The sequence below is a fragment of the Streptomyces neyagawaensis genome (assembly GCF_023516595.1).
GTDB lineage: Bacteria > Actinomycetota > Actinomycetes > Streptomycetales > Streptomycetaceae > Streptomyces > Streptomyces neyagawaensis.
In genome coordinates, this window is the sequence record NZ_JAMGBG010000169.1 from 1 (window position 1) to 42,352 (window position 42,352).

Annotated in this window: 31 protein-coding genes and 1 pseudogene; 21 read left to right on the forward strand and 11 right to left on the reverse strand. The window is 72.8% G+C overall.

Annotated features, from left to right (window positions below; translation table 11 throughout):
• Nucleotides 1-581: pseudogene (locus M8J73_RS40690) on the forward strand (serine hydroxymethyltransferase); the annotation flags it as partial.
• Nucleotides 582-741: 160 nt separating this feature from the next.
• Nucleotides 742-2,109: an L-serine ammonia-lyase gene (locus M8J73_RS40695; RefSeq protein WP_055542093.1), complete on the forward strand. Its 1,368-nt coding sequence runs from the start codon at nucleotides 742-744 to the stop codon at nucleotides 2,107-2,109.
• Nucleotides 2,110-2,151: 42 nt separating this feature from the next.
• Here M8J73_RS40695 and M8J73_RS40700 read toward each other — a convergent pair whose 3' ends face one another.
• On the reverse strand, nucleotides 2,152-5,175 hold the full coding sequence (locus M8J73_RS40700; protein WP_249829765.1) for a helix-turn-helix transcriptional regulator: 3,024 nt from the start codon (nucleotides 5,173-5,175) through the stop codon (nucleotides 2,152-2,154).
• Between the two features lie 371 nt (nucleotides 5,176-5,546).
• On the opposite strand from M8J73_RS40700, the gene M8J73_RS40705 reads away from it, so the two are divergent.
• The 3 genes from M8J73_RS40705 (at nucleotide 5,547) to M8J73_RS40715 (ending at nucleotide 9,116) form a co-directional block, all read left to right on the forward strand.
• Entirely contained in the window at nucleotides 5,547-6,221 is a 675-nt protein-coding gene (locus tag M8J73_RS40705) for a helix-turn-helix transcriptional regulator (RefSeq protein WP_055541040.1), read from the forward strand.
• Nucleotides 6,222-6,363: 142 nt separating this feature from the next.
• Nucleotides 6,364-7,041 (forward strand): Pvc16 family protein, encoded by a 678-nt coding sequence (locus tag M8J73_RS40710; protein WP_055541039.1) that lies wholly within the window; start codon nucleotides 6,364-6,366, stop codon nucleotides 7,039-7,041.
• Nucleotides 7,038-9,116: an ATP-binding protein gene (locus M8J73_RS40715; RefSeq protein ID WP_372504098.1), complete on the forward strand. Its 2,079-nt coding sequence runs from the start codon at nucleotides 7,038-7,040 to the stop codon at nucleotides 9,114-9,116. Before M8J73_RS40710 ends, M8J73_RS40715 begins: the two co-directional genes overlap by 4 nt.
• A gap of 101 nt (nucleotides 9,117-9,217) precedes the next feature.
• Here M8J73_RS40715 and M8J73_RS40720 read toward each other — a convergent pair whose 3' ends face one another.
• The 3 genes from M8J73_RS40720 to M8J73_RS40730 form a co-directional block, all read right to left on the reverse strand.
• A complete protein-coding gene (locus M8J73_RS40720; RefSeq protein ID WP_249829766.1) occupies nucleotides 9,218-10,660 on the reverse strand; it encodes a hydrolase in 1,443 nt (480 codons plus the stop codon).
• Nucleotides 10,661-10,881: 221 nt separating this feature from the next.
• Nucleotides 10,882-12,132, reverse strand: coding sequence for a hypothetical protein (locus tag M8J73_RS40725; protein ID WP_055541516.1), 1,251 nt, complete (start codon nucleotides 12,130-12,132; stop codon nucleotides 10,882-10,884).
• A 91-nt stretch (nucleotides 12,133-12,223) separates the two neighbouring features.
• Nucleotides 12,224-13,924 carry an eCIS core domain-containing protein gene (locus M8J73_RS40730; RefSeq protein WP_055541517.1) on the reverse strand — a complete coding sequence of 567 codons (1,701 nt, stop codon included), beginning with the start codon at nucleotides 13,922-13,924 and terminating at the stop codon, nucleotides 12,224-12,226.
• Between the two features lie 255 nt (nucleotides 13,925-14,179).
• Between M8J73_RS40730 and M8J73_RS40735 the strand changes: the two genes are divergently transcribed.
• The 14 genes from M8J73_RS40735 (at nucleotide 14,180) to M8J73_RS40800 (ending at nucleotide 32,864) form a co-directional block, all read left to right on the forward strand.
• Nucleotides 14,180-15,760, forward strand: coding sequence for a phage tail sheath family protein (locus M8J73_RS40735; protein WP_249829767.1), 1,581 nt, complete (start codon nucleotides 14,180-14,182; stop codon nucleotides 15,758-15,760).
• A 73-nt stretch (nucleotides 15,761-15,833) separates the two neighbouring features.
• Entirely contained in the window at nucleotides 15,834-16,277 is a 444-nt protein-coding gene (locus M8J73_RS40740) for a phage tail protein (protein ID WP_055522741.1), read from the forward strand.
• A 101-nt stretch (nucleotides 16,278-16,378) separates the two neighbouring features.
• Entirely contained in the window at nucleotides 16,379-16,861 is a 483-nt protein-coding gene (locus M8J73_RS40745) for a hypothetical protein (RefSeq protein ID WP_372504100.1), read from the forward strand.
• Entirely contained in the window at nucleotides 16,858-17,016 is a 159-nt protein-coding gene (locus M8J73_RS40750; protein ID WP_099970623.1) for a DUF6760 family protein, read from the forward strand. Before M8J73_RS40745 ends, M8J73_RS40750 begins: the two co-directional genes overlap by 4 nt.
• Nucleotides 17,017-20,722: 3,706 nt before the next feature.
• The gene (locus tag M8J73_RS40755; RefSeq protein ID WP_055539365.1) at nucleotides 20,723-21,148 is read left to right on the forward strand and encodes a phage tail protein; all 426 of its coding nucleotides are present in this window, start codon (nucleotides 20,723-20,725) and stop codon (nucleotides 21,146-21,148) included.
• Nucleotides 21,149-21,164: 16 nt separating this feature from the next.
• Complete coding sequence (locus M8J73_RS40760) at nucleotides 21,165-21,890, forward strand: CIS tube protein (RefSeq protein ID WP_055539366.1); 726 nt, start codon at nucleotides 21,165-21,167, stop codon at nucleotides 21,888-21,890.
• Nucleotides 21,890-23,791, forward strand: coding sequence for a VgrG-related protein (locus tag M8J73_RS40765; protein ID WP_055539367.1), 1,902 nt, complete (start codon nucleotides 21,890-21,892; stop codon nucleotides 23,789-23,791). Before M8J73_RS40760 ends, M8J73_RS40765 begins: the two co-directional genes overlap by 1 nt.
• 91 nt (nucleotides 23,792-23,882) lie before the next feature.
• Nucleotides 23,883-24,317, forward strand: coding sequence for a GPW/gp25 family protein (locus M8J73_RS40770; RefSeq protein ID WP_055539368.1), 435 nt, complete (start codon nucleotides 23,883-23,885; stop codon nucleotides 24,315-24,317).
• Nucleotides 24,317-26,275: a putative baseplate assembly protein gene (locus M8J73_RS40775; protein ID WP_055539369.1), complete on the forward strand. Its 1,959-nt coding sequence runs from the start codon at nucleotides 24,317-24,319 to the stop codon at nucleotides 26,273-26,275. Before M8J73_RS40770 ends, M8J73_RS40775 begins: the two co-directional genes overlap by 1 nt.
• 226 nt (nucleotides 26,276-26,501) lie before the next feature.
• Entirely contained in the window at nucleotides 26,502-27,059 is a 558-nt protein-coding gene (locus M8J73_RS40780) for a phage tail protein (protein ID WP_249829769.1), read from the forward strand.
• Nucleotides 27,056-28,732 (forward strand): NADase-type glycan-binding domain-containing protein, encoded by a 1,677-nt coding sequence (locus M8J73_RS40785; protein ID WP_249829770.1) that lies wholly within the window; start codon nucleotides 27,056-27,058, stop codon nucleotides 28,730-28,732. Before M8J73_RS40780 ends, M8J73_RS40785 begins: the two co-directional genes overlap by 4 nt.
• Before the next feature lie 123 nt (nucleotides 28,733-28,855).
• Complete coding sequence (locus M8J73_RS45375; RefSeq protein ID WP_055542490.1) at nucleotides 28,856-31,054, forward strand: McrB family protein; 2,199 nt, start codon at nucleotides 28,856-28,858, stop codon at nucleotides 31,052-31,054.
• Entirely contained in the window at nucleotides 31,051-32,265 is a 1,215-nt protein-coding gene (locus tag M8J73_RS40795; RefSeq protein ID WP_249829771.1) for an McrC family protein, read from the forward strand. Before M8J73_RS45375 ends, M8J73_RS40795 begins: the two co-directional genes overlap by 4 nt.
• Nucleotides 32,266-32,306: 41 nt before the next feature.
• On the forward strand, nucleotides 32,307-32,864 hold the full coding sequence (locus M8J73_RS40800) for a glycoside hydrolase family 25 protein (protein ID WP_055543415.1): 558 nt from the start codon (nucleotides 32,307-32,309) through the stop codon (nucleotides 32,862-32,864).
• Nucleotides 32,865-32,931: 67 nt separating this feature from the next.
• Here the strand turns inward: M8J73_RS40800 and M8J73_RS40805 are convergent, their stop codons facing one another.
• On the reverse strand, nucleotides 32,932-33,144 hold the full coding sequence (locus M8J73_RS40805) for an EF-hand domain-containing protein (RefSeq protein WP_055543416.1): 213 nt from the start codon (nucleotides 33,142-33,144) through the stop codon (nucleotides 32,932-32,934).
• 164 nt (nucleotides 33,145-33,308) lie between these two features.
• On the opposite strand from M8J73_RS40805, the gene M8J73_RS40810 reads away from it, so the two are divergent.
• Nucleotides 33,309-33,944: a GNAT family N-acetyltransferase gene (locus M8J73_RS40810; protein WP_249829772.1), complete on the forward strand. Its 636-nt coding sequence runs from the start codon at nucleotides 33,309-33,311 to the stop codon at nucleotides 33,942-33,944.
• 112 nt (nucleotides 33,945-34,056) lie between these two features.
• Here M8J73_RS40810 and M8J73_RS40815 read toward each other — a convergent pair whose 3' ends face one another.
• The 6 genes from M8J73_RS40815 to M8J73_RS40840 all read right to left on the reverse strand — a co-directional run bounded on the left by M8J73_RS40815 (nucleotide 34,057) and on the right by M8J73_RS40840 (nucleotide 40,615).
• Nucleotides 34,057-34,668 carry an ADP-ribosyltransferase gene (locus M8J73_RS40815; protein WP_107424072.1) on the reverse strand — a complete coding sequence of 204 codons (612 nt, stop codon included), beginning with the start codon at nucleotides 34,666-34,668 and terminating at the stop codon, nucleotides 34,057-34,059.
• Between the two features lie 84 nt (nucleotides 34,669-34,752).
• The gene (locus tag M8J73_RS40820; RefSeq protein ID WP_372504099.1) at nucleotides 34,753-35,982 is read right to left on the reverse strand and encodes a YncE family protein; all 1,230 of its coding nucleotides are present in this window, start codon (nucleotides 35,980-35,982) and stop codon (nucleotides 34,753-34,755) included.
• Nucleotides 35,983-36,253: 271 nt separating this feature from the next.
• A complete protein-coding gene (locus M8J73_RS40825; protein ID WP_055518023.1) occupies nucleotides 36,254-36,757 on the reverse strand; it encodes an ATP-binding protein in 504 nt (167 codons plus the stop codon).
• A gap of 294 nt (nucleotides 36,758-37,051) precedes the next feature.
• Nucleotides 37,052-37,819, reverse strand: coding sequence for an enoyl-CoA hydratase/isomerase family protein (locus tag M8J73_RS40830; protein WP_055541100.1), 768 nt, complete (start codon nucleotides 37,817-37,819; stop codon nucleotides 37,052-37,054).
• 107 nt (nucleotides 37,820-37,926) lie between these two features.
• Complete coding sequence (locus M8J73_RS40835; protein WP_206187966.1) at nucleotides 37,927-39,186, reverse strand: L,D-transpeptidase; 1,260 nt, start codon at nucleotides 39,184-39,186, stop codon at nucleotides 37,927-37,929.
• A 202-nt stretch (nucleotides 39,187-39,388) separates the two neighbouring features.
• Entirely contained in the window at nucleotides 39,389-40,615 is a 1,227-nt protein-coding gene (locus M8J73_RS40840) for a L,D-transpeptidase (RefSeq protein ID WP_055541101.1), read from the reverse strand.
• Between the two features lie 219 nt (nucleotides 40,616-40,834).
• Here M8J73_RS40840 and glgX point away from each other — a divergent pair.
• Nucleotides 40,835-42,352 (forward strand): glycogen debranching protein GlgX (gene glgX / locus M8J73_RS40845; protein ID WP_249829773.1); only part of this gene is annotated, 1,518 nt, incomplete at its 3' end.

The following is a 42,352-nucleotide window of genomic DNA, read 5'->3' on the forward strand; positions in this document are numbered from 1 at the left end:
ACAAGACCCTCGGCGGCCCCCGCGGCGGCATCATCCTCGCCAAGCAGGCCTTCGCCAAGAAGCTCAACTCCTCCGTCTTCCCCGGCTTCCAGGGCGGCCCGCTGGAGCACGTCATCGCCGCCAAGGCCGTCTCCTTCAAGGTCGCCGCGGGCGAGGAGTTCAAGGACCGCCAGCGCCGCACCGTGGAGGGCGCGAAGATCCTCGCCGAGCGCCTGACCGCGCCCGACGCCCGCGCGGCCGGTGTCAACGTGCTCTCCGGCGGCACCGACGTGCACCTGATCCTGGTCGACCTGCGCGACTCCGACCTCGACGGGCAGCAGGCCGAGGACCGCCTCCACGAGGTCGGCATCACCGTCAACCGCAACGCCGTCCCCGACGACCCCCGCCCCCCGATGGTCACCTCCGGCCTGCGCATCGGCACCCCCGCCCTCGCCACCCGCGGCTTCACCGCCGCCGACTTCACCGAGGTCGCCGACATCATCGCCGAGACCCTCAAGCCGTCCCACGACACCGAGGCCCTCAAAGCACGGGTCAAGGCCCTCACCGCCAAGCACCCGCTCTACCCCACCCTGGGCAAGTGACCCCGAGCGGCGGCGGGGATCGTCCGATCTCCGGCCGCCGCTCCCGGATGCGACCCCGGCTTCACCGGCACACCGTGCCGTTCTTCCGGGGCACCGCGCACACTGGGCAGTGAGCGCGGTGCCCCGCCCCCTCGCACAACCCCCGTTCTGAGGAGTCACCGTGGCCATCTCGGTCTTCGACCTGTTCTCGATCGGCATCGGCCCGTCCAGCTCCCACACGGTCGGTCCCATGCGGGCCGCCCGGATGTTCGCGCGCCGGCTGAACAAGGAGCGGCTGCTGACCGCGACCGCCTCCATACGGGTCGAGCTGTACGGCTCCCTGGGCGCGACCGGACACGGCCACGGCACACCCAAGGCGGTCCTGCTGGGTCTGGAGGGCGCCTCGCCGCGCACGGTGGACGTGGAGTCGGCCGACGACCGCGTCGAGTCCATCAAGGAGTCGGGCCGGATCCGGCTGCTCGACGACCACGAGATCCCCTTCGACTTCGACAAGGACCTGGTTCTCCACCGCCGCAAGACGCTGCCGTACCACGCCAACGGCATGACGGTCTGGGCGTACGACGCGTCCGGCGCGGAGCTGCTCTCGAAGACGTACTACTCGGTCGGCGGCGGCTTCGTCGTGGACGAGGAGGCGGTCGGCGCGGACCGCATCAAGCTGGACGACACGGCCCTCAAGTACCCCTTCCGCACGGGCGACGAGCTGCTGCGTCTGACGAAGGAGACGGGCCTGTCGATCTCCGCGCTGATGCTGGAGAACGAGCGGGCCTGGCGCACGGAGGAGGAGATCCGCGAGGGGCTGCTGGAGATCTGGCGGGTGATGCAGACGTGCGTCGCGCGCGGCATGTCCCGCGAGGGCATTCTCCCCGGCGGACTGCGGGTACGCCGCCGTGCCGCCGTCTCCGCGCGCCAACTCCGCGCCGAGGGCGACCCGTTGCCCCGATCCATGGAGTGGATCACGCTGTACGCGATGGCCGTGAACGAGGAGAACGCCGCCGGCGGCCGTGTGGTGACGGCGCCCACGAACGGCGCGGCCGGCATCATCCCCGCGGTCCTGCACTACTACATCAACTTCGTCCCCGGCGCCGACGAGGACGGCATCGTCCGCTTCCTGCTGGCCGCCGGGGCCATCGGCATGCTCTTCAAGGAGAACGCCTCCATCTCCGGCGCGGAGGTCGGCTGCCAGGGCGAGGTCGGCTCGGCCTGCTCGATGGCGGCTGGCGCGCTCGCGGAGGTCCTCGGGGGCAGCCCCGAACAGGTCGAGAACGCGGCCGAGATCGGCATGGAGCACAACCTCGGCCTGACCTGCGACCCGGTCGGCGGCCTCGTCCAGATCCCCTGCATCGAACGCAACGGCATGGCCGCGGTGAAGGCCGTGACCGCCGCCCGCATGGCCATGCGCGGAGACGGCACCCACAAGGTGTCCCTCGACAAGGTCATCAAGACGATGAAGGACACCGGCGCCGACATGAGCGTCAAGTACAAGGAGACGGCGCGGGGCGGGCTGGCGGTGAACATCATCGAGTGCTGACGCCCCCTGGTCGCTCCACCCCTCGGTGGCCCGGTCGGGGGGTCATCTGGAGGCGGGGCCCCGTTTCGGGGGGCGGGCGGAGTCGGGGGGTGGGGTCAGGGCTGCGCTCAGTTCCGCTCTGCGGCGGATGCCGAGTTTGCGGTAGGTGCTCGTCAGGTGGGTCTCGACGGTGCGGCGGGCGAGGTGGAGGAGTTCCGCTATCTCGGTGTTCGTGCGGCTCTGCGCGGCGAGTTCGGCGATGCGGCGTTCTCCGGCGGTCAGCGCGTCGGGGCCGGTCAGGGCCGGCGTCGTACGGCGGGCACCGCCCTCGCGCAGGGCCTCCTCCGCCGCCGCGCGGGCGCGGACCGCGCCCAGTCGTTCGGCGCGGGCGGCCGCCTCCCGGAGGGCGTCGCGGGCCCGTGCCCGTTCCCCGGCCGCCGTGAGCAGCCGTCCCTGCGCGGTCAACGCCGCGATCAGTTCCGTCTCGGCCGCGCCCGGCGTCCCTCGCTCCGCGCCCGGCGTTCCCCTGTCCGCGCCGAGCATCCCTCTGCCCGCGCCCGGCGCTCCGCTGTCCGCGCCCTCCCTGTTCGTGGCGATGTCGTCCGGCGTCCGGTCGGGCGTGGCGCACGGTGGTTCTCCGGCGGTGGCGTACGGGGCCTCGCCCGTCGTTCCGCCGTGGGGTTCCGCCTCCGTACGCGGCGGCGTGTGCGCGTCCTGGTGGAGGATGCGGACCGCGCGGTCGGCCAGGTGGAGGCCCCGGCGGCCTCCGGTGGCGGTGGCCAGGGTGCGCAGGGCGCGGCCGAGGACGCGGGGGGTGTTCCAGACGCGGGCCAGGCACAGGTCCTCCTCGGCGAGGGCGAGGGCCTCGCGGGGGCGGCCGAGGGCCAGTTGGCATTCGGCGGCGGCGGTCCGCCAGGGGGTGACGACGGGGCTCACCACGTCCCGCGCCGCTTGGCGGCGGCCGCACTCCAGGAAGTCGTCGAGCGCGGCGGCCGGGTCGCCGAGGGCCGTGTGCAGGACGCCCCGGGCGTAGAGGAAGCGGTTCAACTCCCAGCTGTCGGGGGCGTTCTGGAGGTCGAAGCCCTCCGCGAGGCGGGCCGCCTCCTCCGTGCGGCCGGTCTCGACGAGGGCGACGACGGCGTGGGCGACGGCGTTGGCCGAGGTCGGCGGGGATCCGTCGGGGCGACGCACCTCCGGGTCGGCGAGGACCTCGTCGTAGGCGCCGCGCGCGGCGGCCAGGTCGATCCGTACGTTCAGCAGGGCTGTGTGCATGGGGTGGAGCAGGGACGTGCGCTGGCCGGCGAGGCCGCGCCGGACGAGGCGGTCGGCCTCGTCGAGCTGGTCGGCCCACTGGGCGACGGCCGCCGCCGTACCCGGCAGGAACGCCTCCTCCAGCGGGTCGGCGGGCTGCGCCAGCAGGGCGCGGACGCGGTCCATGGCCGACTCCGCCGAGGTGAGGCCCGCCGTCGACTCGTAGCGCACCAGGAGGGCCTGCCCGGCCGTGCCGACGAGGTCGGGTGACCGTTCGGCGGTCTCGCGCAGCCGGCGGTACACCTCCTGCCGTACGCCCTGGTCGTGGTCGGACAGCAGCGCGGACGCGGTCTGCGCGGTGCGGGCCAGGTCGGGGTGGCCCGTCAGGTGTTCGTCGCGCAGTCCGCGCAGGACATCGATCGCGGCGCGCGCGTCGCCGCGGCGGGCCAGCGCCGTGCCGAGGGCGACCGCCGCGCGCACCCGGTCGCGGGGCGGGCCGGGCAGCCGCATCGCCTCCGCCAGGCGCGGTATCCCGGCCGTGGAGCGTACGGTCGCGTACTCCAGGGAGCCCAGTTCGGTGAGGACGGCGGTGCGGCGGGCGGGCGGTATCGGCTCGTCGAGGGCGCGGCGCAGATAGGCGAGGGCGTCGTCGCTGCGGTCGTCGCGGGCGGCCAGGTCGGCGGCGTCGAGCAGGGCGGCCGTCGCCCAGGTGTCGCCGACGGGGCCTGCCCGCAGCAGTTGCCCGGCGACGGCCTCGGCGTGGTCGCCGCGGCGCAGCATCGCCTCGGCCGCCCGCCGGTGGGCGCGTTGCCGTGCGGCGCTGCTCCACCCGCCGAGTACGGCGTCCCGCAGCAGCGGATGCGCGTAGCGGGGCCGTCCCTCGGGGTCCGGGCGGAGCAGACCGAGGCGGGTCATGGCGGTGAGCCAGCCCGGTACGCGGCCGGGGTCGGCGCCCGCCGTCCGGGCGAGCAGGTCGGCGTCGGCCGTGCCGGGGCCGACCTCGTCCAGCGCGGCGAACGCGCGGGCGACCTCGATGGTGGCGGGCCCGGCGCTGTCCAGCCACCAGGACACGGCGGCGGCGTACGAGCCGGGGTACAGGGCGGCGCAGGTGTCGGGGAGGGGGTCCTGGTCGGTGGACTGGAGGTCGTCGAGGAGGGCGCTCAGCAGCAGGGGGTTGCCCGCGCCCGCCCGTACGCAGTCGGCGACCCACTCGGGCGCGGTGTCGCCGGCCCGCACCGAACGGATCAGCTCCGCGGCGGAGTCGGGGCTCAGCGGGGCCAGGGTGCGGGTGTGGACGAGGGCGGAGGACAGGGCGTGCGCCAGGCCGTCGGCGGGCGGGTCGATGTCGTACTGGCTGCGTTCGGTCACCACGAGCAGCACGGGTAAGCGGTCGATCCAGCGGACGGCCTCGACGAGCCAGCGCCGGGACGCGGCGTCGGCGAGGTGCGCGTCGTCGACGGCGATCAGCAGCGGCGTCTCCTCGGCGTAGGAGCGGAGCAGACGCCACAGCCGGGCGGACCTGCCCCGGTGCGGCGGGGTGCCGGGCGGGTCCGGCGACTCGCCCGCGACGGCGCCGAACTCGGGTGCGTGAGCGAGGAGTTGGTAGACGGTGTCGAGCGGGATGGAGGTGTGCTCCGGCGAGCAGCGGGCCCGCAGGACCCGCATGCCCTGGGCCGCCGCCTGCTGCGCCGCGGCTTCCAGGAGCGCGGTGCGGCCGGTGCCGGTGGCCCCTCTGAGCACGATCAGGCGGCCGGATCCCGTGCGGGCGCGGGCGGCCTCGGCAGCCAGCAGCTCCAGGGTGTCACGGCGTTCGAGGAGCCGATCCGGTGCGCACATCACTGCCTCCTGTCGTGGACGTGTCGTCTTCGGTTCGGTAGACGGGCCGACGCCCGCCGTGGTGCACCGATCTCGGTCGGACTCGGTGCGCTCTTTCCGGCCGTCCGTGACGGCGGTGCGGGGACGGCGGCGCGGGCGGTGGTGAAGGGGGCCGCCGTGGAGGTGTCGTGGCCGATCTCGTGGTCGATCTCGTGGTGCTCCACGATTGCGCACGGCGGTCGGCGCACAGAAGTGTGGTTCGAGCCCATCGGTCACCTGGGCCCCCGCGGTGCATCCGGCTCCGCCGGCCGGCCCGGTCCGCGGCCCGCACGGTGAACCGGCCGGTAGACCCGTCGGCGGAGCCTCCCCCCACGCGTACACAGGAGAATCGGTTGCCCACCTCATTACGGACGGCGGAGACGGAGACGGCCACGACCGTGGCGCGGCGCCGGATCCCGGTCGTGGTCCACACCCCGGATCCGCTCTCCCGGGCGGGGGTGCTCAGCCAGTTGGGCGGACACCCGGTGATCGACCTGGTCGAGGGCGGTGAGCCGAGGCCCGGAACCGTGGCCGTCCTGATCGGTGAGACACCGGACGAGGCCCTGCTGGCGGCGCTGCGCAAACTGGTGCGCAGCGACGGCGCGCGGGCGGTGCTGGTGGTGAGCGCGATCCGTGAGACGGAACTCCTCGACGTCATCGAGTGCGGGGTCGGGGCGGTGGTGTGGCGCCACGAGGCGACCGCGCACCGGCTGTCGCAGGCGGTGCTCGCGGCCTCGCGCGGTGACGGGGATCTGCCTGCCGATCTGCTGGGGCGGCTGATCAACCAGGTCGGTTCGTTGCAGCGATCCGTGACCGGCCGGCCGGGCGCGCCCGTGTCGGGCCTCGTGCCGCGGGAGATCGACGTGCTGCGGCTCGTCGCCGAGGGGTTGGACACCGGTGAGATCGCGAGCAAGCTCTCCTACTCCGAACGCACCGTCAAGAACGTGATGCATGGTCTGACCACCCGACTGCATCTGCGCAACCGGGCTCATGCCGTGGCGTATGCCCTCCGGGAAGGCTACCTCTGATCGAACAGGCAGTCGCATCGGACCCGCCGGGCAGCGTGCTCTGCCCCCGGGTCGTCCCCGGGGTGCCTGCGGGGACGGGCACCGCTCGGGGCACGATCGGCGGACGGACGGACGACGGGGCGCACAGCACGGGAGCACGACGGTGATCCACGAGGTGGACGAGGTCCTCAAGGGGCTGATCGGGGGTGGCGCCCTGGCCGGTTCCGGTATCGAGGTCTCTTTCGAGGCACCGACACGCGACTGGGCGGCCCGGCGCAACGCGCCCACCATCAACACGTATCTGTACGACATCCGCGAGGACGTCTCCCGGCGGCAGCGGGGCCACATGCCCGTCCGCGACGAGCGTGACATCGTGGTGCGGCGCCGTCAGCCGCCCCGCTGGTTCCGGCTGTCGTACCTGGTCACGGCCTGGACGAAGCAGCCGCAGGACGAACACCGGCTGCTCTCCGCGGTGCTGGCGACGCTGCTGCCGCGCGAGTTGCTGCCGCCGGACGAACTGCCGGGCGCGCTGGGCGCGCTGGGGCTGTCGGTGCCGCTCACGGTGGCGGGGCTGCACACCGAGTCCCGTTCCCTCGCGGAGATCTGGTCCGCGCTGGGCGGCGAACTGAAGCCGTCCCTCGACCTCGTGGTCACGGCGCCCTTCCCGGCCTTCCCCGAGTACGACGCCGGTCCCCCGGTCACGGAGGGCGCGGCCGTCCGCGTCCGCAGCATGGACGGCACGCCGTCCGACTCGCCCGAGCGACGGCACCGGCCGCGGCACCTGGCGCCGGCCCCCGCGACGGGCAGCGGCCCCGTGACCCCGGTGGAGCGGGCCGAGTGAGCACGCACGCCCCCGTGGAACCCGACGGCGCGACGCTCCCCGCCGCGGCCCGGCAGGGTGTCGCCGACGATCCTCTCCTGGTGCGGTTGGGCCGGCTCCGTGAGCGGGTGTCGCGGCTGGTGGACCGGCGGGCCGCCGTCGACCCGACCGCCGCCGACCCGCTGCGCGGGCTCTACCTCTCCGAGGAGGCCGTACGGCATCTGCTGGTCCCGGTGCCGCCGGATCCGGAGGGGCCCGCGGCGGTGTACGACGGGCCGGATGACCGGTTCGCGCGGCTGGCCGGGCGGCTCGGGCTCACCGACCTGGACACCGCCGTCCTGCTCATCGCCCTCGCCCCGGACGTGGACCGCTCCTTCGAGCAGCTGTACGGATACCTGAACGACGACGTCAGCCGGCGCCGGGCGAGCGTGGGGCTCGCCCTCGATCTGTGCGGGGTGCCGGTGCACCGCGCCGCGGGGCGGGCCCGGTTCCACCCGTCGGCGCCGCTCGGCGCGCTCGGCCTGCTGACCGTCGAGGACCCCGAACGCCCGTTCCTCAGCCGGGCGTTGGCCGTGCCCGACCGGCTCGTCGCGCATCTGCTCGGCGACGACACCCCGGACGCCGCGCTCGCCGCTCATGTCCGGCCGCTGAAGCCGCCCCCGGAGTCGCTCGTGCCCGGTGGCGCGTTCACCGCCAAACTGGCCGCCCGGCTGGCCGCCGGTCCGCTCGCCGTCCATCTGCGGGAGCACCGCGAGGGGGACGCGCTGCTGTGGGCGGCGGCCGCCCTGCGCGCGGCGGGCCTGGAGGCCCTGCACCTCACCCCTGCGCCGGAGCCCGCCCAGGACGGCGATCCCTGGTCCGGCCTCCTCCCCCGGCTGCTGCGCGAGGCCCGGCTGAGCGGACGCGCGATCGTCGTGTCGCCCCTGCCCGAACGTCCGGGCCCGCTGCTGCGCGCGCTGCTCCCGGCCGGGGTGCGCGACGCCCAACGCCCTCACCCGCCCGTGGTGTGCGTCGATCCCCGGCCGTACGACCCCGAGTGGGCCGACGTCGACCCGCTGGTCCTCGACGCGCCCCGCCCGTACGCGGCCGCCGCGGACGCCTGGTCGGCCGCGCTCGGCGCGGGCGCGCAGGGGCCGGGGTTCGACCTGGCCAGGGCCGTGGCCCCGTACCGGCTCGGCGGAGACCGGATCGAGCGGGCGGCCCGTGCGGCCCTGGACCTCGCCGCGTTCGACGGTACGGAGGTGACCGCCGCCCATCTGCGGCGCGCGGCCCGGCAGCAGTCGGCGTCCGGTCTGGAACGGCACGCCCGCAGGATCCGACCCGACGTCGGCTGGGGCGACCTCGTCCTGCCGGACAAGCCCCTCACCCAGCTGCGGGAGTTCGCGCTGCGGGCCCGGCATCGCGACCGGGTGCTCGGGGACTGGCGGCTCAGCGCGGGCGGCGGGCGGGGCCACGGCGTGCTGGGGCTCTTCGCGGGCGAGTCCGGCACCGGCAAGACCCTGTCGGCGGAGGTCGTCGCCGCGGATCTCGGCCTGGACCTCTATGTCGTCCAGTTGTCGTCGGTCGTCGACAAGTTCGTGGGCGAGACGGAGAAGAACCTCGAACGGATCTTCACGGAGGCCGACCGCACCGACGCCGTGCTGCTCTTCGACGAGGCGGACGCCGTGTTCGGCAAGCGCTCGGAGGTCAAGGACTCCCACGACAAGTACGCCAACATGGAGAGCGCCTATCTGTTGCAGCGGCTGGAGGCCTTCGACGGCATCGCGCTGCTCACCACCAACCTGCGGGCCAATATCGACGAGGCGTTCACCCGGCGGCTGGACATGGTGGTCGACTTCCCGTTCCCGGACGCCGGTCAGCGGCTGGCGCTGTGGCGGCACAGCCTCGCGTCGGTGCCATGCGCCGACGACACCGATCCGGGCGGGGTGGCCCGTGACTTCGAACTGGCCGGCGGTTCCATCCGCAGCGCGGTGGTCACCGCCGCCTACGCGGCGGCGGGGCGCGACGACCGGGTCACCTCGGCCGACCTGCGGGACGGCGCGGAGCGCGAGTACCGCAAGGCCGGCCGGCTGGTGCCGGGCGAGGGCGGCTGGTAGCCGCTGTTCGGCCGGGCCAACGTACGGGGAGCGGGCCCGGCCTCGACCCCGCACGCCCGGGGCCAGCGGGGTCACCGGGGCGCAGCCCGGCCGGCGGTGTCTCACACGGTGAAGCGGACGGCTTCCACCCAGATGTCGTTGCGGAGGGTGCCGCCGAAGGTCCAGCGGTCTCCCTCGTTCGGCTTGTCGCAGGCCATGCCGGCCCAGCCCTCGTTGTGCTGGTGGACGGCCTGGCAGACCGGACGGCCGCCGTCGTCGACGTTGAGGGTGAAGCCCAGCAGGGCGGGGGCGTCCTTCTTGCTGTCGCCGATGTAGTTGTCGCTGCCGTCGGGCGCGCCGGACCACGGTTCGACGTAGTGGCCCTTGCCGTCGGTGGACTGCGGGTTGTGGACGAAGGCGGCGCTGGCGGTGCCGCCCACACCGAACACCGCGATGTTCAGGGCCGTGAGCGGCCGGTTCTGGCCCACCGTGCCGGCCATGTCGCCGTCGCACTCCGGTGCGGTCCAGCCCTTGCCCGCCACAAAGGCCCGGTAGCAGATGTGCTTGCCGCCCGGATCGGTCGCGGCGAGCTTGCGGACCGCGGTGGCCGCGGTCGGCTTCGGGGCCTTCTTCTTCTCCTCGGACCCGCCGCCCGAGCCGCCGCCGTTGCCGCCGCTGCCACCGCCCTCGTTCTCCGGCTCGGCGGTCTGCGGGGGCGCGGCGGGAGCGCTGGAGGTGGGCGGCGGCGCGGGCGAGGGGGGTGCCTGCGGGCTGGGGGGCACGGTGCTGACGGCGGCCTTGTCGAGCTTCTCGGTGGCGGTGCTGCGGACCTGCGGCTTGTGGGTGATCCACAGCATGACGAAGGTGATCGCCAGCGCGAGGAGGAGCCCGAGGAAGGTCGCCAGCCAGCCCGGCAGGAAGCCCCGCTGGACGTAGGTGCCTTCGATGTCCAGGGGCACGGCCCCCGACCGCTTCACCGCGAAGGTGTAGGGCCGTTCCTCCTTCGACCCGAACCAGATGATCTGGCGCGGCTTCAGCGTGGCCTTCACGAACGCGGCCCGGCCGGGCTCGATCTGCACATTGCTCGGGTGGATGTCGTACGACAGCTGATCACCCGTGTCGCTGCCGCTGACGGACGCGGTCACCTTGGTGTTGCCGAGGTTGTCGACCGCCAGCTTCGGGCGGCCCCTCAGGCGGCCCTTCACGGTCGGCGGCACCAACTCCGCGCGGACCTCCGTGAACGGCGTGATCGTCAGGTTCCCCTCGGGAACCGTCGTCGCCTCCGGATGCTCCGTCGGCGTGATCCGCACCGCGTACGGGTTCGGCCCCGCCGTGGCGTCCGACGTCCGGGGCGGGGCGAAGGACAGCTCCACCGTCCCCGTCGTCCCCGGATACAGCCGGAGCGACTGCGGCTCCACCGTCACCCACGGCGCGATGTCACCCACCGGTTCGAATCGGTACTCGTCGACGACGTCGCCGGTGTTGCGCAGCTTCAGCCGCACGGTCGTGCTGGCGCCCGGATCCACCGTGGCCGACGGGGGTTCCAGGGAGGTCCACAGGTTCAACGTTCAGCCCTTCGAGGAGCGGGCGATCAGCCACTCCTGGTCATCAGTGTGTCGTGGCACCCGGGTCCACAGTCGCGGACGGGGTTCGAGGGAAGTCCACAGGCTCACCACCTGGACGCTAGCCAGGGGGATCCCGCCGGTCAGGTGGCTCCTGGGCACCGTTCGTTCCCCAACGGGCGCCGGGTGGTGCCCCTTTGGTCGTCATGGGTCATGGAGAGCCGTCACGGAGAGCCGGGGCCGGAGCCGGTCGGGGACGGCGCGAACGTGCTCGCGGGCGTGTTCCGGGGGGTCGTGGACGTGCGGAAGACGAGCCCCGGGCCGTGCTTCCTGCCGAGCACCTCCGTGACGTAGTGGTTCATCCGCTCGATCTCGTCGTCCCGCGAGTAGACCCGGACCAGCGCCTTGCGCTGTTCCAGGTCGACCTGGCGCTGCGTCCGCTCCCACTCCTTGCGGGCCGTCTCGTCGGTGCCGTCGACGGGAGCCTTGGGCACGGCGTCGAACTCGTCCTGGGTGCGGACGGGGAAGGACTCGACGGGGACGAGGACGTGGTCGGAGCCGCCCGGACCGGGCACCGCGCGGTACACGATGATGTCGAGACCGTCGACCTGGTGGGCCGCGATCTGACCCTTGAGCCGGGGCCACTCGATCGTGGTGAGCACGCTCTTCTGGGTGGTGCCGTCGAGGACATGGGCGGTGACCCAGCCCTTGAGGCCCTCCACGTACGTCTGCGACAGGAGCCGCCACAGTTCGCCCAGGGCCGGTGACGCGCTCCAGCTCGGCAGGCCGAAGAGCAGACCGTCGAAGATACGGCCCTGGATGGACGCCTCCAGGACCGTGCCGCGGCCCACGCTGACATCCTCGGTGGCCTGCGCCGAGCCCATCTTCGACCAGAGCTGGCCGTGCTGCGCCGAGGCGTCGGCGTGCCGGTCCAGGATGTCGAAGAAGCCCTCCTTGGTCTGGTTCTGCTTGTACCAGGAGTACTGGACCTTGTTGCCCTGCACCGTCCGGTGCTGGAACCCGGCGATGACGGCGCCGATGGCCGCGTGGTCGATCGGGGTCGTCTCGTCGGTGTCGGCCTTCTCCAGGTCCCGCTCGATGTTGGCGAGGAAGGCGGTGACGCCCTGCTTGAAGGAGTCCATCTCGGCGAGGGCTCGGATGCCGTTGATCCGGCTCCACAGCTGCTGCTTGTCCTGGATGAACCGGATCTTGCGGGCGTCCGCCGGGGTCATCGACTTCCCGGAGCCCGACGACCGGTCGGAGCCCTGGGAGGACGGCCGGGTCGGTGATCCGTCCTTCTCCGCCCGCTGCACCACCGGGCCGGCCGTCCCCTGCCGCATCGCCCGCACGGTGGCCGCGTTGCCCGCCGACTGCTGGAGGGCCAGCACCGACGGGGCGCGCGCCGCGGTGAGCGGGGCCCGGGGCGAGGGCGTCCGCGGCTGCCGGCCGGGATCGTGGTCCTGGTGTGCTCGCATACGGCTGTCCCCTGGAGAAATGGAGATGAGGAGTACGGAGGTGCGGAGTGTCAGAGAAGCGGAGAGGCGGAGAGGTGGCCGGCCGGGAGGGTCAGGCGCTGGTGTCCATGCGGTCGGCGGGGTCCGGCTCGCGGTCGCTGGAGCTGGCCGGTGAGTCGGAGTCGGTGTTGTAGTCCCAGGTCGCCCCGACGGGCACCTGTGTCGTCTCCCCGTCGTGCTCCTCGCACCGCAGCAGAAGCGTGGCGAACGTGCCGCTCACGGTGTCGTCGATCCGCTTGGCGAGCTGGGCCGCCTTCTCGACGCTGAAGTCCGCGATGTCGGTGTTGGCGGCGCCGCTCACCCACGCCGGTCCGGGCCGGATCGCCGAGCCCGCGTACAGCTCGATGAAGCAGCTGACGCAGGGGCGTTTCACGCCGGCGATGTGGTCGTCCGAGATGCTGCCCGGCGCGGCGGCGCCGATGATGGTGCGTTCGGCGTGCTTGCCGTCCTTCGTGGGCACCGGCACCGTCATCGGCCCGGTGAGCGCCTGGAGGACCTCCCAGAACTCCGGGGGTGTGGACTCCGCCTCCTTGGCGAGCAGACTCCTCAGCTTCTTCATGTGCCGGGTCTCGCGGTCGGTCTGCCCCACGACCGTCTCCAGCAGCTCGACGATGTACTCCTTGGCGGCCTTCGTGCCCGCGCCCTCGCGCAGCACGTTGTTGACCTTGACGCGGTTGGTGGAGACGAACAGCTTGAACGCGGCCTCCACGTCCGGGGCCTCGGTCACCTCCATGCCCGCCTGCACCTCCTCGGGCCGTTCGTTCTTCTGCAGCATGGCCCGGTTGACGACCGTGGAGATCCAGCGCAGCACCTGCTTGGTGCGTTCACCGGCATAGCTGCGGGGTGCCACGCCCTGCTCCGAGGGGATGTACATCTGCCCCTTCTTGCTGGTGCCCGCGGCAGCCGCCTTCTGCTCGTCGGTGGCCCGGGAGCGGTCCACCTTGTGCAGGGTCAGGCTCTGGTTCGCGCCGTGGGTCTCCCAGCCGAGGGCGATCAGCGCCTGCTTGACCGCGTCGGTCGGGCTGGTGGCCGCGCCCTTCGCGCCGGCCCGCCCCTTCGCCTTGGTGACCCGGCCGCCGCTGGTCCTGGACGAGGAGCCGGCGGCCGGCGACCGCTGCACGGCCGGCCGGCCCGCGCCCCCGCCGTCGCGCCGCACGGGGGCGGTCTCGGCCGCGGACCGCTGCACGGGCGCCGGTGCGCTCATCGCCTCCCGCGCGGCCTGCCGCGCCTCGACCTCGGCCCAGTCGCCGGGGTCGGAGATCATCAGGCCGTCGCCGTTGTCGGTGCCGGGCACGGGCCCGCGCTTCTGCTGGCCGATGTGGTGCAACTCCTCGGCGAGGACCTCCTTGTCGCCGCCGTCCCACACCACGTGCGGGTACGAGGTGTACGCCTGCGCCTCGATCTGCGCGGCGGAGTCCAGGGCCGCCGCGTCGGTGTGGAGGCGTACGTCGCTGAAGTCCTGGCCGCCGAACCGGCCCTGCATCTCGTTCAGCAGCGGCTCGTCCATCCGCTGCCCCGGTGAGCGCAGCACCTCGTGCACCGTCGAACGCTGCACCGTCGAACGCTGCGCCGACGGGCCGTGCCCGCAGTGGGCGTCGTGCTCGTGCCGCTGCTCCTCGACGGCGCGGGCCACGGCCGCGTTGCCGGCCGCCCGTTGCAGCGCGAGGAGTCCGGCGGCGGGGCCCGGCGCGGGGGTGCGGCCCGCGCCGGACCGCCCTCGGGTCTGGTCGGTCTCCTTGTCCTGCGCGCGCACGGGGCTCCCTCGACGGCCTGGGTACGTACCGGACGTACGTGCTCCCAGGGCTACCGGAGGCCGCCCCGGCCGCGGGAGAGCCACGAGGGCAGCCTCGCGGGCAGAGCGGGTGGGCGGACGGTCACCCAGGCACAGTGGGATGCCCCTGTGGGCAACGGGAGTGCCCCCGGACAGGCACCGGAGGACGTTTCGAGGGACGCGCTTCGCGCGTGAGGGTGACAGACGAACTGTCTCGTACCCCGAGGAGCGCAGAGCATGCCGTCCTACCTGTCGCCCGGCGTCTACGTCGAGGAGGTGGCCAGCGGCTCGCGCCCCATCGAGGGGGTGGGGACCTCGGTGGCGGCCTTCGTCGGCCTGGCCCCGACCGGCCCGCTGAACGAGCCGACCCTGGTGACCAACTGGTCCCAGTACGTCGCCGCCTTCGGTGAGTTCACCGACGGGTACTACCTGGCGCACTCGGTGTACGGGTTCTTCAACAACGGCGGCAGCGCCGCGTATGTCGTCCGTGTCGGCGGCACGGACGGTGGGGCGGCCGGGAGCAGCACCCCGGCCGCCGTCACCGGTTCCGCCGCCCCGGCGGCCCTCCCGGCGGGTGAGCCGCAGCGGCTGGGCACCTTCAGCGTGGCCGCCATCGCGGGCGGCTCGCTGAGCGTCGAGGTCACCGACCCGGAGGGCGAGGGCCCGGCAGAGCGGTTCCGGCTGGTCGTCAAGGACGGCGACAAGGCGGTGGAGACCTTCGACGTGACGGCCAAGAAGGGCGGCCGTAACTACGTCGTCACCCAGGTCAAGGAGCGCTCCAAGCTCATCTCCCTCCAGGAGGCGGCGCCCGCCGCGCAGCTCGTACGCCCCGACAACCAGACCGTGGCGCTGGCGGCCCCCGCCGCCCCCGCCCCGGCGCCCGCCGCGAGCGGCGCGGACGAGACGCACCCCGGCCCGCGCGAGTACCTCGGGGACTCCGCCGACCGCACCGGCTTCGGGGGCCTGGAGGCGGTCGACGAGATCTCCATGGTGGCCGTGCCCGACCTGATGGCCGCCTACCAGCGCGGCGCGATCGACCTGGAGGCCGTCAAGGCGGTCCAGCTGGGGCTCATCGCGCACTGCGAGCTGATGGGCGACCGGGTCGCCGTCATCGACCCGCCGCCCGGCCTGAACGCCCGGCAGATCAGGGTCTGGCGGCAGGAGACCGCCGGGTACGACTCCAAGTACGCGGCCCTCTACTACCCGTGGATCAAGGTCTTCGACCCGGCGTCGGGCCAGTCCCGCACGGTCCCGCCGAGCGGCCATGTCGCCGGCGTGTGGGCCCGCAACGACTTCGAGCGCGGCGTGCACAAGGCGCCCGCCAACGAGGTCGTACGCGGAGCCGTGGACCTCGAACTCCAGATCACCCGGGGCGAGCAGGACCTCCTCAACCCCGTCGGCGTCAACTGCATCCGCGCCTTCCCCGGCCGCGGCATCCGCGTCTGGGGCGCCCGCACGATGTCCTCCGACCCGGCCTGGCGCTACCTGAACATCCGCCGGTACTTCAACTACCTGGAGGAGTCGATCCTGATCGGCACCCAGTGGGTGGTGTTCGAGCCGAACGACCACGCCCTGTGGGCCCGGATCCGGCGCAACGTCTCGGCGTTCCTCGTCAACGAGTGGCGCGGCGGAGCCCTCTTCGGCCAGCGGCCCGAGGAGGCGTTCTACGTCAAGTGCGACGAGGAGACCAACCCGCCGGAGTCGGTCGACCTCGGCCGGGTCATCTGCGAGATCGGCATCGCCCCGGTGAAGCCCGCCGAGTTCGTGATCTTCCGGCTGGCCCAGTTCTCCAGCGGCAGCGGGGAGCTGGAGGAGTAGGCGACCCCCTCCGAACCAGCCCGCCCCCTCCCTCTCCCTCTCTCACGCGACTCCTTAGAAGGACAGCGAACCCATGAGTCTCATGCAGGCCGACAGCCTCACCTCACACAATTTCGGCCTCCAGATCGACGGGGTGATGGTCGAGTACCTCGCCGAGGTCAGCGGCCTCTCCCTGGAGCAGGACGTCATCACCTACCAGCAGAACTCCGCGCAGGGCCGCCCCGAGGTCAACCTGCTGCCCGGTGTGCAGCGGAGCGGGCAGTGCACCGTCGTGCGCGGCATGACGCAGTCCGCGTCGTTCACGCAGTGGATCAACGACTCGATCGCGGGGCAGATGAGCTCGGCCCGCAAGAACGCGTCGATCATCATGATGGACTTCCAGAACAACCCGGTGAAGCGCTACAACATGCGCAACGCCTGGTGCAGCAAGGTCGACGCGAGCACCCTGAAGGCCGGTGAGGCGTCCGCGCTCACCGAGACCGTGACCATCGTCTTCGAAGAACTGGTCATCGAGTAATGCGGCGTACGGCAGGACGTACGGCCCTGGGGGCGCCTGCGGCGGGCCCGGGCGGGGGGACGGGAACGGGGCCGGGGATGCACCCGGGCATGGGCCCGGGGATGGGCCCCGGGTCGGCGGCTGTGGCGGACGGCCCGGCCTCTCCCGGTGCCTTCGCCCCTACCTCCGCCCCTGGGCCGGCTTCCGTGCCGGAGCCGGTGGCGGTGCGGCAGCAGCTGCGGACGGAGTTCCCCTTCGAGCTGCCGCGCGGCTACGTCGACGAGTCCGGGACGGTCCACCGGGACGGCGTGATGCGTCTCGCGACCGCCCGGGACGAGCTGATCCCGCTGCGCGACGTCCGCGTCCAGGAGAACCCGGCGTACCTGTCGGTGGTGCTGCTGGGCCGGGTCATCACCCGGCTCGGCACGCTGCCGATGGTGCACGACGGGATCGTGGAGAACATGTTCGCCTCCGACCTGGCGTTCCTTCAGGACTTCTACCGCCAGGTCAACGCGGAGGGCCACACCCGTGCCGCCGTGGAGTGCCCGCACTGCTCCGAGCCCTTCGAGGTCGAGCTCGGCGGGAGCCGCCTGGGGGAATCGTGACGTACGCGACCGACCGGCTGCACGAGGAGATCGCGTACGTCGCCTACCACTTCCACTGGAGCCTGGAGGAGATCCTGGACCTCGAACACCCCGACCGTCGCCGTTTCACGGAACAGATCGCGTCCCTGGTGACCAGGGGCGGGGCGGAGGTCTGAGCGGTGGGCTTCTTCGACCGCCTCAGGGGTGGTTCGGGTCCTGCGGGTCGGGGCCACAGGGGGCAGGGGACTGCCGAGTGGGGCTCCGTGGGGGGCGGGGTTGATGCCGGGGGGAGTTCGGCGGGTGCCGAGAGTCTGGCTGGTGCCGGGAGTTCGGCGGGTGCCGGGGGGTCTGGGCTTGTGGAGGGTCCAGGGCTTGCGGAGCGTCCAGGGCCTGCGGAGGGTTCGGGGTCTGCGGAGGGTTCGAGGCCCTTGGGCGACTCGGTGGCTGCCGGGGGTTCGGTGCCTACGAGCAACTCCGGTGTCTCGGTGGCCGGTTGGGCGCGGTTGGCGCCGATCCAGCGGGCCGCCGTGCGCGACGCGGCTGTCGCCGACGCCGGGTTCGGCGGGCGGCTGACCACCTGGCAGAACCCGTCCTTCACCGGGTCGCTGTCGCACGCCGTCCTGCCCGACGCCCCTAGCGGGCTGATCAAGGGTGTCCTCACGGCTTCGGCACGGCCCACGTCCGGGCTGGAACTGCCCTCGCTCACCCTGCCGGTGGCAAGGGCCGACGCGGAGCCCCTGGGCCAGGGGGCGGGCTTCGGCACGGCCGGGGAGGCTCCCGCCGACGTGAACAACGGCACGTACGGCGGCACGTACGGCGACTCGATCAGCGCTGCGCCCGGTGAGGTGCGGCCGGCCGGGGTTGATCGGCCGAGCGAGGGTGTGCGGCCGACTGTGGGCAGGCGGGCGGCTGACGGTGGTCGGGCCGTGCAGCGTGCCGAGCGGTCGGTGCAGCGTGCGGAGCGCGCGCATTCCGTCCGGGCTTCCCGGCCTGTGGGGCTCCGCGTTGCTCCGGTGACTCCGCCTGCCCGTCCACACGCGTCTCGGCCGCCTCTGCTGACGAAGGGCCCCGCAGCGCCCGCCGTGCAGCGGCGCGCGCTTCCGGCGGTGCGACACCAGGGGCCGGGGCCCGGTGGGGAGACGAGTGGCCCCGCTGCCTTGGGCGCTGCCGGCGAGGGCTCCACGACGGCAGGCGTGCTGGGTGCCAGCTCCACGGCACCGGGCGTCACGGGCAACGGCTCGACTGCGGATGTTCCAGACCACGGCTCCCTGACGGCCGTCGCCTCCGAGGGCCGCAACGCTGTGACGCATGGTCCTGGTCCTGAACCTGGCAACGGCTCAGTGACGGGAGTTCCGGGTAACGGCTTCGGCGTCTCGGCCGGTGCGCCGGTTGGCAGCGGCATGCTGTCGCCGAGCGGTTCGGGCGCCTCGCCATCGGGGCGCGACACCGGAGCGGCCGGCAGCGGTGTGGCCCCGGCTGGGGGTGCGGCGGCAACTGGCGGCGCCACGGCGGGCGGTGGCGGTACGGCGGGGCGTACCGGTGTCCAGCGCTCGACCGTTGATTCCGGTGGGATGGGGGCGAGCCCCGGTGGCCCGGCTGCCGTGTTCCGTGGGCAGCCCGATGCCGCTCCCGACGGCACGTCGGCCGCTGTTTCCGACCGTATGGTGACCGGCCCTGGCGGGCCCGTCGCTGAGAGCGGTCGTACGGGGGCCACGGTTCAGCGGGCGACGCGCGAACCCGCTCGCCCGGCGGCCGGCCCCAGCGGTGCGCAGCCGGTGCGCAGCAACGCCGTGGGCGAGGGGCGCGGGTCAGCGGCCCCTCAGCCCGACGGCGGTTCGGCGGTCGGGCCCCGCGCAGGTACGCCGACCCCGGCCGTCCCGTACACAGCGCAAGGGGGCGACCACGGCGTGAGGGCTGCGGAGCCGAGCCCTCAAGTGGCCGACGTCCAACGGGCGTCGAGCCACCCGATGGGTACGCCGCCTCCTGCCTCCGCCGACTCGCCCGGCAGCGACGACAACGGCAACGGCGCGCACGGGCCCGGCGTTGGGTCGAAGGGCCCCGTCGGCGGACGGCTGGACGTCCAGCGGAGCGCGGCTCCCGGCAACCGTACGCCGGCCGAACCCACCGGCGCGCAGCCTCACCCTGCTCGAACGGCAACCGCTCCCACGCCAACGACGACCACTCCCGGCCGTCCGGCGCCAACCGACTCGTCCGGCCCGATGGCCGCGACCGCCCCACAGGGACCGGCACCGACACCGACCAACTCGAAGGCCAACCTGGACGCCCCGCGTCCTCCTCTCCCACCAACCACCAACGCCGCACTCAGCGTTCAGCGGTCGACGGTCACCCCGAGTACCTCGTCCAGTGCCCCTGCCGCCACGCCTGCCACCCCGGCCGCACCGACCACCGGCTCATCGGCCACCCCCTCTGCCGCCACACTGGCAGGCCCCCGTGCCATGACCGCCGTACCCGACGGCACCAAGTCGACCGTCCAGAGGTCCACGCCCCAGCAGCACGGCGCCCCCGCGCGAGCCACCGGCCTGAGCGCCCCGACGCCGACGCCCCCCGCCGCGCCCAGCACTCCCCCGCTCCCGACCCCCCGCCCCCTACAGCGGAGCACCACCGGCCCGACCCGGCGCATGGGCCTGGGCGCCCCGACCTCCGTCGACGTGCCGTCACCTGCCACCCAGACAACTCCCCCGCCCTCCAAGCCGACGCCGACCAAGAAGTCACCGGCACCGGCGGGCCCGACCACCACCCCCACAACCACAGCAGCGGCCGGTGCCACAGCCAGTCACGCCCCCGGCACACCCGCACCCACCACCGCCTCCCCCACGGCCCCGGAGCACTCCCCGCTCCCCGCACCGGCCGCCCCCGCAGCAGGCACCCCCACAGCCCCAGCCACACCGCCCCCCACGCCGACACCCCAACCCCACCCCCCGGTCCAACGCACGACCACACCACCCCCGGTCCGCCCTCTCACCCCCACCCGCGCCCTCACCTCGTCCATGCCCCCCGCGACACCCCCCGCCGTCCAGCGCAGTGCCACCCCCGGCGCCGTACCCCTGCGCCGCCCCGCCCCCCAGCACGGCACCCCGCAGACACCGCCCCCTGCCGCAGCCCCTGCCGTCCAACGCCTCTCGGCCGCCAGGCCCGAGCGCCCCCGCGCCACCCTTCCCCCACTCCCCGGCAGCCCCCCGGCACTCCCTCCCGCACCCGCCTCACGGCCGAGCGCACGCCCCACACCGCCAACCATCCAGCGAAGCCCCCTCAGGCCCCACACCCCCACGCCACCGCAACCGCAGTCGCAGTCGCAGTCGCCCAACCCACCCAAACCCCCGACCACCAGCCCGCAGCCCGGCACCCCCGCACCCAAGCCCAAGCCCACCCCCCTCCAGCGCAACCCCCTCCACCCCACCCCCGCCCAAACCACCACCGCCGTCTCCCCAGTGACCGCCCACCGCACCACCCCCGGCCCCACAGCCCAAGCCGCAACCACAACCGCGACCACGACCGCAACCACTGCCGCAGCAAACAAATCCACCGGTACCTCCGACGCCCCTCCCGAGTACGTCGCCATCCCCAAGGGGCAGTTCGACCCCCGTGCGCTGAGCGACTTCCAGTTGGACGAGCTGACTCACCGGCTGATCGGCCGGATCACCCGGCTGGTCCGTACCGAACTCCGCCTCGACCGCGAACGCATCGGCAGACTCCGCGACCCCCGCCACTGACCCCCACCAGCCCAGCCCCCGAGCCCCGGAACCTCGAGCTCCGAGCCCCGAACGCCCGACGCCCCGGAACCCCGAACCACGCCCCCGGCGGCCGCCACCCGCCACCCGGCCCCCGCACCACCGCCCCAAGCCCCCAGAAAGGCCGCCCCCGATGCCCCGCGATCTCGACCCGGGCTCCACCATCTTCTTCACGCTGACCATCGACGGCGAGAGCCTCGGGTACTTCAACGGGTGCGAGGGACTCTCGTCGACGGTGGAGATCGAGCACCGTCAGGAGGGCGGGAACAACGGGTTCGTCTGGCAGCTGCCGTCCCGTGTCACCTTCTCCACCATCCGGCTGACCAGGCCGCTGACGCCGGACACGGCGAAGGTCGCGGCGTGGATCTCGTCCGTCGCCACCGGCGTGAAGCGGCCGACCGCCCAGATCGCCGCGCTGCGCGCGGACGGCTCGGAGGTCGCGCACTGGGGGCTGATCGACGTGCTGCCGGTGAGCTGGCAGGGCCCCACCCTGGACCCGGCCAACCCGAGCGTCGCCACGGAGGTCCTGGAGATCACCCACCACGGGTTCACGGACTGAGGGGGCGGGACAGACCATGGCAAGGGGCACCAAGGGCGGCGCCGGCAAGAGCCTCGTGCGCGCCACGCTCGCCATCCACGAGCCGCCGGTCGGCAACAGCACCAGCAAGGGCGCGCTGATCGAGACGTTCGCCTTCGACTTCAACCCGGCGCAGTTGCAGCTGAGCCGGCGTGCCCTGTGGAAGGTGACGCCGACGGCGGCCGTACGCGACGGTTCCGTACCGGAGTTCATGGGGCCGGAGCCCCGTGAGATGACCGTCGAGATCTTCCTGGACTCCTCCGCCAAGCCGGGCGCCACCACGGTGCTGAAGAAGGTGGAGTCGCTGATGGGGTGCTGTGAGGTGACGTCGAAGAGCATCGCCGCGAAGCAGCCCTCGCCGCCGTGGGTGGAGTTCCAGTGGGGGGCGTTCTCCACGGCCCGGTTCACGGCGTACGTCAGCTCCGTGGACGCCACGTACTCCCTGTTCGGGACGACGGGCGTGCCGATCCGGGCCACGTGTCAGGTCCGGCTGCACGAGATCCCCACCAAGACCAAGGGCCAGAACCCGACCTCGGGCGCGCTGACCGCGCGAAGCGTGCACCGGGTGGTGGCGGGCGACTCGTTGCAGTCGCTGGCGTGGCGGGAGTACGGGAACGCGGCGGCGTGGCGGGCGATCGCCGAGGCCAACGGGATCGACGACCCGACCCGGCTGACGACCGGTGTCGTCCTCGTCCTCCCGGCCGCCGAGGAGGTGGGTCTCTGATGGTGAAGCCGTCCCACTCCAACGTCGTCCACGTCACCATCGACGGCAACAAGCTGCCGACCGAGTACGCCGATCTGCTCGTCGGCGGCTGGGTCGACCTGGGGGCCGGGGTGCCCGGCGCGTTCCGGCTGACGTTCCGCGACCCGCACGGGCTGCTGCTCGGCAAGCTGAACATCAGGTTCGGCTCGCTGGTGGTCATCGCGTCCGTCGCCGACGGCAAGGGCGCGGGCTCCCCGCTGCTCACCGGCGAGGTCACCGGGATGGAGACCGACTACGACGGCACCGGCACGTTCACCGTCGTCCGCGGCTACGACCCGGGGCACCGGCTGATGCGGGTGCGCAGGGTGGCCGCGTACCGCAACCAGACGGCCGCCGACATCGCCCGCAAGCTGGCCTCGACGAACGGCATCCCGGTCGGGCGGATCCAGGGCACGAAGACGGTCTACGAGTTCATCAGTCAGTCGAACGTCACCGACTGGGACTTCCTGGCGCGGCTCGCCGACGAGAACGAGATGGTGATGTCGCTGGACTCCAAGGGGAAGTTCCAGTTCGTCGAGCCGAAGCCGGCGTCGGGGGCGCCCGCGACGAGCACCCCCGGCGAGAAGAGTCCCTTCGTGTTCCAGGCCGGTGTCGACGTGCTGCGCTGCCGGGCCGCCGTGACCGCCGCCGACCAGGTCGACAAGGTCGAGGCACGCGGCTGGAACGTGACCACGAAGAAGAAGCTCACGGCGACGACGAGGGCGGCCACCAGCCCCGGTGTCGCCATCGGCACCACCCCGCAGAAGGCCGCGAACCCGTTCAAGGCCGCGAAGCTCGTCGAGACCGACCATCCGTACGACGTCCAGGCCGAGGTCACGCACGCGGCGAGCTCCCTCGCCGACGACATCACCTCCGCGTTCGCCGAACTGGAGGTGACGGTGCGCGGCAACCCCGAGCTGCGGCCCGGGGTGCCGATCACGCTGACCGACGTGGGCACCCCCTTCGAGGGCAAGTACACGTGCACCGCCGTACGGCACACCTTCGGCGACGGCAGCCACTACGAGACGTTCGTGACGGTCAGCGGCCGCCAGTGGCGCTCCCTGTTCGGCCTGACCTCGGGGGGTTCCGCGGCGGCCCCGAGACTGCCCAGTGTGGCCAACGCGCTGGTCACCGATGTCGCGGACCCACTGAAGCAGGGCCGGGTGAAGCTCCAGTTCCCGTGGCTGGACGACACGTACGTCAGCGACTGGACGCGGACGGTGCAGTGGGGCGGCAAGGGCGGAGGCGGGATCTTCCCGCTGGACGTCGGCGACGAGGTGCTGGTCGCCTTCGACCGGGGCACGCTGGACCACCCGTTCGTCATCGGCGGCCTCTACAACGGGGTCGACAAGCCGACGCCGGTCAAGGACGTGTGGCTGCACGACCCGGTCAAGAAGAAGGCGATCCGGCACACGCTGTCCGACCGGGACGGCAACCGGGTGGACCTGCTCAGCCAGCAGACGGGCCTGCGCAAGCAGGGCGTGCGGCTGGCCACCGGCAACGACCGGCTGATCGTCAACCTGGACCGGACGAAGACCGAGATCACCGTCGACAGCAAGGGCGCCGTGCGGATCAAGGGCGGCACGTCGGTGTCCGTGAACGCCGGTACGGATCTGACGTTGAGCGGGCGGCGGTCCGTGACCATCAGGAGCGGCGGACCGCTCACCCTCCAGGGCCAGGGGCTGGTCGGTCTCCGCTCGCTGGCCGGCGCCGTCAACGTCTCCGCGATGGGCGCCCTCAACCTCAGCGCGACCGGCGCGACGACGGTCAACGCGGCCGGGACCGTGCAGATCAACGCCGTGGGCCAGCTGGGCCTCAAGGCCGTCAAGGTCGACATCTTCGGCGGGTTCTTCGTCAACCAGATCAAGTACCCGTTCGGGTGAGGGCCGAGAACGGCGCCGCGACGTCACGCACGTCCGACACCGAAGCGGCCGCAGACACACACATACGTCAGGAAGGGAGGCCGGCCCGCAGATGGCCGAGCAGTTCGTCGGGTCCGGTTGGGCGTTCCCGCTGCGCATCGGGCCGACCGGAGGCATCGCTCTGGTCAGCGGGGAGCGCGAGATCGAGGAGGCCATCCGGCTGATCCTCGCCACCGCGCCCGGTGAGCGGCCGATGCGCCCCGAGTTCGGCTGCGCCATCCACGACCTGGTGTTCGCCCCGGTCAACGAGGCCACCGCCGGCCGGATCCAGCACGAGGTGTACGCGAGCCTCGACCGCTGGGAGCCGCGCATCGAGGTCAGCGAGGTGGAGGTGACCGCCGGCGCCGAGCAGGGCGTGCTCTTCATCGACGTCCGCTACGCGATCCGTGGCACCAACAACCCGCGCAGCCTGGTCTTCCCGTTCTATGTCATCCCCTCCCACGACGAGCCGGACGTGACGTCCGAGGCTCCCGAAAGCGACCGCTGATGGCCCTGCCCTCCCCCAACCTCGACGACCGCCGCTTCCAGCAGTTCGTCGACGACGCCAAGCGCTACATCCAGCAGCGCGCCCCGGAGTGGACCGACCACAACGTCTCCGACCCCGGTGTCACCCTCGTGGAGACGGTGGCCCACATGGCCGACCAGATCGTCTACCGGCTCAACCGGGTGCCGGAGAAGAACCACCTGGCCTTCCTGGACCTGGTGGGCATCACGCTGTTCCCACCGTCCGCCGCCCGTACGGACGTCACGTTCTGGCTCTCCGCGCCGCAGGAGGAGCCGGTGCTGATGCCCCTCGGCACCGAGGTCGCCACCGTGCGCACCGAGAGCGAGGAGGCGGTGGTCTTCGCCACCGAGCGCGAACTGACCGTCGTACCGTGCGAGTTGCGGCACCTGGTGGTGCAGCTCAGCGGTGAGCCGGTCACCGACCGGACCGCCGACCTCGCGGAGGGCAAGGACCTGATGTGCTTCGCGGAGGCCCCCCGGCCCGGCGACTGCATGCTGCTCGGTCTGAGCGCGGCGGTCCCGTCGTGCGCGGTCGCGCTGGAACTGGACAGCCGCGTCGACGGTGTCGGCGTGGACCCCCGGCAGCCGCCGCTGGTGTGGGAGGCGTGGACGGAGGACGGCTGGGCCGCGTGCGAGGTCGACCGGGACGGCACGGGCGGCCTGAACCGGCCCGGCGCGGTCGTCCTGCACATGCCCGGCGGCCACACCCTGTCCCGGACCGGCGGCCAGGAGGCCGGCTGGCTGCGCTGCCGGGTCACCGAGCCCCACCCCGACCAGCCCTTCTACACCACCTCCCCGACCGTGCGCGCCGCCGAGGCGTTCACCCTCGGCGGCACCACCACGGCCGTGCACGCGGAGACGGTGTACGACGAGGCGCTCGGCGAGTCCACGGGCCTGCCGGGCCAGCGGCTGCGGCTGGCCCACGCGCCCGTCGTCGGCGACACCCCGCCGGTGCTGCTGCAGACCGCCGAGCACGAGGGCTGGACCGACTGGGAGGTCGTGCCCTCCTTCGCCGCGTCCACCCCGTACGACCGGCACATCACCCTCGACGCCGCCACCGGTGAGATCGCCTTCGGCCCGGCGGTCCGCGAACCCGACGGCTCCCTGCGCCAGTACGGGGCCGTGGCGCCCAAGGGCGCCGTCATCCGGGCCCGCCGCTACCGCACCGGCGGCGGCCGCGCGGGCAACGTCGCCCGGGGTGCCGTCCAGGTCCTGCGCACCTCCATCCCGTACGTCTCCGAGGTCGTCAACCGGGAGGCCGCACGCGGCGGTGTCGACGGGGAGACGGTGGAGGAGGCGAAGGTCCGGGCGCCCATCACCCTGCGCGCCCAGGAACGCGCGGTCACCCTGCGCGACTACGAGGAACTCGCGCGGCGCGCCGCCCCCGACACGGCCCGCATCACCTGTCTGGAGGGCGACGAGGGCGAACACGGGGCGTACGCGGTACGGGTCCTGGTGGTCCCGCAGGCCGTGCCCGACCCCGGCGGCCGGCTGCGCTTCGAGCAACTCGTGCCCGGTGACGGGCTGTTGCGGCGCATCACCCGGCATCTCGACGAACGGCGCCTGATCGGCACCCGGTTGGCGGTGGGGCCGCCGTTCTACCAGGGGGTCACCGTCGTCGCCACGGTGCACGCCTTCCGGGGCGCCGACACCGACCGGGTCCGGCGGCAGGCCCACGACGCCCTCTACCGCCACCTCGACCCCCTGACCGGCGGCGCCGACGGCCGGGGCTGGCCGTTCGGCCGCCCCGTCCAGTCCGGCGAGGTCTTCGCCGTCCTGCAGCGCGTGCCGGGCGTCGAACTCGTCGACGAGGTCCGGCTCCACCCCGCGGACCCGCTGACCGGCAAACGGGGCGACCCCACCGACCGCATCGACCTCAGCCCGCCGTCCCTGGTGTTCTCCTTCGACCACCGGGTCCGAGTGATCGGGGACAAACAGTGAGCACCCCGCCCCGGCCATCGTCGCCGCCCCGGCCATCGCCGCTCCGGGACATGGCGTCACTCCGGCCGCCGGCGCCGCCGCTCCCGCCGCCACCGCTCCTGCCGACGGGCCTTCCCGTGTCGGTCACCGCTGTGGGCAGTCGTTCCGCGGGGCGGAACGGGTGGGCACAGCGGGCAGCGCCGGGCGCCGTGGAAGCATGCGGCACGTACAGCGACGGAGCCACATCATGAGGGGCTCCATAGACGGCCTCGGGTCGTCCTCCCCCATCGGCCACATGCTCCCGGCCGTCTTCGCCGACGACGACCTCGCGCAGCGTTTCGTCGCCGGCCTGGACGAGGTCCTCGCCCCCGTCCTGGCCGTGCTCGACAACCTGGACTCCTACTTCACGCCCGCCCTCGCCCCGGTGGACTTCACGCGGTGGCTGGCCGGCTGGGTCGGCGCCGAGACCGACGGCACGGAACCGGAGGCCCGACTGCGCGCGGCCGTCGCCGCCGCCGCGTATCTGCACCGGGTACGGGGCACCCGGCGCGGACTGTCCGAGGCCGTACGGCTGGTGTTCGGTGTCACACCGGAGATCAGCGAGAGCGGCGGCGCCGACTGGGACGCCCGCCCGCTGGGCCCGGTCCCCGGCGACCGCCGCCCCCATCTGCGCGTGTCGCTGCGGCTGCCGAACCCGACCCGCGCGGACGAACACCGGCTGGACGCCCTCGTGGCCGCCGCCCGCCCCGCCCACATGCCCTACACGGTCCACGTGACCGCCGCCGAAAGGACGCCCGAGACATGACCAGCCAGACCCCCGACACGGGCCGGGCCCGCAGCTGCGCCGAGTGCGGCACCCGCGGGGAGCCCGGCCAGTCCTTCTGCGACGCCTGCGGCGCGGTACTCGGCTGGTCCACCCCCACGAACGAGCCCCCGGCCCCCCGGACCACCGACCCCACACCCGACCGGGCCCCGGAGCGGCAGGACACGGACGGCACACCCGACCGGGCTCCGGCCCAGCAGGACACGGACCGCGCACCCGACCGGGCCCCGGCCCACCGGAACGCCGACGACACCCCAGGCCGGGCCCCGGCCGGCGGAGACGACGAACGCGGGACGGCTGACACGGAACCGGCGTGGGACGCGTTCGCCCACCCCGGCGCCGGCACAGGGACCGCCCGCACGGCCCACGACACGACGGCCCGCGCCGACGCCGACCCGGCCGCCCGCCGCGCCCCTCAGCGCCCCGCGTCCCCCGAGCCCGCGCCCACGCCCACGCCCGCGCCCGCGCCCGCGCCCGCGGGAACGGTCACCCCCACGATGGCCCCCACGGCGACCCCGACGACGGAACCGGCGCCCACGCCCGCGCGGACGGCCAGGACCGCGACAGCAGGCACAGCAGCCGCAGCCACCCACATCACACCCACCCCGTCGCCCTCCGCCTCCACCTCAACCCCCGCCTCCACCCCACGAACCGCCCCCCACACCCCGCACCCCGCCGACGGCACCACCCCCCTGCCCACCCCCGACTCCCCCGCGGCCCCCTCACCTTCAGCGGAGCCCTCCCCCGCTCCCGCCCCCACCGCCTCCGACCGAGCGCGCTCCCTCCTCGTCCCGGTGGCCGATCCGGCGCCCCGGCCCGCCGCGGAGCCGGCCGTCGCGCCCGTGCTGCCGGGGCGGCCCGCCGCGCAGCGGCCCCAGGTGCGGGCCCCCGGCCCGGAGACCGGCACGGTGGGCGGTGTGCCGTGCCCCTGGTGCGCGACCCCCAACCGGCCCGACCGGCACTTCTGCGGGCGTTGCGCCATGCCGATGGCGGGCCGCGCGGAGGTGCCGGGCCGGCAGCCCTGGTGGCGGCGGATGCTCAACCCCGGTGGCGCGGAGGCACCGTGGGCGGGTGACCGCCCCCGGCTGCGGCGCGGCTTCGGCCGTGCCCTCAACTGGGTCGTCGGCGCCCTGGTGCTCGCCCTGATCGTCACCCTCGCGTTCCGCGCCGACGACGCCGTCCAGGCGACCCGGGACCACTTCGCCAAGCGCGCCCCGATCGGCCCGGACCGGGTGAAGGCGTCCCGCTCATACCCGGACCACGGCGCCCGGCTCGCCTTCGACCAGCTGAACAACACCTGGTGGGGGCCGGGTGTCACCCAGACCGGCGAAGGGGAGTGGCTGGAGGCCCGGTTCGACCATCCGACGCGGCTGCTGGACGTGGTCATCACGCCCGGTGTGTCCACCAAGGTGGACCAGTTGTCGCAGTCGGCGCGCCCGCACCGCATCGAGGCCGTGATCACCGCCGCCGACGGTTCGAAGAGCACCAGGATCATCAACCTGGACCAGGGGGCCGGCGGCCAGCGCCGCACGTTCCGCGTCGGCGAGGTCACCGCCGTCCGCTTCGTCCTGCGCTCCGCCTACGGCGCCGACGCCAAGAAGCAGGTGTCGATCGCCGAGATCGAGTTCTTCGGCCGTTCCAACAGCAACACCTGATCCGCCGCCCGGGCGGCCCCGTACCCCGTGAAGGGTGCCGCCCGGCTCGTGCCCCCGCACAAGCGGCCTTCTACGCTGGACCCTTCGAGCGTGCGAGGCGGGCGGCAAGGACGGGGTGGGACCGTGGCGAGACGACCGGACGGCGTCGAGGTCGTGACGGCGGTGCGACGGGTGTTCCGGGACGGGCTGCTGACCGGGAAGTCCGCGTTCACACCGGAGTTGGCGGCCTGGACCGCCGCCACCGCCGCCGATCTGCGGGCCCGCTTCGTGGACCGGCCCGACGAGTCGTCGGACACCTTCGTGGTCAAACTGAGCCGCCAGCTCGCCGGTGCCCCCGCGGAGACGATCGTCCTCGCCGCCGAGCTGCTGTTCGTGAACATGGCCCCGCTGGTGCCGGAGCAGATCGGCGTGGCGAAGAAGTTGCAGCTCATCCACGAGGTGCTGTCCTGGGCCGAGCCGGACGTGCCCGACTTCCTCCGCCTCCTCGCCGTACCCGCCGACCTGGAACCCGCCCTGAAGGGCTTCCTCCACGGCGGTCAGGGCTTCCTCAACTACCGCTGGGCGCAGTTCCAGATCCTGGTCCTCCTCGTGGAGCGGCTGGCCGGGCTGGAGCGCCCGGAGCGCGAGGCCCTCCTCGACGATCCCTGGCGCTTCCGCGACCTCTGCTTCGCCGTCCAGGACTCCGTGGGCCACAAGAAGGGCCGCGCCCAGATCCACGTCCTCCTGCACGCCCTGTTCCCGGACTCCTTCCAGCCCATCGCCAGCGCCCACCACAAGCACGAGATCGTCAAGGCGTTCGCGGACGAGATTCCCAGCCCCACCGGCGACGACGACAGGGACCTGCTGGCGCTGAGCACGTTCCTCGCCGAACGGGACGACACCCCCGTCGACTTCTACGACGAGCCCTGGGTCGGTCGCTGGCGCAAGGGCGCCGTCGCGCACGAGCAGCGCGGCTGGCTGGTCCGCGGCTACAACGTGGGCGGGCACGACTTCATCCCGGCGTGGATCCGCGACGGCTACTGCTCGGTCTCCTGGCGGGAGGTCCCTGAGATCCCCGCGGGCGCCCCCAAACAGCAGGTGCAGCGGGCCGTCGCCGAGGCCCTGCCCGAGGCCAGTCCCCAGCTGCGGTGGGCGGCCGCCTACCAGTTGCACGTGTTCCTGACCGAGATGCAGCCGGGCGACCTGGTCGTCACGGTCACCCCGGACGAGGTGCACGTCGGCACGGTCCTGGGCCCCCCGACGTACGACGCCTCCGACGGCCTCGACAACGCCCGCCGCCGGCCCGTGCGCTGGGCCACCGCCGAGCGGCCCCTCGTCCGCGCCGACCTGCCGGAAAAGGTGCAGGCCCGGCTGCCGCTGCCGCCGACGGTGTACGACATCAGCAGTGTGGCCGCCGAGCTGGCGGAGCGCGCCGGTCTGGAGGACCAGGTCGACACGGGGCTCGAGAGCGTCGACGTCACCAAGCCCCTCGAACTGCCCGCCGTGACACGGGAACTGGCCGACGAGCTCCTCATGCCCCTGGAGTGGCTGCGGGAGACCGCCGAGCAGCTCCAGGAGCAGCGCCAGTTGGTCCTGCACGGCCCGCCCGGCACCGGCAAGACCCATCTGGCGCGCGCCCTGGCCCGGCATCTGGCGGGCCCGGACAGGGTGCAGCTCATCCAGTTCCACCCCTCCTACACCTACGAGGACTTCTTCGAGGGGTTCCGTCCCGTGCGGGGCGAGGGCGGCTCGGTGGTGTTCGACGTGGTGCCGGGCCCGTTCAAGCTGCTGGCCGAGCGGGCGCGCAACGACCCGGCCAACCCGTACGTGCTGGTCGTCGACGAGATCAACCGGGCCAACCTGGCGAAGGTGTTCGGCGAGCTGTACTTCCTGCTGGAGTACCGGGAGGAACCGGTCACCACCCAGTACAGCCCGCAGGACCCGTTCCATCTGCCGGGCAATCTGTTCCTCGTCGGCACGATGAACACGGCCGACCGTTCGATCGCGCTGGTCGACGCGGCGATGCGCCGCCGCTTCGCCTTCCGCCGGCTCTCCCCGGAGCAGCCGCCGGTCCAGGGACTGCTCGGCCGCTGGCTGCGCGCACGCGGCCTGCCGGACACCGCCGCCCGACTGCTGGACGAGCTGAACGCCCGTCTCGGCGACGCCGACCGCGCCATCGGTCCCTCGTACCTGATGAAGCCCGGCGCGGCCCACGAGAAGGGCCTCGACCTCGTCTGGCGGACGCAGATCCTGCCGCTGCTGGAGGACCAGCTGTACGGCACGGGCGTGGACGTCGAGGCGGAGTACGGTCTGGACGCCCTGCGCGCGGCGCTCGCACCGTGAGCCCCCTGACGCTGTCCGTCGACGAGACCGGCCCCGGCACCGTGCGCGAGCTGACCGGGGACCAGGTCGCCGGGCTGCTCTGCGTGCCCGGTCTGGTCCGGCTGACCCCGGCGTCCGGGGGCCGCTGGCGGGTGGCCGGGAACCGGACGGTCGGCCTGGTGCGGCTGCGGACCCCGGCCGGCGACACGATCGACCTGCGGCTGCACCCCAAACTGCCCGTCCGGAACCTGCTGTTCCTGCTCTCCCACGCGCCCGACGACCTCTGGCTACCCGACCCGGTCACCGCGGCCGCCGCCGACGACGACCTGCTGCCTGCGCTCGCGGCCCTCCTCGCCCGCACCACCCGCCGCACCCTGGAGTCGGGTGTCTTGCACGGCTACCGCACAGTCGACGAGGACCTCCCCCTGGTCCGGGGCCGTATCCGCACCGGCGACCAGCTGCGCCGGGTCGGCCTGCCCCTGCCCGTCGCCGTCCGCTACGACGACCACACCCCCGACATCGCGGAGAACCGCGTCCTCCTCGCGGCCCTGCACCGGGCCGCCCGGCTGCCGGGCCTGCCCGCCCCGACCCGGCTCGCCCTCCGCCATCTGGCCGACCGCCTGCACGGCGTCCGCCCCCTCCGGCCGGGTGCCCCGCTCCCCCGCTGGACCCCGACCCGCCTCAACGCCCGCTATGCCCCGGCCCTGCGTCTGGCCGAACTCCTCCTCGCCGGGCGCTCGATCCGGCCGGAGGGCGGCCCGCCGGTCACGGCCGACGGCTTCCTGCTGGACATGGCGAAGGTCTTCGAACGGTTCGTGGCCACGACGGTCCGCGCCGCGCTCGCCCGGCACGGCGTCCGCTGCGCCGACCAGGAGACCCACCACCGCCTCGACGAGGCGGGCCGCGTCCCCTTCCGCCCCGACCTCGTCCTGTACCGCGCGGGCCGCCCGGTGTCCGTGGCCGACACCAAGTACGCCTCGCTCAAGCCGTCCGCCCCTCCCACCGACCACCTGTACCAGCTCCTCGCCTACTGCACGGCGCTCGGCCTCCCCCACGGCCATCTGATCTACGCCGCCGCGTCCCGGCACAGCACCCCGACGCCCCATGTCATCCGCCGGTCCGGCATCACCGTCACGGCCCACACCCTGCACCTCGACCGCCCGCCCGAAGCGCTCCTCGACGACATCACCGCCCTGTCCCTGCGGATGACGGACCCGGCCCCCCACCCCTGACCGCAGGACCGCACCCTCTCCCCCCACATCCCGGAGACCCCATGCTGCGCGGCATCGACGTCAGCTCATACCAGCCCTCCTCCTACGACACCACCGGCCTGTCCTTCGTCTTCGTGAAGGCCACCGAGGGCCGCACCTACACCAATCCCCGTCTCACCGCCCAGACCAGGACCGCCCGGGACGCCGGCCTGGTCGTCGGCTTCTACCACTTCCTCTGGCCGGGCAACCTGACCGCGCAGGCCGAGTACTTCCTCGCCCAGGCCCCGGAGAGGGCCGGCGACATCCTCGCCGTCGACTGGGAGACCACCGGCGAGGGCACCCGCGCGAGCAACGCCGAGAAGGACCGCTTCATCCGGAAGCTCAAGGAACTCCGCCCGGACCACCGGGTCGTCCTGTACTGCAACCGCGACTTCTGGCTCACCGTGGACACCACGTCCTACGCCGGCGACGCCCTCTGGATCGCCGACTACGTCACCGCCGGAAAACCCCGCGTCAAGGCGAAGTGGCGGTTCCACCAGTACACCGACCGCCCCCTCGACAAGAACGTCGCCGCCTTCGAAAGCAAGGCCGCCCTCCGGGAGTGGGCCACGGGCGCGTGAGGGGGCGGGAACGGCGAAGGGGGCGCCCGCCGCAGTATGCGGTGGGCGCCCCCTACGCCGGGGCACATCACTTGTCGAGGTACGCCCAGAACTCGTCGAACGACAGGAGCTTGTCGCCGTTGAGGTCGCGGCTGTTGATGATGGCCTCGGCCACCGCCTCGGTGACGTTCCAGTCGCCCTCCTGGGCCAGGGCGGTCTTGAACTCGGCGGAGGTGATGAAACCGTCACCGTTCGTGTCGATCCGCTGGAACTGCTTGCGTGCTTCCTCGATGTCCGCCACCGGTCCGCCCCTTCGTCGTGCTCTTCATGCGATACAGCCATCGTTGGCGGGCCAAGATTAACCGGCACGCCGAGCACGCGGTGCGGCGCCCACCGGGCCGGTGCGGTCGTCGATCGTGTCCGGGAGCCCGCGCCCTGCGGTGGGCGGAGAGTCGAGGAGTGGTGATGGAGACATTGCGGGACATTTTCGACGCGGCGGCGGGCGGCGTCTTCCCGCCTCCGGACGGCCGTACGACGGTCGTGCCGCAGCCGTCGTACCGGGACGCCGGGGTCTTCGCGTTCACCGCGCACACCGTCATAGCCACGGACGAGGACCCGGCGTGGGTGCACGCGACGCTGGCGGCCCTCGACTGCGACGCGCTGGCCGCGACCATGAACGCGCGGTTCCTGACCGCTCTGCTGGACCGCACTGGGCGCCGCAACGACACGATCGACGTGATGACGGTGGGCGCACCCCTGCCGGGTGTGCCGGAGCTGCCGTTGGTGGAGGTCGCCGATCCCGGTCATCCGCGGGTGGTGAGTTCGCGCGGGCGGCGCGACGACGTGCGGGTGTGGGGGACGGAGGGCGGCCTGCTGGTCCTCGGGCGCGGGGTCGCGGGGCGGCTGGAGGTCGCGGTCGAGGTGTCCGAGGGGGGACGGCACCAGGGGCTCGGCCGGGCCCTGGTGCGGGCGGCGCGGCAGCTGAGCGGGGGCGAGCCCGTGTGGGCCCAGGTGTCGGCGGGGAACGCCCGCAGTCTGCGGGCGTTCCAGGCGGCCGGTTATCTGCCGGTGGGCTCGGAGGCCCTGCTGAGCGCCCGCTAGCCGACACCGGGCGGGAAACCGGGCGGGCGACCGGGCGGGCGACCGGGTGAGCACCCGGGCGGGCGACCGGGCGGGCGACCGGGCAGGCCCTCGGCCGGGCGACCCGGCGGGGTCAGTGCCAGGGCTGGTAGTGCGGGTTGCTCTCGCACTCGCTCATCTTCTCGGTCCTGGTCTTCTTGTCGACCGGGCAGACCCCGATGACGAACTGCCGCGCGATCCCGCCGGGGAAGGCGACCTCGACCTGGTCGGCCCACTTGTGCTGGTCCCCGATGGTCTTGTTCACGTCCACGCCGCCGGGGGCGTCGATGTAGTAGTTCCAGCCGGACTTGTACCAGGTCTTGTACAGGTCGTGGTCGTAGGTGGTCGAGACGTACGGGGAGGGCTGGTTGACGAGGACGTACTGTTCGATGTCGTACTGACCGTCGATGACGTCCTTGGGCTGGAAGCCCTGCTCGAAGACGACGGCCGGGCCGCGGCTGTCGCTGCGGTAGAGGGTGCCGCAGGTGGTGCGCCAGACCGGCTCGGGCGTGATGCGGTCGACGTCCACGCGGCGGTCGGCGGCGGCGTGGATCCGGTCCTCGAACTGGGGACAGGCGGGGGCTGCGACCCTGGCCGGGACCCGGTTCTGGGGCTGGGAGGGGACGGTCGCGGCGGAGGTCGCGAGGACGGCGGCGACGGACAGGACAACGGCGGCGGCCCGGCGCCGCAGACGAGTGGTGATCACGGTCAGCACCCTCTCGACCGGGGGGCGGCGGGCCGGGGACCGTCACGCGTTCGGCGGCGTGTCAGGCCGTCCGGTTGTCACGCCTCACCGGAAGATGCCGGTGTGGCCCAGGGAGTAGCGGCCGGGCTGCGGGTACACGGCGAGGCCGTGCGGGCCGCTGCCGACGGGGATGCGGGCGAGCTGCTTCCCGGTGCGGGTGTCGATGGCGTACACCTCGGAGTCGTAGCGGCCGGAGAGCCACAGGACCTTGCCGTCGGCGGAGACGCCGCCCATGTCGGGGCTGCCGCCGTCGGGGAGGTGCCACTTCTTGGTGAGTTCGTTCCTGGTGAAGTCGAAGACGGAGACGGTGCCCTCGCCGCGGTTGGAGACGTACATCTCTCGGGAGTCGCGGCCGACGTACAGGCCGTGGGTGCCCTTGCCGGTGGGCAGCAGCTTCGGTTCGTCGAACGTGTCGCCGTCCAGGACCCACATGCCGTCGGCCATCATGTCGGCGATGTAGAACCGCTTGCCGTCCGGTGCGATCTTCACATCCTGCGGCATGGCGCCCTCGAAGGGCAGTTTCCGCTGGCCGACCACCTTCATCTTCTCGGTGTCGACCTTCAGCAGTTCGCCGCTGAACTCGCAGGACACGATGAAGTACCTGCCGTCGAGCGAGAAGTCGGCGTGGTTGACGCCGTAGCAGCTGACCGGTTCGGTCTTGACCCGCTTCATGGTGTGCGGGTCGCGGAAGACGAGTTCACGGTCGAGGGAGGCCATGACGACGGCGTACTTGCCGTTCGGGGTGAAGTACAGGTTGTACGGGTCGTGCACCTCGACCGGCTTGCCCGCCTTGCCCGTCCTCGGGTCGATGGGCGTGAGGGTGTGGCCCCGGTTGTTGTTGACCCACAGGGTCTTCAGGTCCCAGGACGGCACGACGTGCTGGGGCTGGCGGCCCACCGGGATCGTCTCGATGATCTCGTACGTCTTCGGGTCGATGACGGAGACGGTGTCGGACTCGCTGTTGGGGACGTACACCCGCGACGGGAAGTCCTTGACGACCGGGGAGAGCCGGCCCGGGCGGTCGGCGGCGTAGACGTCCTTGGGGTCGAGGACGGGCGGCATGCCGCGCAGGCCCTGTGGCTCCGGCCGCTGTCTCTTCTTCCGCTCGGCGGCTTCGGCCGCGGCCCGGTCGGCACGGTCGGCACGGATCCGCTGTTCCTGCTCGTCGGTGCCGGTCGCGCTGCCGCACGCGGCCACGGCGGCGAGAACGGCCGTCGCGAGCACGGCGCGCTGGACGAGGTGGCGCTGCATGAGGGAGGTGCGGGGCGTGGTCACGCGCACCTTTATAGGGAGGTCGGGCAGGTTTTCCGGCGATTGGCCCGTTCGGCGGAGATCCGCGTCGCGAGACGGAGAGAGGCGGCGGCCGGCTGTCCCGGCCCGGCCCGGTCTCCGGGGGCGGTCCTGGCAGAGGCGATTCTGGCAGGGGCGGTCCAAGCGGAGGCAATCCAGGCGAAGGCGGTCCCGGCGAAGGCAATCCAGGCGAAGGCGGTCCCAGCGAAGGCAATCCAGGCGAAGGCGGTCCACGCGGGCGCGGTCCTGGCGGGGGCTAGCGGTCCGCGACGCGCATCTCGAACCAGGTGGTCTTGCCGCGCGGCAGCAGATCCACGCCCCACCGGTCCGACAGTTTGTCGACGAGGAAGAGTCCGCGTCCGCTGATGTCCATCTCCTGCACCGGCATCAGACAGGGCAGGCCCCGCGAGGGGTCGCGGACCTCGACACGGATCCAGCCACGCCGTCGCCTCATCCGTAATCCGAAGACCCTGGCCCCGGTGTGCCGTACGGCGTTGCCGACCAGTTCGGAGACGAGCAGGACGGCGTCCTCGGTCATCTTGGGCGAGAGGCGCCATTCGCGCAGGACGACGACCTGGGCGAGCCGACGGGCGGTGGCCGCGGACTCGGGGCGGGAGGGGAGCGGAACCTCCGCCTCCGTGGGGTTGCCGAACAACTCCAGCGCCTTCAGCGCCCGTTCGTCCTCGATCGCAGGCGACCAACGCGCCGCGGTCGCACTCCCGTGCCGCCGCGGCTGTTCGATACCCTCCAGCCCCGCCATGCCCCCATCATGGCCGCCCGGAGCGCCCTCCGTGGCCGTTCCGGAGGAATACAACCCCCGGAACCAACCATTCCGGGGGTTTCTGATGTCATATGCCAAAGGCATCACATACCTGTCGACGCCCCTCCTGACCTGCGCGGACCATCTGAACTTCGGTCAGCGGACGGAGCTTTGGCCGGAACTTTCTTAAGACTGCCTTAAGGCTCCGATAAACCGCTCCATCGGGGGACGCGGGTAAGACATCGCGTCAACTGCAAGGGGATCAGCAGAAGTCGTGGACCGGAATCCCGGCCGTCAGACGAACTTCGCCTTGCCCGGCCCCTCCTCCACGAAGCTGCGCATCCCGCGCTCCCGGTCCTCGGTGGCGAACAGACCGGCGAACCAGTTCCGCTCGATCGCGAGCCCCGTCTCCAGGTCGGTCTCCAGGCCCGCGTCGATCGACTCCTTGGCCGCCCGCAGCGCGATCGCCGGCCCCTGGGCGAGCTTCGCGGCCCACTCGTGCGCGGCCGTGTACACCTCGTCGGCCGGGACGACCCGGTCCACGAGGCCGAGCGCGAGGGCCTCGTCGGCCTTGACCATACGGCCGGTGAAGATGAGGTCCTTGGCCTTGGAGGGGCCGATGAGGCGGGACAGCCGCTGGGTGCCGCCCGCGCCCGGGATCACCCCGAGCAGGATCTCCGGCTGGCCGAGCTTCGCGTTCTCGGCGGCGATGCGGTAGTCCGCGCACAGCGCCAGTTCGCAACCGCCGCCCAGGGCGTAGCCGGTGACGGCCGCGACGACCGGCTTGGGGATGCGGGCCACCGCACTGAAGGAGTCCTGGAGGGCGCGGGAGCGGACGACCATCGCCGCGTGGTCCATCGCCTGCATCTCCTTGATGTCCGCGCCCGCCGCGAACACCTTCTCCCCGCCGTAGAGGATGACGGCGCGTACGTCGTCCCGCCGCGCCGCCTCCTCGGCGAGCTCCTTGAGGCGGTCCTGGACGGCGATGTCCAGGGCGTTCATCGGGGGACGGTCGAGGCGGATAGTTCCGACGCCTTCGGCGACTTCGAGATGCACAGTCATGCAGGCAGGTTAACGGGGACTAACGACAGCGGCTCCGGTGTGCTGCGTCACAGCACACCGGAGCCGCGCGTCCGACCGGCAGGGCTATGCCCGTCCGACCCGAAGGACTACGCCTTCCACTTGTCCCAGGACATGTTCCAGCCGTTGTAGCCGTTGTCCGGGTCGACGACACGGTCGTTGGAGTTCTTCACGACCACGACGTCACCGACCATCGAGTGGTCGAAGAACCAGCCGCCCGGGGCCTTGCGGTCGTAGCCGCCGCGGGTGTCGCGCAGACCGATGCAGCCGTGGCTGGCGTTGTAGTTGCCGAAGGCGTCGCCGCCCCAGTAGTTGCCGTGGATGAAGGTGCCGGAGTTCGTCAGGCGCATGGCGTCCGGCACGTCCTTGATGTCGTACTCGCCGCCGTAGCCGACGGTCTCGCCGTTCATCCGGGTCACGCGCAGGCGCTCGCTGATGACCATCTGGCCGTTCCAGGTCTCCATGCCGGGCTTGCCGGTGGTGACGGGGATGGTCTTGATGAGCTTGCCGTCCCGCTTCACCTTCATCGTGAGCTTCTTGACGTCCACGACGGAGACCTGGCTGCGGCCGATGGTGAAGGAGACCTTCTTGTTCTGCTCGCCGTAGACGCCGTCGCGCCCCTCGACGCCGTCGAGGTTGAGGTCGACGGTGACCTTCGTGCCGGCCGCCCAGTACTTCTCGGGGCGGAAGTCGAGGCGATCGTTGCCGAACCAGTGGCCGGCCACCTCGACGGGCGGCTCGGTCTTGATGGTGATGGCCTTCTCGACGTCCTTCGGGGCCGTGATGCCGCGGGTGAAACGGATCGAGAACGGCATGCCGACGCCGACCTTCGAACCGTCCTCCGGGGTGAAGATGCCGACGAAGGTGTTCTTCGGGGTCAGAGTGGTGAAGGACGACTCCTCGGCCGCCTCACGCCCCTCGGAGTCCTTCGCGACGGCGTGCACCTTGTACTCGGTGGCCGAGTTGAGGTGGATGGACGGCGTCCAGGTGGCGCCGCCGTCCGTGATCTCACCGGCGATCTTCTTGCCCTTGCCGTCCTCGACCGTGACCTCGGACAGCTTGCCCTTGGTGGCGGTGACCTTCAGGGCACCGCTGGTGGCCACGTCCTTGGCCTTGTTCTTCGGAGCGATGGAGACCACCGCTTGCGACGGCTCGGTGGCCGTCTTGCCGGAAGCGCTCTTGTCCGAGCCCTTGCCCTTGTCGCCGTCGGAACCGGAGTCGGACCCCCCGCCTCCGCCCCCGCACGCGGTGACGGCGAGCATCAGCAGGCCCAGCAGCAGTGCCAGGACCCCCCTGCTCCCCCGTGTCCGCGCGCCAACCGACGCCCCCGATATCGGTCGCCCGTTCAACTCTCTTGTCTCCCCTCGCACGGCCTTGAGCAGGCCCGCACCCCTCCGCGCAGCACGCGCGTCCGCACGTACATTAACCAGATGATCGGATGGGATTAGCCCCGGCGAATGTCACCGTTCAGTCCCAACTTGAACGATCCGAGCCCGGTCACCGGCCCGGCCCCGCCCCCGGACGCCCGCCGCGCGCGTACGGCTATGTCGGTCACTTCACCGCGGCACCCGCTTTCCATGCCTTCCACCCCATGTTCCACCCGCCGAGTCCATTGTCGGGAGCGACCTTTTTGTCGTTGCTGTTGACGACCTCGACGACGTCCCCGACGAGGCTGCGGTCGAAGAACCAGCCCGCGGGAGTGCTGGAGCTGCCGCCCTTCACATCGCGCAGGCCGACGCAGCCATGGCTGACGTTGGCCCGGCCGAAGGCGTCCGGGGCCCAGTAGTTGCCGTGCAGGAAGGTGCCGGAGGTGGTCAGGCGCATGGCGTGCGGAACGTCGGGGATGTCGTACTCGCCCTTGCCGTCCGCCTTCTTGAAGCCGACGGTGGCGCCGTTCATCCGGGTCACCTCCAGCATCTCGGTGACGACCATCTTCCCGTTGTACGTCGTCGTGCCGGGCGCCCCGGCCGTGACGGGCAGGGTGGCGAGCACATCGTCGCCGCGCTGGACGCGCATGGTGTGCAGGGCCGCGTCGACGACGCTGACCTGGTGGCGGCCGATGGTGAACGAGACAGTCCGGTACTGCCCGCCGTAGACGCCGGGCGCCCCCTCGACGTCGCGCAGCCGCAGGGCGACGGTGACCTTCGTCCCGGGCTTCCAGTACGTCTCGGGGCGGAAGTCGAGGCGGCCCCCGCCGAACCAGTGCGGGCGGATCTCGACGGCGGGCTCCGCGGTGACACGGACGGCGCGTTCGACGGCCGCGCGGTTCTCGATCTCCCGGTTGAACTCCAGGGAGACGATCATCCCGGTGCCGACGGTGGAGCGGTTCTCCGGGGCGACGTACGCGATGAAGCGCTTGTCGGGGACGCGCGTGCGGAAGGTGACGTGCCGGGCGGAGCGGCGGCCGTGGGCGTCCAGCGCGACCGCGTCGACGGTGTACTTCGCGGCCGGCGCGAGCTTCCGTGAGCCGGTGGGGCGCCAGGTCAGCCCGTCGGCGGACACCCGGCCCGGAACGGGTGACTCCTGGGCGTCCTGCGACTTCACCACCTTGACGGACTCCAGGCGCCCGCTGGGCACCCGCACTTCGAAGCGCTGCTCCGGGCGCACGCCCTTGCTGCCGTCCTCGGGCGTGACCCGGATCGTGTCGTCCGGGGCTTTCTCACTGGTCGGTGGGGGTGTGGGGGTGCATCCGGCGACTGCGGCCAGCAGGCCGGCCGCGACCAGTACGGCGGCCGGCGCGGCACCAGGGCGGCGCGCGTGCGTCTGTGCGTGGTTCACGTGCGGCCCAACGACGGCGCACGCCCCCGGGAAACGTGAGTGCGAGGCGTGCTCTGGGCAGAACCATGGGAGACAACTCGACGGGGAGCAGGGACCTGCCCGTCAGCACGAGGGGGGTGTTGTGCGGGGCTGTCACAACACCCCCTGGGGCGGCGGGTCCCGGGGCTGGGACACCCGGCCCCGTTTTCGCGTCGGCCCACTGAGTCGCGGGAGGCCGTGGTGTCGAGCGCAGCCGAGCAGGAGGCAGTGGAGGAGACGCGCGGGGTGCCGGCCGCGCGTCGGGCCGCCGTGCTCAACGGCAGGCATATCGGGGCGGGGCCACCGCCGCCCGTGTGGCCGGGTGCCCCGACACCGCTCGGGGCGCGCTTCCGGGTGGGGCCGGACGGGGTCGCCGGGACGAACTTCGCGCTGTGGGCGGGCGGGGCGGAGGCCGTCGAGCTGTGCCTCTTCTCCCCGGAGGGCGAGGAGACACGGCTGAAGCTGACCGAACTGACGCACGAGATCTGGCACGGCTTCGTGCCCGGTGTGCTCCCGGGCCGGAGGTACGGCTACCGGGTGCACGGCCGCTGGGACCCGTGGACCGGCGCCCGCTGGAACCCGGCGAAGCTGCTCCTCGACCCATACGCCCGTGCGGTGGACGGCGAGTTCAGCCTGCCGCCGGAGGTGTACGGCCACGTCAGGGACTGGCCCGAGCAGCATGTCGCGGACACCGTGCGCGACGAGCGGGACTCGGCGCCGTACGTCCCGAAGGGCGTCGTCGTGCACGACGACAGCCCCGACGACGAATGGATGGACGACCGGCGGCCCAAGACCCCGTGGGCGGATTCGGTCATCTACGAGCTGCACGTCAAGGGGTTCACCAAGCTCCACCCCGGCATCCCGGAGGAGCTGCGCGGCACCTACGCGGGGCTCGCGCACCCGGCGGCGATCGAGCACCTGGTGAAGCTGGGCGTGACGGCGGTGGAGCTGCTGCCGGTGCATCAGTTCGCCCACGAGGACCATCTGCTGCGGCGGGGCATGCGGAACTACTGGGGCTACAACTCGATCGGCTACTTCGCGCCGCACGCCGCGTACGCGGCGTCCGGGACCGCCGGCCAGCAGGTCGGGGAGTTCAAGCGGATGGTGCGGGCGCTGCACGCCGCCGGCATCGAGGTCGTCCTCGACGTGGTCTACAACCACACGGCGGAGGCGGACCAGCGCGGCCCGAGCCTGTCGTTGCGGGGCATCGACAACCGCGGCTACTACCGCCTCCAGGGCGACGCCCGTCACTACGCGGACTACACGGGCTGCGGGAACACGCTGCACGTGGTCCAGCCGCACGTGCTGCGGCTGATCACCGACTCGCTGCGGTACTGGGTCACGGAGATGGGGGTGGACGGCTTCCGCTTCGACCTGGCGGCGGCGCTGGCCCGCTCGATGCACGACGTCGACATGCTCTCCCCGTTCCTCGCGGTCATCGCCCAGGACCCCGTGCTGCGGCGGGTGAAGCTGATCGCCGAGCCGTGGGACGTGGGCTCGGGCGGCTACCAGGTGGGCGCCTTCCCACCCCTGTGGACGGAGTGGAACGACCGCTACCGGGGCGCCGTGCGGGACTTCTGGCGGGGGGCGCTGCCCGATGTGCGGGACCTCGGCTACCGGCTGTCGGGGTCGAGCGACCTGTACGCGTGGGGCGGACGGCGTCCGTACGCGTCGGTCAACTTCATCACCGCGCACGACGGTTTCACACTGCGGGACCTC

Excerpts from the sequence above, each read along its gene's own strand:
- M8J73_RS40700 (WP_249829765.1), bottom strand. The coding sequence starts at position 5,175 with ATGTGCGCACCGGATCGGCTCCTCGAACGCCGTGACACCCTGGAGCTG.
- M8J73_RS40725 (WP_055541516.1), bottom strand. The coding sequence starts at position 12,132 with ATGCGAGCACACCAGGACCACGATCCCGGCCGGCAGCCGCGGACGCCC.
- M8J73_RS40735 (WP_249829767.1), top strand. The coding sequence starts at position 14,180 with ATGCCGTCCTACCTGTCGCCCGGCGTCTACGTCGAGGAGGTGGCCAGC.
- M8J73_RS40740 (WP_055522741.1), top strand. The coding sequence starts at position 15,834 with ATGAGTCTCATGCAGGCCGACAGCCTCACCTCACACAATTTCGGCCTC.
- M8J73_RS40745 (WP_372504100.1), top strand. The coding sequence starts at position 16,379 with ATGGGCCCCGGGTCGGCGGCTGTGGCGGACGGCCCGGCCTCTCCCGGT.
- M8J73_RS40755 (WP_055539365.1), top strand. The coding sequence starts at position 20,723 with ATGCCCCGCGATCTCGACCCGGGCTCCACCATCTTCTTCACGCTGACC.
- M8J73_RS40760 (WP_055539366.1), top strand. The coding sequence starts at position 21,165 with ATGGCAAGGGGCACCAAGGGCGGCGCCGGCAAGAGCCTCGTGCGCGCC.
- M8J73_RS40765 (WP_055539367.1), top strand. The coding sequence starts at position 21,890 with ATGGTGAAGCCGTCCCACTCCAACGTCGTCCACGTCACCATCGACGGC.
- M8J73_RS40770 (WP_055539368.1), top strand. The coding sequence starts at position 23,883 with ATGGCCGAGCAGTTCGTCGGGTCCGGTTGGGCGTTCCCGCTGCGCATC.
- M8J73_RS40775 (WP_055539369.1), top strand. The coding sequence starts at position 24,317 with ATGGCCCTGCCCTCCCCCAACCTCGACGACCGCCGCTTCCAGCAGTTC.
- M8J73_RS40780 (WP_249829769.1), top strand. The coding sequence starts at position 26,502 with ATGAGGGGCTCCATAGACGGCCTCGGGTCGTCCTCCCCCATCGGCCAC.
- M8J73_RS40785 (WP_249829770.1), top strand. The coding sequence starts at position 27,056 with ATGACCAGCCAGACCCCCGACACGGGCCGGGCCCGCAGCTGCGCCGAG.
- M8J73_RS40800 (WP_055543415.1), top strand. The coding sequence starts at position 32,307 with ATGCTGCGCGGCATCGACGTCAGCTCATACCAGCCCTCCTCCTACGAC.
- M8J73_RS40810 (WP_249829772.1), top strand. The coding sequence starts at position 33,309 with ATGGAGACATTGCGGGACATTTTCGACGCGGCGGCGGGCGGCGTCTTC.
- M8J73_RS40825 (WP_055518023.1), bottom strand. The coding sequence starts at position 36,757 with ATGGCGGGGCTGGAGGGTATCGAACAGCCGCGGCGGCACGGGAGTGCG.
- M8J73_RS40830 (WP_055541100.1), bottom strand. The coding sequence starts at position 37,819 with ATGACTGTGCATCTCGAAGTCGCCGAAGGCGTCGGAACTATCCGCCTC.